42 protein-coding genes and 2 rRNA genes (1 of these 44 running past the window's edge) are annotated in these 48,817 nt (G+C 61.6%); 26 read left to right on the top strand and 18 right to left on the bottom strand.

All coding sequences use genetic code 11. The annotated features are described in order from the left end of the window. The 5 genes from AC07XZ_RS16930 to AC07XZ_RS16910 form a co-directional block, all read left to right on the top strand. Positions 1-108, top strand: a 23S ribosomal RNA gene (locus AC07XZ_RS16930); the annotation flags it as partial. Positions 109-259: 151 nt separating this feature from the next. After that, positions 260-375, top strand: a 5S ribosomal RNA gene (rrf, locus tag AC07XZ_RS16925). A 124-nt stretch (positions 376-499) separates the two neighbouring features. After that, a complete protein-coding gene (locus AC07XZ_RS16920) occupies positions 500-955 on the top strand; it encodes a VOC family protein (protein WP_102686634.1) in 456 nt (151 codons plus the stop codon). A gap of 80 nt (positions 956-1,035) precedes the next feature. Beyond that, positions 1,036-2,580, top strand: coding sequence for a methyltransferase regulatory domain-containing protein (locus AC07XZ_RS16915; protein ID WP_102686635.1), 1,545 nt, complete (start codon positions 1,036-1,038; stop codon positions 2,578-2,580). Continuing rightward, the gene (locus AC07XZ_RS16910) at positions 2,517-2,840 is read left to right on the top strand and encodes a GGDEF domain-containing protein (RefSeq protein WP_102686636.1); all 324 of its coding nucleotides are present in this window, start codon (positions 2,517-2,519) and stop codon (positions 2,838-2,840) included. Before AC07XZ_RS16915 ends, AC07XZ_RS16910 begins: the two co-directional genes overlap by 64 nt. Here the strand turns inward: AC07XZ_RS16910 and AC07XZ_RS16905 are convergent. Continuing rightward, the gene (locus AC07XZ_RS16905; protein ID WP_102686637.1) at positions 2,819-3,943 is read right to left on the bottom strand and encodes an alkene reductase; all 1,125 of its coding nucleotides are present in this window, start codon (positions 3,941-3,943) and stop codon (positions 2,819-2,821) included. The two genes, AC07XZ_RS16910 and AC07XZ_RS16905, sit on opposite strands and share 22 nt — an antisense overlap. 117 nt (positions 3,944-4,060) lie before the next feature. Beyond that, positions 4,061-4,738: a type 1 glutamine amidotransferase domain-containing protein gene (locus AC07XZ_RS16900; RefSeq protein WP_102686638.1), complete on the bottom strand. Its 678-nt coding sequence runs from the start codon at positions 4,736-4,738 to the stop codon at positions 4,061-4,063. Between the two features lie 209 nt (positions 4,739-4,947). Between AC07XZ_RS16900 and curR the strand changes: the two genes are divergently transcribed. Beyond that, positions 4,948-5,532 carry a TetR family transcriptional repressor CurR gene (curR, locus tag AC07XZ_RS16895; RefSeq protein ID WP_102686639.1) on the top strand — a complete coding sequence of 195 codons (585 nt, stop codon included), beginning with the start codon at positions 4,948-4,950 and terminating at the stop codon, positions 5,530-5,532. Positions 5,533-5,677: 145 nt separating this feature from the next. Continuing rightward, the gene (locus AC07XZ_RS16890; RefSeq protein WP_102686640.1) at positions 5,678-7,804 is read left to right on the top strand and encodes a TonB-dependent siderophore receptor; all 2,127 of its coding nucleotides are present in this window, start codon (positions 5,678-5,680) and stop codon (positions 7,802-7,804) included. A 52-nt stretch (positions 7,805-7,856) separates the two neighbouring features. On the opposite strand, the gene AC07XZ_RS16885 is transcribed toward AC07XZ_RS16890, so the two are convergent. The 4 genes from AC07XZ_RS16885 to AC07XZ_RS16870 form a co-directional block, all read right to left on the bottom strand. Continuing rightward, positions 7,857-8,813, bottom strand: coding sequence for a 2-hydroxyacid dehydrogenase (locus AC07XZ_RS16885; protein WP_102686641.1), 957 nt, complete (start codon positions 8,811-8,813; stop codon positions 7,857-7,859). A 31-nt stretch (positions 8,814-8,844) separates the two neighbouring features. After that, the gene (locus tag AC07XZ_RS16880; RefSeq protein ID WP_102686642.1) at positions 8,845-9,609 is read right to left on the bottom strand and encodes an SDR family oxidoreductase; all 765 of its coding nucleotides are present in this window, start codon (positions 9,607-9,609) and stop codon (positions 8,845-8,847) included. A gap of 39 nt (positions 9,610-9,648) precedes the next feature. Continuing rightward, complete coding sequence (locus tag AC07XZ_RS16875) at positions 9,649-10,341, bottom strand: fumarylacetoacetate hydrolase family protein (RefSeq protein WP_102686643.1); 693 nt, start codon at positions 10,339-10,341, stop codon at positions 9,649-9,651. A gap of 99 nt (positions 10,342-10,440) precedes the next feature. Then, positions 10,441-11,790, bottom strand: a complete 1,350-nt coding sequence (locus AC07XZ_RS16870) for an MFS transporter (protein ID WP_085605052.1) — start codon at positions 11,788-11,790, stop codon at positions 10,441-10,443. A gap of 588 nt (positions 11,791-12,378) precedes the next feature. Here AC07XZ_RS16870 and AC07XZ_RS16865 point away from each other — a divergent pair. Then, entirely contained in the window at positions 12,379-13,311 is a 933-nt protein-coding gene (locus AC07XZ_RS16865) for a helix-turn-helix transcriptional regulator (RefSeq protein WP_085747560.1), read from the top strand. A 4-nt stretch (positions 13,312-13,315) separates the two neighbouring features. Here AC07XZ_RS16865 and AC07XZ_RS16860 read toward each other — a convergent pair whose 3' ends face one another. Further along, on the bottom strand, positions 13,316-14,254 hold the full coding sequence (locus AC07XZ_RS16860) for an AraC family transcriptional regulator (protein WP_102686644.1): 939 nt from the start codon (positions 14,252-14,254) through the stop codon (positions 13,316-13,318). Between the two features lie 21 nt (positions 14,255-14,275). Further along, positions 14,276-15,109, bottom strand: coding sequence for an oxidoreductase (locus AC07XZ_RS16855; protein WP_102686645.1), 834 nt, complete (start codon positions 15,107-15,109; stop codon positions 14,276-14,278). Positions 15,110-15,139: 30 nt separating this feature from the next. On the opposite strand from AC07XZ_RS16855, the gene AC07XZ_RS16850 reads away from it, so the two are divergent. Further along, positions 15,140-15,304: a hypothetical protein gene (locus AC07XZ_RS16850; protein WP_158247724.1), complete on the top strand. Its 165-nt coding sequence runs from the start codon at positions 15,140-15,142 to the stop codon at positions 15,302-15,304. Next, a complete protein-coding gene (locus AC07XZ_RS16845; protein WP_256584342.1) occupies positions 15,301-16,284 on the top strand; it encodes an alpha/beta hydrolase in 984 nt (327 codons plus the stop codon). The genes AC07XZ_RS16850 and AC07XZ_RS16845 overlap by 4 nt, the downstream gene beginning before the upstream one ends. 11 nt (positions 16,285-16,295) lie before the next feature. On the opposite strand, the gene AC07XZ_RS16840 is transcribed toward AC07XZ_RS16845, so the two are convergent. Then, positions 16,296-17,174: a LysR family transcriptional regulator gene (locus AC07XZ_RS16840; protein ID WP_039771013.1), complete on the bottom strand. Its 879-nt coding sequence runs from the start codon at positions 17,172-17,174 to the stop codon at positions 16,296-16,298. A 104-nt stretch (positions 17,175-17,278) separates the two neighbouring features. Between AC07XZ_RS16840 and AC07XZ_RS16835 the strand changes: the two genes are divergently transcribed. The 4 genes from AC07XZ_RS16835 to AC07XZ_RS16820 all read left to right on the top strand — a co-directional run bounded on the left by AC07XZ_RS16835 (position 17,279) and on the right by AC07XZ_RS16820 (position 20,744). Beyond that, entirely contained in the window at positions 17,279-17,704 is a 426-nt protein-coding gene (locus AC07XZ_RS16835; RefSeq protein ID WP_085747586.1) for a VOC family protein, read from the top strand. Between the two features lie 113 nt (positions 17,705-17,817). Continuing rightward, positions 17,818-19,077, top strand: a complete 1,260-nt coding sequence (locus tag AC07XZ_RS16830) for a cation:dicarboxylate symporter family transporter (protein ID WP_102686647.1) — start codon at positions 17,818-17,820, stop codon at positions 19,075-19,077. 109 nt (positions 19,078-19,186) lie between these two features. Further along, complete coding sequence (locus tag AC07XZ_RS16825; protein WP_102686648.1) at positions 19,187-20,290, top strand: alkene reductase; 1,104 nt, start codon at positions 19,187-19,189, stop codon at positions 20,288-20,290. Positions 20,291-20,363: 73 nt separating this feature from the next. Next, positions 20,364-20,744: a nuclear transport factor 2 family protein gene (locus AC07XZ_RS16820; protein WP_102686649.1), complete on the top strand. Its 381-nt coding sequence runs from the start codon at positions 20,364-20,366 to the stop codon at positions 20,742-20,744. A gap of 40 nt (positions 20,745-20,784) precedes the next feature. On the opposite strand, the gene AC07XZ_RS16815 is transcribed toward AC07XZ_RS16820, so the two are convergent. After that, a complete protein-coding gene (locus AC07XZ_RS16815) occupies positions 20,785-22,644 on the bottom strand; it encodes an ABC transporter ATP-binding protein (RefSeq protein WP_102686650.1) in 1,860 nt (619 codons plus the stop codon). 164 nt (positions 22,645-22,808) lie between these two features. Between AC07XZ_RS16815 and hchA the strand changes: the two genes are divergently transcribed. The 3 genes from hchA to AC07XZ_RS16800 all read left to right on the top strand — a co-directional run bounded on the left by hchA (position 22,809) and on the right by AC07XZ_RS16800 (position 27,407). Then, a complete protein-coding gene (gene hchA / locus AC07XZ_RS16810; protein WP_102686651.1) occupies positions 22,809-23,687 on the top strand; it encodes a glyoxalase III HchA in 879 nt (292 codons plus the stop codon). Continuing rightward, positions 23,684-24,403 carry a PA1136 family autoinducer-binding transcriptional regulator gene (locus tag AC07XZ_RS16805; protein ID WP_102686652.1) on the top strand — a complete coding sequence of 240 codons (720 nt, stop codon included), beginning with the start codon at positions 23,684-23,686 and terminating at the stop codon, positions 24,401-24,403. The genes hchA and AC07XZ_RS16805 overlap by 4 nt, the downstream gene beginning before the upstream one ends. A 121-nt stretch (positions 24,404-24,524) precedes the next feature. Next, complete coding sequence (locus AC07XZ_RS16800; RefSeq protein WP_102686653.1) at positions 24,525-27,407, top strand: ATP-binding protein; 2,883 nt, start codon at positions 24,525-24,527, stop codon at positions 27,405-27,407. Here the strand turns inward: AC07XZ_RS16800 and AC07XZ_RS16795 are convergent. From AC07XZ_RS16795 to AC07XZ_RS16785, 3 genes are all read right to left on the bottom strand, one after another. Continuing rightward, complete coding sequence (locus AC07XZ_RS16795; RefSeq protein WP_102686654.1) at positions 27,394-28,008, bottom strand: response regulator transcription factor; 615 nt, start codon at positions 28,006-28,008, stop codon at positions 27,394-27,396. The genes AC07XZ_RS16800 and AC07XZ_RS16795 overlap by 14 nt on opposite strands. A gap of 78 nt (positions 28,009-28,086) precedes the next feature. Beyond that, positions 28,087-28,458 (bottom strand): response regulator, encoded by a 372-nt coding sequence (locus AC07XZ_RS16790; protein ID WP_102686655.1) that lies wholly within the window; start codon positions 28,456-28,458, stop codon positions 28,087-28,089. After that, positions 28,458-30,419: a PAS domain-containing sensor histidine kinase gene (locus AC07XZ_RS16785; RefSeq protein WP_256590521.1), complete on the bottom strand. Its 1,962-nt coding sequence runs from the start codon at positions 30,417-30,419 to the stop codon at positions 28,458-28,460. Before AC07XZ_RS16785 ends, AC07XZ_RS16790 begins: the two co-directional genes overlap by 1 nt. Before the next feature lie 338 nt (positions 30,420-30,757). Between AC07XZ_RS16785 and AC07XZ_RS16780 the strand changes: the two genes are divergently transcribed. Continuing rightward, on the top strand, positions 30,758-31,723 hold the full coding sequence (locus AC07XZ_RS16780; protein ID WP_256590522.1) for a quinone oxidoreductase family protein: 966 nt from the start codon (positions 30,758-30,760) through the stop codon (positions 31,721-31,723). Here the strand turns inward: AC07XZ_RS16780 and AC07XZ_RS16775 are convergent. After that, positions 31,710-32,939 (bottom strand): MFS transporter, encoded by a 1,230-nt coding sequence (locus AC07XZ_RS16775; RefSeq protein WP_102686658.1) that lies wholly within the window; start codon positions 32,937-32,939, stop codon positions 31,710-31,712. The genes AC07XZ_RS16780 and AC07XZ_RS16775 overlap by 14 nt on opposite strands. 216 nt (positions 32,940-33,155) lie before the next feature. Between AC07XZ_RS16775 and AC07XZ_RS16770 the strand changes: the two genes are divergently transcribed. The 4 genes from AC07XZ_RS16770 (at position 33,156) to AC07XZ_RS16755 (ending at position 36,940) form a co-directional block, all read left to right on the top strand. Then, positions 33,156-34,490 carry an epoxide hydrolase family protein gene (locus AC07XZ_RS16770; RefSeq protein ID WP_102686659.1) on the top strand — a complete coding sequence of 445 codons (1,335 nt, stop codon included), beginning with the start codon at positions 33,156-33,158 and terminating at the stop codon, positions 34,488-34,490. A gap of 71 nt (positions 34,491-34,561) precedes the next feature. Then, entirely contained in the window at positions 34,562-35,605 is a 1,044-nt protein-coding gene (locus AC07XZ_RS16765) for an alpha/beta fold hydrolase (RefSeq protein WP_102686660.1), read from the top strand. A gap of 24 nt (positions 35,606-35,629) precedes the next feature. Further along, positions 35,630-36,139, top strand: a complete 510-nt coding sequence (locus AC07XZ_RS16760; RefSeq protein WP_102686661.1) for a cytochrome P460 family protein — start codon at positions 35,630-35,632, stop codon at positions 36,137-36,139. A 24-nt stretch (positions 36,140-36,163) separates the two neighbouring features. Beyond that, positions 36,164-36,940, top strand: coding sequence for an alpha/beta fold hydrolase (locus AC07XZ_RS16755; protein ID WP_064382021.1), 777 nt, complete (start codon positions 36,164-36,166; stop codon positions 36,938-36,940). Positions 36,941-36,986: 46 nt separating this feature from the next. On the opposite strand, the gene AC07XZ_RS16750 is transcribed toward AC07XZ_RS16755, so the two are convergent. After that, complete coding sequence (locus tag AC07XZ_RS16750; RefSeq protein WP_102686662.1) at positions 36,987-38,201, bottom strand: MFS transporter; 1,215 nt, start codon at positions 38,199-38,201, stop codon at positions 36,987-36,989. A 134-nt stretch (positions 38,202-38,335) separates the two neighbouring features. Between AC07XZ_RS16750 and AC07XZ_RS16745 the strand changes: the two genes are divergently transcribed. Beyond that, on the top strand, positions 38,336-39,151 hold the full coding sequence (locus AC07XZ_RS16745; RefSeq protein ID WP_102686663.1) for an AraC family transcriptional regulator: 816 nt from the start codon (positions 38,336-38,338) through the stop codon (positions 39,149-39,151). A 134-nt stretch (positions 39,152-39,285) separates the two neighbouring features. Continuing rightward, complete coding sequence (locus AC07XZ_RS16740) at positions 39,286-40,035, top strand: creatininase family protein (RefSeq protein WP_064595644.1); 750 nt, start codon at positions 39,286-39,288, stop codon at positions 40,033-40,035. Between the two features lie 70 nt (positions 40,036-40,105). Here AC07XZ_RS16740 and AC07XZ_RS16735 read toward each other — a convergent pair whose 3' ends face one another. From AC07XZ_RS16735 to AC07XZ_RS16725, 3 genes are all read right to left on the bottom strand, one after another. After that, positions 40,106-41,539, bottom strand: a complete 1,434-nt coding sequence (locus tag AC07XZ_RS16735) for a catalase (protein ID WP_102686664.1) — start codon at positions 41,537-41,539, stop codon at positions 40,106-40,108. A gap of 136 nt (positions 41,540-41,675) precedes the next feature. After that, positions 41,676-42,092: an organic hydroperoxide resistance protein gene (locus tag AC07XZ_RS16730; RefSeq protein WP_102686665.1), complete on the bottom strand. Its 417-nt coding sequence runs from the start codon at positions 42,090-42,092 to the stop codon at positions 41,676-41,678. 40 nt (positions 42,093-42,132) lie between these two features. Continuing rightward, complete coding sequence (locus AC07XZ_RS16725) at positions 42,133-42,537, bottom strand: hypothetical protein (RefSeq protein ID WP_102686666.1); 405 nt, start codon at positions 42,535-42,537, stop codon at positions 42,133-42,135. 550 nt (positions 42,538-43,087) lie between these two features. Here AC07XZ_RS16725 and AC07XZ_RS16720 point away from each other — a divergent pair. Both AC07XZ_RS16720 and AC07XZ_RS16715 read left to right on the top strand, forming a co-directional pair. Further along, a complete protein-coding gene (locus AC07XZ_RS16720; RefSeq protein ID WP_158248201.1) occupies positions 43,088-43,246 on the top strand; it encodes a hypothetical protein in 159 nt (52 codons plus the stop codon). 103 nt (positions 43,247-43,349) lie between these two features. Continuing rightward, a protein-coding gene (locus AC07XZ_RS16715; RefSeq protein ID WP_102686667.1) for a non-ribosomal peptide synthetase crosses the window boundary here: on the top strand, positions 43,350-48,817 show its 5' portion. Its footprint extends 3,541 nt past the window's final position; only the first 5,468 of its 9,009 coding nucleotides appear in the window; the start codon lies at positions 43,350-43,352; its stop codon lies beyond the right edge, outside the window.

Raw genomic sequence — 48,817 nt, 5'->3', positions numbered from 1 at the left:
TTGAGTTCCCTGAAGGGCCGTCGAAGACTACGACGTTGATAGGTTGGGTGTGTAAGCGCTGTGAGGCGTTGAGCTAACCAATACTAATTGCCCGTGAGGCTTGACCATATAACACCCAAGCAATTTGAGTCGAAAGGCCAGATTGCGGTGTGTGAAGACGCAATGAACCGAAAGTTCGACGCTCACAAAACACCGAAAGCTGTCACATACCCAATTTGCTGAAGCGAGGCCCTCTGGCCACGACTCAGTACCCGAATTTCTTGACGACCATAGAGCGTTGGAACCACCTGATCCCATCCCGAACTCAGAAGTGAAACGATGCATCGCCGATGGTAGTGTGGGGTTTCCCCATGTGAGAGTAGGTCATCGTCAAGATTAAATTCCGAAACCCCAATTGCGAAAGCAGTTGGGGTTTTGTTTTGCCCGCAGGAAAGTTTTTGCTCACGTTTGAGCACGCGTTGTTGGTTACCATGTGCGTCCGTTCGGCAGGAGGCAGGCAATGCAACTCAAGTTCAGTCACGTCGATGTACTCGTCAATAACCTCGAAGAAGCCTGCGCGTACTACGCGCAAATATTAAAGGCGAGAACCTCCAGGACGCTGGTGTGGGAGCGGGGCGGCCTGCATGTGCGTTATGCGATTGCGTTGATCGGGCAGGAGCGTTTCATGCTGGTTCAGCCATTGGCCGGTAATCTGCGGCAGCTCCTGGATAGCGCAGGCGAGGGCATGATCTACCGTCACTGCTATTCGACTCCCGATATCGAAAAAGCCTACGACGAGCTTGTCGCTGAAGGCGTACAGCCCGAAGATGAAAACGGTAAACCGTTGGTCCGCGAACATCTCCAATCACCGGCAGGGGCACGCATCATCTGGTTGCCCAAGCGCTTCGGCCACTTCTCGATCGAAATCCTCGAGGAAGAGACGCTAGAGGCATTTATCGAAGACGCGTTTGCCTGATAGCTTCTCCTCTTGTGATACGCCATCACTACCCCGTATAAGAGCGACTTTCATTTCCGATATCAGAGTAGGGTGCACGCATGAGCAATGCCTGGAACGAGGGATATTTCACGGACGAAGGCTACACCTACGGGTATAGCCGGGAAATCAATCCGGTTTTCCAGCGTTATTGTCTGCTGCTGCGCGGTTTCGCCACGCTGGAGAGCACCGACGGTTATCACTGTGAGCTGGGCTTTGGTCAGGGCGTTTCGATCAACATCCATGCCGCGGGCAATCCAGGCTCCTATGTCGGTACCGACTTCCACCCGGGTCAGGCGTCCCATGCCATCGCTCTGGCCAGAGACTGGGGCAGCGATGCGCGACTGTATGACGACAGCTTCGAGCAGTTGCTGGCCCGCCATGACTTGCCCCAGTTCGACAGCATCAGCCTGCATGGCATCTGGACCTGGGTCAGCCGCGATAACCATAAGCTGATCGTGGAATTCGTCCGCCGTCATCTCAAGCCAGGTGGTCTGCTCTACGTCAGCTACAACTGCTTCCCGGGCTGGTCGCCTCAGGCACCGTTGCGCCAACTGTTCAGTCTGCACGACCGTTTCGCCAGCCAGCCGTCTGCGCGCCCTGATCAACGTATCGACGCTGCGCTGCAATTTTCCGAAGCGCTGCTGGCTGCAAATCCTAAATATGCCAACTCCGCACCGGGGCTGGACGCCAAGCTCCAGAGCATCAAGGGTCAGGATCGCCAGTACGTCGCCCATGAGTATTTCAACCGCGACTGGAACTGCATGTATTTCACCGACGTGGTGGATGCCCTGGCACCCGCCAAGCTCGATTACGCCACGACAGCCGTGCCGCTGGACTCCGTCGACCCGCTCAACCTGAGCGCCGAAGGCATGGACTTTCTGGAAGGTATCGAGCATCCCGTCATGCGTGAGCAGGCGCGTGACTACTTTGTGAACCAGAGTTTCCGCCGGGATCTTTATGTGCGTGGCGCCAACAAGCTGTCCGCCTCCGAGCACCGTGAGCGGATGCTCAGCACGCGCTTCGTCCTGTTGCAGGCAGCCGACAGCGTGCCGGCCAACGTCACCGGTCCGGCGGGCGCAGCGACGCTGCAGGCAGAGATCTATGGCCCGGTACTCGCAGCCCTGGCGGATGACGCCTATGTGCCGAAGACCTTGCGGCATTTGCTGGATCTCGTGCCCTCGTTGGCCTATGGCGACGTCGAGCAGGCCCTCAACGTGCTGATCGGCATGAGCGTTGTAGCGCCCTGTCAGAGCGAGGCGGCTGAAAAGCTGGTGCAGGCCCGTTGCAACACCCTCAACCTGCAGCTGTGCAAGCGTTCGTTGTACGGCAACAGGATTCAGACCCTGGCGAGTCCGGTGACCGGTGGTGGCGTGACGGTCAGCCGCTTCCAGCAGTTGTTCCTGATCTCGATCAAGCAAGGCAAAAAGCACCCGGCTGAATGGGCGCAACTGGCGTGGGGCATCATCGGCGGCCAGGGCGAAGGTCTTCTGAAGGACGGCAGGGCCCTGACCACCGCTGAAGAAAACCTTGCCGAACTGACCTGGCAGGCTCAAGCGTTTGCCGAGAATACGCTGGTGATTCTCAAGGCTTTGAAAATCGTCTAGTCGAGACGAGGGACGGCGCAGCGGTCGTGGCGCAAATAATCCTGAAACGCTTGGCGCAAGAGCCTATCGCTCACCGGACCAGTCCATTCGGCCGAGTGAGTGTGAGCATCGGCATTGCGGCCGCCACAGGGTCGCAACTGGACACGGTACAAGGCCTGATCGCTGCGGCAGATCAGGCGCTGTATCAAGCCAAAGGGGCGGGCCGCAATCAGCTCGCCAAAAGTGTCGCCAGCGAAAGCTACTCTCCGTACACCGGGTAATCCACATAGCCTTCGGCATGGCCGCCATACACCGTGGCCGGGTTCAGCGAATTCAGCGGCCAGCCATTGGCGATCCGCGCGGGCAGGTCCGGGTTAGCCATGAACGGGCGACCGAAAGCCACGAGGTCCGCCAATCCGGATTCAAGCAACCGCGCACCGCTTTCGGCGTTGTAGCGGCCCGCGTAGATGATCGCGCCGCTGAAGGTGTCGCGTACCGCTCGACGGAAGGTTTCCGGCATCACTGGCGCGTCGTCCCAGTCGGCTTCGGCGATGGACAGGTAGGCGATGCCGACGTCTTGCAGCACCTTGATCGCTTCGATATAGGTGGTGTGCGGGTCTTCCTCGACCATACCCAGATAAGTCCGCTCTTCATCGGTGGTGGTGAACAGCGGGGCAAAGCGCACGCCGACCTTTTCTTTGCCGATGCATTCGGCGACGCCGCCCACCACTTCACGCAGAAAGCGCAAACGGTTATGCAGCGAACCGCCGTATTGATCGGTGCGCAGATTGCTGTGGGCGGAGATGAACTGGTTCACCAGATAACCATTGGCACAATGCAGTTCGATACCGTCGAAACCGGCGTCCATGGCATTGCGCGCCGCCTGGATGTACAGCTGAACCAGTTCCTGGACTTCATCGGTGGTCAGCGCTCGAGGCGCGGACGGCGGAACCAGAGCGCCCACACCGGGCGCGGTTTCGATGAACACACTGACCCGGTCGGTGGCGATGGCGGAGGCCGACACCGGTGCGTCGCCATTGGGTTGCAGGGCAGTATGGGATACGCGACCGACATGCCATAGCTGCGCGAAAATCACGCCGTCACTGGCGTGGACAGCCTCGGTGACCTTGCGCCAACCGGCAATTTGCTCAGGTGTATGAATGCCCGGGGTCCAGGCGTAACCCTGGCCACGGGGTTCGATCTGAGTGCCTTCAGTCACCAGCAAGCCCGCACCGGCCCGCTGCTGGTAATACTCGGCCATCAATTCATTGGCGACATTGCCCGGTTGGGTGCTGCGCTGGCGGGTGAGGGGCGGCAGGACTATGCGGTTTTTCAGGATGTGGCGGCCCAGGGTGACGGGTGTAAAGAAACTGCTGTGGTTCATGGAAATACCTTTTCATGGCCTTATTAGACCAGTCGACTATTCAAGTGGCGAAAAAAGAACACCGTGCAACGCACACACGGTGTCCGGATCAGTTGTTCGAGGATGTAGCGGAAAGCTTCAGCCCAGCAGCTTCAGCAGTTTTTCGGCGACAGCTGCCGAGCTGGCAGGATTCTGGCCGGTGACCAGTTTTCCATCCGTCACGACATGAACTTGCCAATCCGCAACTTTGGAATAGCGACCGCCAAGACGCTGAAACTCGTCTTCGATCAGGAAAGGTACGACATCCGTCAAACCGACGGCCGCCTCTTCGGAATTGGTGAAACCGGTCACTTCGCGATGCTGGATCAGCGGTTTACCGTCTGCGTCGACGACATGACGCAGCACCCCCGGCGCATGGCAGACGAAGCCATGGGGCTTGTTGCTGCGCGCGAAGGCTTCGATCAGGGCAATCGAATGCTTGTCTTCGGCCAGGTCCCAGAGCGGGCCATGGCCACCTGGATAAAACACCGCATCGAAATCTTCGGCGCGTACGTCGGCCAGGCGGCCGGTGCTCGCGAGTGCCTGCTGGGCCGCAGGGTCCTGCCGGAAGCGATCGGTTTCAGCCGTCTGAGCGTCGGGCTCGTCGCTCTTCGGATCTAGCGGCGGCTGGCCGCCAGCGGGCGAAACCAGTGTGACGTCGGCATCGGCGTCCTTGAAGGCGTAGTAGGGGGCGGCGAACTCTTCGAGCCAGAAGCCGGTTTTCTTGCCGGTGTTGCCGAGTTGATCGTGGGAAGTCAAAACCATCAAGATTTTCATAGAGCACCCTGGGTTGGTCTGGCAGCGTTCATGAGCAAGGGATTCGCACAGGATCGACACCGGGAAAAAGTTTGTCGGGGCGCAGCATAGTTTCCAATTAGACCAGTCGTCTAGTAATTTTTTCTGTGAAGCTTTTTCATGGACAGGTGTGGCAAACTCGCGTTCCTTTGAGTTAAACGACTGGTCTATTGCCTGGTAATCTGCGCCCCATGAAACCGACCTACGACGACACCCGCCAACATTTGCTCGACACCGGCCACCGGATGATGGCCGAGAAAGGCTTCACCAGTGTCGGCCTGAACGAGATCCTGCAGACCGCCGGCGTGCCCAAGGGCTCGTTCTATCACTACTTCAAATCCAAGGAACTGTACGGCCAGGCCTTGCTCGAGGATTACTTCATCGACTATCTGGCGGACATGGAGCGACGCCTGACGCTGCCCGGCCTGAGCGCCTATGAACGGCTGATGGATTATTGGCAAGGCTGGCAGGATCGCTGCACCCTGGAAGGCCATGGCGACGAATGCCTGGTGGTGAAACTCAGCGCCGAGGTGGCTGACCTTTCCGAAACCATGCGCCTGACCTTGCGTGATGGTGCAGAGCGAGTGGTGGCGCGCATCAGCGAGTGCATCGAACAGGGCCAGGTCGAAAAAAGCTTGCCTGAGGGCGATGCTCGGCAACTGGCTGAAACCCTGTATCAACTGTGGCTGGGGGCCAGTTTGCTGAACAAACTGCAACGCACAGGACAGTCGTTGAGTACGTCAATGGCGACCACGAAACGCCTGTTGAGCGTGTGAGCAGGAAATAGACGCAAGAGGTGAGAGTCAGCTGCACAAACGAATGGGAATGCCTATCAATTGCGCGGCGGGTGGTATACCATCCGCCGCGTTTTTGCTGGCAGTTATCCCCTTCGTTCTGGCCTATCCGTAAGGTTTTCTCCTCATGCGTCGAACTCTGCTGTCCATCTGTGTGTTGCAAACGTTGTCTCCCTTTGCGTGGGCCGAGCCATCCGATTCAACGGTGTCAGCGCTGGAGCTGGAGGCAACCGATGTGGTCGGTACCGCGGATTACGAAAGAGCGGACGGCCCGGTACACGGATATCGCGCGACCCGTTCGGCCAGCGCCACCCGAACCGATACCTCGATCCATGAAACCCCGCAGTCGATCAGTGTCGTCACTAAAGACGCGGTCGAAGACATCGGTGCTACCCGGCTGCAGGACGCACTGGATTACGCGGGCGGAGTAGGGCGAGCCAACAATTTCGGCGGCCAGGGACTGACCACGTTCACCGTGCGCGGATTTACCACCGGCGAGTTCTACCGTAATGGTTTCCCGATCAATCGCGGGTATCCGAACATGCCGGATGCCAACACCATCGAGCGTCTTGAGGTCCTGCGCGGTCCGGCGACCATGCTCTACGGCCGTGGCGATCCGGGTGGCACCTTCAATGTCGTTTCCAAACAACCGTTGCCCGAGCGCACGGTCACACTCGGCAGCCAGTTGAATGACCAAGGCATGCGCCGCGGTACTCTGGATGCTTCCGGCCCGCTTGATGAAGAGGGGCGTCTGGCCTATCGCCTGAACGTGGTGGGCGAGAGCGGCGATACCTTCCGCGATCACGTCGAAACCGAACGCTACGGCGTGACCCCGGTGCTGACCTGGCAAGCCAGCGATGACACCCGAGTGATCTTCGAGGGCGACTTCATGCGCAACAACCATCCGCTGGACCGGGGCGCGACGCGTTATCCCCGGCAGATCGGCACCGCCTCCCGCGACACCTTCTTCGGTGAACCGGACGCCGGCAAGTTGCACAACGACAACAACATGGCGCAATTGCGCTTCGAGCATGTGCTCAATGAGGACTGGACGCTCGGCGGTGGCTTCCAGTGGCTCGACGGTACCTTGCAGGGCAATGCCATCGAAGCCAACGGCATTGCCGCCGACGGCCGGACCCTGGGACGAAATTTCAACTACCGCAAGCTGGAGTGGACCGACAAGGACACTCAGCTCAACCTGACCGGTCACTTCTCCACGGGCGGCCTGCAGCACACATTGCTCACCGGTATCGAATACGAGGACTACGACTACCAGTCGATCATCCAGCGCTCCAGCGGCGCGGTAAGTGCCTATCCGATCGATATCTTCAATCCGGTGTATGGGCAGCCCCGTCCGGCACTGACGCGCACCCCGACCCACGACAAGGAAAATCTCAAGACCTACGCCGCGTTCGTACAGGACCAGGTAGCGCTTACCGATCGGTTGAAAGTGCTGGCCGGCGCACGTTTCGAACGCTTCGAACACGACTACGAAACCTACGTGCCCGGCGGCAAGAACTGGCAGGCCAGTGACAATGCCGTGACGCCCCGCGTCGGTGTGACCTACGACCTGACCGACACCCTCGCGGTCTACGCGGACACCGCGCGTTCATTCAAGCCCAATACCGGCGCGAGCCGACAGGGCGGGGGCTTTGGACCGGAGAAAGGCAAGTCCTGGGAGATGGGCGTCAAATGGGAAGCGCTGGATCATCAGTTGAGCGTTGACGCGGCGATCTATCAGATTGAAAAGCGCAATGTCCTGACCACTGACCCGGTGGACTCGACTTTCAGCGTGGCTGCCGGGGAAGTGCGCAGCCGGGGATTTGACCTCAATGTCGCCGGCAACCTGACCCCCGAGTGGCGTGTCATCGGTGGTTACGCCTACGTCGATGCCGAGGTGACCAAGGACAACGTGATCCGCTCCGGCACGCGACTGATGAACATCCCGAAAAACAGCTTCAGCCTGCTCAACGTCTATGAGTTCCAGGACGGTGCCCTCAGTGGTCTGGGTCTGGGAACAGGCCTCAAATATGTCGATGAGCGCGCGGGTCAGACGGCGAACACCGCGTTTTCGATGGGGAGCTACACCGTTGTCGACCTGCTCAGCTACTACAAGGTCAATGACAAGGTACGCCTCAACCTCGACCTGAAGAATCTGTTTGACCGGGACTACGACGAGGGCGCATTCGGTAACGTCTACGCCTATCCGGGGGCACCGAGAACGGTGCAGGTCGGCATTTCTTACACGTTGTAGTCGGGGGCTGGAATCTGTCAGCGGGGGCTGCGGCCCCCGATGACTGTGAGGTTCAGCCGGTCACGCACCCTGGCGGAGTTCTTCCGGCAAAACTGTCCACCAGGCTCGCCACGACCATCTCGCCCATGCGGGTGCGGGTCTGCAGGGTAGCGCTGGCGCGGTGTGGTTGCAGCACCACCTGTTCCTGGGCAAACAACGCTTCAGGCACGTTGGGCTCGTCAACGAAAACATCCAGTGCCGCACCCGCGATCTCGCCAGCCGTCAGGGCCGCCACCAGATCGGTTTCGTTGACCAGTTTTCCTCGGGCGACGTTGATCAGGTAGCCGCCCTTGCCCAGAGCCTGCAGCACGGAGGCATCGATGATGGCCTCGGCCTTGTCGGCGGCCGCCGCGAGAATCAGCGCATCACTGTCGCGGGCTAATTGCTTGAGGTCGGCGATGAAGGTGTGGCTGATATCGCTCATCGGTTGCAGGTCGGTGTAACTGATCGGACAGCCAAACGCGGCAGCGCGAGTGGCGACCGCTCGGCCGACCCGGCCCATGCCCACGATGCCGATCCGCATGCCGGACACTTGCCGCGCCAAAGGCAGCGGTGCCAATGGGGTCGGGCTTTGCGGCCACTGGCCCGAGCGAACGTAACGGTCACTGGTACACAGCCCACGACACACGGCGATCAGCAAACCGATGGCCAGGTCGGCCACGTCTTCGGTCAGCGCGCCGATGGTCGCCGTCACGCGAATCCCGCGATCCCGGGCGTAGGCCAGGTCGACCGCATCGGTGCCGACACCGTTGACCGCCACCACTTCCAGTTTGGGCAGTTGCGCCATCAGCGCCTGGCTGATGCCCGTGTGGCCACCGGTGATCACGCCGCGAATGTTGGCGCCGTGTTCCTGCAAATACGCCGCTTTGTCGGCCTGCTCGAAATAACGCCTGATCGTGAACAGTTCGCCGAGACGGGCATTGATTTGCGGAATCAGGATCGGGCTCAGCTGCAAGACTTCTGGCTTCATGTAAACCTCACTTACGCAATAAAAACCCGGCTCAACCGCGGCCGGCAAACGGCATGGCAGTGGCCATGACGGTCATGTTCAGGACGTTGGCCGACAGGGGCAGACCGGCGATGTAGCGCACGGCGTCGGCGACGTGCTTGACGTCGACCATCGGCTCAACGGCGATGCTGCCGTTGGCCTGACGCACGCCTTTGGTCATGCGCACCGACATTTCGGTCAAGGCATTGCCGATATCGATCTGGCTGCAGGCGATATTGAATTCCCGACCATCCAGCGCCAGTGATTTGGTCAGCCCCAGCACCGCGTGTTTGCTGGCGGTGTACGCGCTACTGAAAGGACGCGGGGTGTGAGCCGAAATCGAACCGTTGTTGATGATGCGGCCACCCTGTGGCTGTTGCCGGCGCATGAGCCCGAACGCGCCACGGGCGCAGAGAAAAACCCCGTTGAGGTTGGTGTCGATCACGTTTCGCCACTGCTCGAACGTCAGCTCATCCAGCGGCACGGCGGGGGCATTGACCCCGGCGTTGTTGAAGACCACGTCCAGGCGTCCATAGACTTCGGCAATGGTTGCAAACAGCTGATCGACACTGGCCGGGTCGCGTACATCAGTGGGCACCGCCAGCGCTTCGTTTCCTTCGCTGGCCGCCAGATCGACCAACGCCTGCAAGGGTTCGGGCCGGCGCCCGGCCAGCACCAGGGTGTATCCGTCGGCCAGCAGGCCCAGTGCCACCGAACGGCCGATCCCGCTGCCGGCGCCGGTCACCAGGGCCACTTTCAAGGATTGAGTGTCAGACATCTTGTTGTTCTCCTTTTTTCCAATCACTTAAGGACAGACTCAAGGCCGTGGGCCGACGCGCATTTCGAGTTGGCCGATGCCGTCGATCCCGGCACTGATGACGTCGCCGGGTTGCAGGATATCGACGCCGGCGGGGCTGCCGGTCATGATCAGGTCACCGGCCTTGAGTGTTACGGATTGCGAGATGCGGCTGATGACTTCACTCACCGACCAGATCTGGCTGTCGAGACGATCGCGCTGGCGTTCCTCACCGTTCACGCTCAACCATAATTCCCCTTCGAGCCGACCGGTCCGAGTGACCGGCACAATGGCGGTCATCGGTGCGGCGCCGTCAAACACCTTGGCACCTTCCCATGGCAAACCGTCGCGCTTGGCCAGGCGCTGTACGTCACGACGGGTCAGATCCAGTCCGGCGGCGTAGCCCCAGACATAGGCCAGCGCCTGGCTCTCTGGAATCTGCGCACCGCCTTCGCCGATGGCCACGACCAGTTCGATTTCATGGGCGAACTCTTCGGTCAGTGACGGGAAGATCACTTCGCCGGCAGCGTCCACCACGCTGCTTGCCGGTTTCATGAAGAACACCGGTGGCTGGCGCGGTTGGCCCAGGGTGTCCGGCCATGGGTAGTTGCGGCCGACGCAAAAGACGCGTCCGACGGGAAAGCGTTGCTCGCTGCCGACAATCGGCAAGGTCACTGGCAGATCCGGGGTAAAGACGTATTCGGTCATGTTCATCCTGCTGGAAGTCCTGTGTGAGAGTGCAGCGTACGGCGGCAATCGCTGGCGAAGTTGGACGAAAGCCGCCTCCAATTGGAGAAACCGGTTGTTCTGGCTTCAGCGCGTTTTCAACTCGATGCGGTACAGGCGACCGAGCAGCAAGGAATAGGAGAGGGTGCCGATCAGCGCCACGGCGCCGATGAACCAGAACGCCCAGGCGAACGAGCCGGTGGCGTGGACGATGGCGCCGATCACGATCGGAGTGACGATGCCGCCGATGTTCGCGGCCAGGCTGGTGATTCCGCCGGTCAGCCCGATCAGTTCCTTGGGCGCCACCTCCGACACCGCCGCCCACGAGGACGACGCGATGCCCTGAGCGAAAAAGGCAATGGTCAACACGGCGATGCAGATGACGTTCGAGTCGGTGAAATTCACCAGCACGATCGACATGCCCAGCATCGACCCGACCACCAGCGGCAGTTTCCGGGCGAAAGACATTGAATAACCACGACGGATCAGCAGGTCGGACACGATGCCGGCGAGCAGGATGCCGACCGTTGCGCCCACGAAGGGCATCACGGCAAAGATCCCGGCCTTGATTGTGGTCAGATGGCGTTCTTCGATCAGGTAGGTGGGGAACCAGGTGAGGAAGAAGTACAGCGCCGAGGTGCTGGCGAACTTGCCGATACAAATGGCCCAGACCTGGCGATAGCTGAACAGCTCGGCGATCTGCCGCCAGTTGAAACGAGTGCGTTCCTGGCTGCTCTTGACCAGTCCGCCACCGGCCTCGATGTATTTCAACTCTTCTTTGCTGACCTTCTTGCAGTTCAGCGGATCGCGATACAGATACAGCCACAGCACACCGAAGACGATGCCGAGCGCGCCGGTGCTGTAGAAGACATGGCGCCAGTCAAAGGTTGTGGCCAGCCACAGCAGGGCGCCGGTAAACAGTGCCGTGCCCAGGTATTGCCCGCAGACGTAAATGCTGCTGGCCAGGCCCCGTTCCCGCGCCGGGAACCACACGGTTACCGCACGGCTGTTGGCCGGAAACGCCGGCGCTTCCATCGCCCCGACGGCCAGGCGCAGGCCGAACAGCGAAGCGAATCCCGTGGCGAAGCCTTGAAATACGGTGACGGTCGACCAACTGATCAGTGAAACCCCGTAGGTAAAACGTGAGCCGAAGCGGTCGGCGATAAATCCGGCCGGCACCAGAGCGAGTGCGTAGGTCCAGGCAAAGGCAGAGAAGATCAGCCCCATTTCGATCTTGTCCAGGCCCAGGTCCTTGGCCATGAACGGGGCGGCGATCGAGATGTTCACCCGGTCGATGTAATTGATGATCGTCGCAATCAGCAGCAGCGAGAGCATGAACCAGCGTCGGCGCGTCGGCAGCCGCCGGGAAGAGACGGCGTCCCTGTCGCCGGCAATCAACGGCGGGGCGGTGGTGGGGGAGGTGTGTGAATTCGACATGAGTGGACCTCGTTATTGTTAGAAGTGTCGAGTTGTTTGCGGACAGCCGACGCCGTTGCCCGCTGTTCGGGGGCAAGGCAATCGAAGTTGAAACCAATGGCAAAAACGGCCAGGGTCAGACGTTCAGGGACGTCTTCCGGCTGGCATCGTCGGTAAAGGGTGGGGAGGGGCGGCGGGGAGCAATAGCGGATTCATGACGTGCGCACCTTCTGTTGTTTTTGAAAGAGGTTGGGCGTGGGAAATACAGTGGTCGTACAACCTCTTGAAATCAATCAAGGTGTTAGATCATTTTTTCCGGAGAAGGGCGCGCCGGATAAACCTGTCCAAAAAAAGTCCACACAGTAAATTTTCCAGATGCTCTCTGGTTTATTTTCTATCCGACTGTTTTTAAAAGGAAAAAATACTGAATTTGCGGACGCGTTTTTTGGACAGTGATCATTGGCAGTGGCGGTGTAGAAAAAACACTGAGTCTGGCGTCGTCGTATGACTGCTTGAAGGGGCGGCGACGAACCTTCAAGATGAGCCAAGCCGATAACTCGGTAACGCCAGGAAAACCTGCCCAAGTAACCTGTCGAGGATTCTCAAGAAATGACGTCACAATGCCGTGTGCCCACCTACGTCATGCAGCAACGCAGCGAGATGATGGATTTCTACATTCGTGACAAGAAAGGTCGCCGCGCCGAGACTGGCCCGCACCGACACGAATACTTCCAGATCCAGATCAACCTCGGCGGCGACACGGTGCAGCACATTGGCAACGCGGTTCGTCCGTTTCCGCGTAACGCACTGGCGTTTATCCTGCCGCACCGTGTGCATGTCATCCCGCATCCGGCGGACAGCAATTTCATGGTGATCAACTTTTCCCAGACCTTTCTGTTGCCGCATTTGCAGTGCGACCCGATGGATCTGGAGGAGGTATCGATTCTCCTGGCGCCCGAACTGTCGCCGTTTCGCTTTCAGGAGCATTTGGATTTCATTCTGGGGAATGAGGATTTCAACGAGGTCTGTGGCCTGATCGAACAGATGCGCAGGCTGGACGAGAATCGTCAGTTCGGTACGCGCGAAGTGCTCAAGGGATTGCTGCTGCAACTGGTGGGCAAGGTGTGCGTCCTGTATGCCGAACCGCTCAAGCGCCTGGCGGAAGAAAACGCAGCACAGGCCAGTCGACGGGATGCACTGAGCCGGATGTTCGAGTACCTGCGCAAGAATATTGCCGACCCCGATCTCAATCTGATCAAGGTCGCGGCGGCGACCTACCTGTCACCGACTTACCTCACGCACTGGCTGCGCAAGGAAATCGGCAAGACCTTCACCGAGCTGGTGCTGGAACGCAGAATGCACGCGGCGCGCAATTACCTGCTCAATGGAGCCCGGCCAGTGGGCGAGGTGGCGAGGCTGTGTGGTTTTGCGGATGAAGCTTATTTCTCCCGGCGCTTTCGCCAGATCCACGGCCAGCCACCAGGGCAGTTCCGCCGTCGGCAACTGGACCCCGACACCCCGCAGTCACCTGTAGATGCCTGATCGACTAATGCGACGAAACATAAACCGAGGCCGACGTCGGCGCAGGTAACGCATACGTTGCCTTCATCCACTCGATCTCCGCCTGCGGCGTTCGGCCGAAGAACCGTTTGAACTCGCGGCTGAACTGCGAAGCGCTTTCATAGCCGACACTGAATGCCGCCGCTGAGGCAGTCATGGCATGGCGCAACATCAAAAGTCGCGCCTGATGGAGGCGCGTCGATTTCAGGTATTGCATGGGGGAGGCGTCCGTCACACTGCGAAAATGCAGGTGAAAACTGGGCACGCTCATGCTCGCCTCGCGCGCCAGTTGCTCGACGTCCAGGCGCTCCTGATAGCTGCTGTGGATCTTGCGGATCGCCCGCGTCACCTTGCCGAAGTGCCCCTGTCGATTGAGTGCGGCGCGCATCGAGCCGCCTTGTTCGCCGGTCAGGATGCGGTAATAGATTTCCCGCAACAGCGACGGCCCCAATATCTGCGCTTCGCCCGCCATGCTCATGGTTTCAAGAAAGCGCAGCGTCGATGCGCGCAGGCGGTCGTCCATCGGCGAGGCAAACATGCCCTTGGGTGGCGCATCACTCGGGCCGTGAATCTCATCCACCTGCGGCATCAACTCGCTGGCCACCTGGAAATCGAGTTGCATATAGATCGCGAGCATTGGCTCGTCCTCAGAGGCGTCGGTCTCCATGGTGAAGGGGATCGGAACCGACACCACCAGGTAATGCTGGGCGTCATACACGTAGACGTCATCGCCCAGATACCCGCGCTTCTGGCCCTGACAGAGAACCACGATGCCGGGGTCGTACAGCACCGGCGTGCGGGTCAGTGGCCGGTTCGAGCGCAGGAAACGCACGCCCTCCAGCGCGCTGAGGTTGTAGCCCTCGACCGGTGCCAGCGTTTCCATGAGCTGCACCATGCGCGAAGTGCTTGGGTCGGCCTGTTTCATCGGGTTCTCTCTGTGGGCCGTTCAATGGTCGGTGGAACGGGTCAGCGCTTCCCATTGATCGATCTCGCTGGCGGCGCGTTTCAGCTTGTCGCGCACCAGGCTCAATGCATCGCTGCCGAGCAACAGATGCGCCGGTGGAGCAGGGCTGGCGATGATCTGCAACATCGCCTGCGCCGCTTTGCGCGGATCACCGAGTTGCTTGCCGCTTTTGTCTTCGCGGGCCTTGCGCACCGGATCGAAACTGGCGTCATAGTCGGCGATGCTGCGGGGCGTGCGCTGCATCGAACGGCCGGCCCAGTCGGTCCGAAATGAACCCGGTGCGACGGCGGTCACGAAGATATTGAACGGCGCCAGTTCCTTGCTCAGGGTATCGGAGATGCCTTCGAGCGCAAACTTGCTGCCGCAGTAGTACGCGATACCCGGCATGGTGATTGTGCCGCCCATCGACGTGATATTGAGAATATGACCCGCCCGCCGCTGGCGAAAGAACGGCACAAACGCCTTGGTCACCGCGACCGCGCCGAACACATTCACGTCGAACTGGCGGCGCATGTCCTCCAGCGGCGATTCTTCTAAAATGCCTTCGTGGCCGTAGCCGGCGTTGTTGACCAGCACATCGACCGGACCGTGGGTCGCTTCGACGGTCGCCACGACGCCTTCGATGCGGTCGAAGTCCGTGACGTCCAGCAGCACGCCGTACGCATTATCGATAGAAAGAGCCTGAAAGGCTTGCAGGTCGGCTTCGTTGCGCACGGTCCCGATGACGCGGTGGCCGGCATCCAGCGCTTCCTTGGCCAGCGCGTGGCCGAAGCCGCTGCTGACGCCGGTGATGAAGAGGGTTTTGGTGGTGGTCATGACGGGCTCCAGTAAGTGCGGTTTCAGCTCATGGTATCCATCGAAGAAACACTCACCTATGTCGGTTTGTCTTTGATCATTGCCTATTCCTATCACCGGGGCGAGATGACGGCCGATGAACTTTTTGCGTTGCTCCAGGCATCCAGGCTGGAACAGACCGCAACCGCTGATATCCTGCGCAACAACCGCCGATGAGCCAGGACGAAATGAAGACATCAACCCGTTGGCCCGCAGACGATAACGAGTTGGCGCAATTGCGCGCGTTCAACCGCAAGCTTGCCCGGCTGCCGCGCTTTCGCATCCGCAATCGCATCACCCCACGGGCGATTCAGTTGTTGTTGCGCCTAAGCCAATTGGGCGGCGCAAGAAAGTTGCTCAAGCACGGGCTCAAGGCCGAACGAAAAGTGGTGGGTGTCGACGGCGCGTCAGTGCCGGTGCGGATTATTCGGCCAAATACAAAGGCCAAAGGCGTAGTGCTGGACTTCCATGGCGGCGGCTGGGTCATCGGCAACGCGCAGATGAACGATCCCCTCAACATCGCCATGGTGAAAGCCTGCGACGTGGCAGTGGTCTCGGTCGACTATCGGCTTGTGGTCTCGACTCCGATCGAGGGCGTCATGCAGGACTGCCTCACGGCGGCCCGCTGGCTGCTGAGCGATGACTGCCACGAGTTTGCGAACCTGCCCGTCATCGTCGTGGGCGAGTCGGCAGGCGGCCACCTTGCCGCCGCGACCCTGCTGCAACTCAAACAGTGGCCGGACCTGCTCGAACGGGTGAGCGGGGCGCTGCTGTATTACGGCGTCTACGACCTGACCGGAACCCCCAGCGTACGCAACGCCGGGCCCGATACCTTGCTGCTGGATGGGCCGGGTATGGTTGAAGCGCTGCAAATGCTCACGCCGGGGTTGAACGATGAAGAACGCCGGCAGGCGCCGTTGTCTCCGCTATACGGTGACTTCACCGGTTTTCCGCCAGCGTTGATGTTTGCTGCGCAACTGGATCCGCTCAGGGATGACACGCTTGAGTTGGCTGAGCGTTGGGGTAGGGCGGCGGAAGTGGAGGTACATCTGTTGCCGGAAACCGCACATGGGGTGATTCATTTTCCGCTGGGGTTGGCGGGGAAAGTGCTTGGGTATAGTCGTGCGTGGGTTGCGGGGCGGCTTGTTGAGGGCTGAGCCATCGACCCTCACTCAGCCGCCACCTTGAATTGCTCGAGAATAAGTTCAGCCAATGTCCTGACAGGCTCGGTGAAACTCCGCCGAGGCCTGTGCACCAGTCCGATATCACGATGGAACGTGTGTTGGCCGAGATCAAGCGCCCGCACACCTGACGGCCATTGCTGATGGGTGGCCGTCTGCGGCACGAGCGCGACCCCTACGCCATTTTCCACCAGCCTGATGATGGCCTCCAGCTCATCCAGCTCAGAGACTTCACGCAAAGTGAAATGCATCTGTCGCAGGAAACGATCGACCTGCCTGCCGCCGAAGGAGGAGCGGTCATAGCGAATGAACGGCAGGCTTGAGAGCAGTTCGATCCAGTCTTCTCCCGGTACGTCCTTGGGCACGATCAAACGGTAGGGTTCAAGCGCCAGCGTGGTCCAGCGCAGATCGCTTTGAAGCGAGAAGGGCGGCCGAATGATCGCTGCCATGTCGATTTCGCCGGTGTCCACCAGATTCACCAGCTCCATGGAAAGACCGGGCACGACACGCGTTCGGCATTCCGGGCACTGCTGGTGGAACCTGGCGAGTGCGTCCGGGAGAAACGATCGCTGGACTGAGGCGATAGCACCGACGTTGACCAGAATGCGGGTGGAAAGACCGACGGTGGTCGATCCCAGGTTGTCGTAAAGACGAAGCAGCTCCTGCGCCTGAAGCAGGACTTGCTGGCCCATCCTGTTGAGGTGGGCCGAGCGTCCTTTTCTGTCGAATATTTCAAAGCCGAGCTCGGCTTCCAGACGTTGAATCTGGGCGCTCACCGCCGCCTGGGTGAGGCCTATCCGGTTGCCGGCAGCCGCGAAAGTGCCCTCCCGGGCGACGGCAATGAGGGTCTTGAGTTCTTTGATCATTCACAAATATTAGTTGTGTTTCTGAGAAATATATATTGATTTTTTTGCTGTCAGTGTCGCCCTACGATGTGCTCACCAACCACAAAAACCGTATCGGAGTCCTGATGAGCCTTTCGCCATTCCACCTCGCCATCCCCGTTTACAACCTGGCTGCAGCCCGCACTTTTTACGGTGAGGTCTTCGGCCTGGAAGAGGGTCGTTCCAGCAACCAATGGGTCGACTTCAACTTTTACGGGCATCAACTGGTGATTCACGAACACCCGAAAACCGACTCTCAGCAAAGCGTTCACAGCAACCCGGTCGACGGGCACGACGTTCCTGTTCCTCACTTCGGCATCATCCTGGGATGGGAAGAGTGGGAAGCGCTGGCAGAGCGCCTCAAGTCTTTCGGTACCGAATTTGTGATCGAACCTTACATTCGATTCAAAGGACAGGTTGGCGAGCAAGCCACCATGTTTCTGTTCGACCCTTGCGGCAATGCCCTCGAATTCAAGGCCTTCAAGGATATGAGCCAGCTCTTCGCCAAGTAAGAAACGCAATGGCACAACGGCGTTGTGCCATTTGATCTCAAGTGAGCTGGAAGCTCATGACTCTAGCAACTGCCGATTGATGCAGTCCTTTCATTCCAACAAGAAGGCTAGACATGAAACGTATTCCCCTGGTGTGGCAAATCGTTGCCGGGCTGTTGCTTGGCGTGCTCGTTGGTTGGTACTTCAATACCCATCCGCAGTATCAGTCGTGGGTCAGTACGGAGATCCTGAAACCGCTTGGCGATATCTTCATCAAGATGATGAAGATGGTGGTCGTGCCTATCGTGTTCTGTTGCATGATCCTGGGTATCGCCGGAGGCGGGGATAACAAGTCGTTCGGCCGGATGGGCATCAAGTCGCTGGGCTATTTCTTTGCGATCACCGGCTTGGCCATCGTGATCGGCCTGTGTTTCGCGAACCTCTTCGAACCCGGTACGGGCACCGATATTTCGGGCATCGCACACGGTGCTGCCGCCATCACGATGGAGCCTTCGAAGGGCGCGCTCGTGATTGTGCAAAACATCGTTCCGGATAACGTTCTGGTGGCGATGTCCGAGGCGAAGTTGCTTTCTGTGCTGTTCTTCGCGGTGTTGTTCGGTGTCGCGCTCAACGCATTGCCCAGGGAGAAAAGTGCACCTGTGGTTGCGCTGGTCCAAGGCATTTCAGATGCGATGTTCAGGATCGTCTCGATCGTCATGGCCTATGCCCCGATAGGGGTGTTCGGCATGATCGGTGCGACCGTCGCGACCTTCGGTTTTGCCTCGTTGTTGCCCCTGCTCAAGTTGATTGGTGTGGTTTATCTGGCGCTGATCGTCTTCGCATTGGTAGTGCTCGGAGGAATCAGTTACCTGATCGGCGAGAACATCTTCAAGTTGATCAGGTATTTCCGCGACGAGTTGATTCTTGCGTTCTCCAGTGCTGCCTCCGCAGCGGTCATGCCGCAGTTGATGAGCAAGCTGGAGGCCTACGGAGTGCCGCGGCGCATTGTCAGTTTTGTGGTGCCAGTGGGGTACGCGTTCAACCTCGATGGCGCGTCGATCTTCCTCGGGGTGGCGACAATCTTTATCGCCCAGCTTTATGGAATCGATCTGTCGCTTTCTCAGGAAATCCTGCTGGTGGTGACCATGGTGCTGACCTCCAAAGGTGCTGCCGGGGTGCCTGGATTCGCCATCGTCATCCTGTCGGCCACGTTGGCGTCTGCCGGTCTCCCGCTGGAGGGCGTGGCACTGATCGCCGGTATCTTCAGGATTATCGACAGCGGCACCACCACCCTGAATGTGTTGGGCAATGCGATCGCGCCCCTGGTGATCGCCAAATGGGAGAGGGTGACTCTTGAGCCTTCGCGCACCCGCCCGGACGTACAAAAGGCCTGACGATCACAAGGAGCACTGACGGTGCTGCACGAGTAAACGCCTGCTGATGTACAGGCGATTTTTTTCATCAAGTTACTAGACGACCGGTCTGATATTGAAGGTATGCAACATGATTGATAACAGTCGCAACACGGATCTTTTTTCTCCCATGCAAATGGGCGCCCTGCAATTGGCCAACCGGATTGTCATGGCGCCCGTGACTCGCAGCCGGGTGGCTGAAGACGGCGTTCCGAACGAACTGCACGCGACTTACTACGCACAGCGCGCGAGTGCCGGCTTGATCATTGCCGAAGCGACAAACATTTCGGCGCAGGGGCGTGGCTATGCCATGACGCCGGGGATCTGGTCGGACGCGCAGGTGGCGGGCTGGAGAAAAGTCACGGACGCCGTCCATGCCGCAGGTGGCAGGATTGTCAGCCAGTTGTGGCACGTGGGGCGTTTTTCCAGCGTCGAGTTACAGCCCGACGGTGCCGCTCCCGTTGCGCCCTCGGCGATCAAGGCAGAAGGCAGCACCTACACCGAGAACGGCTTTGTCGAAGTGTCGATGCCCCGAGCGCTGGAGACGTCGGAGATTCCCGGCATCATCGAGCAATACAAGCGCGCCGCTGAAAATGCCAGGCGTGCCGGTTTCGATGGGGTGGAGGTTCATTCGGCGAACAGCTATCTGCTCGACCAGTTTCTGCGTGACTCGACCAATCAGCGCACTGACCGGTACGGCGGCACCATTGAGAACCGCGCCCGACTGACGCTTGAAGTCACTGAAGCGGTGATTTCGATCTGGGGCAGTGACCGCGTCGGCATCCGTCTTTCGCCGGTCACGCCCGATGCCGGAAACACGCCTCCCGACAGCAATGTCATGGCGACTTACGGATATCTGATTCAGCAGCTCAACCGGCTCAATCTGGCCTATCTGCACTTCGTCGAAGGCGCCACCGCGACTTCGCGAACGGTTCCTGATGGCGTTGATATGGATGCATTGAGCGCGCAGTTCGAAGGCCCCTTCATCGGCAATAACAACTACGACCTCGAGATGGCACTGAAGCGCCGGGCACAGGGCCGGATTGACGCGGTGGCGTTCGGGCGCCTGTTCATTTCCAACCCCGACCTCGTGGAGCGCCTGCGTCGGGGCACCGAACTGACCATCGCGCCACGCGAGAGCTACTACGGCGGCGGCGCCAAGGGCTACACCGACTGGCCAACGGCTGACCATTGATGTGTGCGCCCTGAACCGGATCGGCGCAGGGCGGCTTGATTGAAAAAACATTCACAGCAAACAGGAGTTCATCATGAGCCATCCAACTTACGTGCAGGAATACAACGCAATCGTCGAAGTCCTCAGCCAGTACAACGAAGGGGGAGCAAAGGCTGACAGCGCCTTGATGAAGCCCGCGTTCAATGCGCAGGCGACCATGTTCGGGGTTGACGACGGCAAGCTCGTCGGCGGCGTGATCCAGAATCTGTATGACGTCATCGACAGCGCGTTTCGTCCATCTCCTGAAGCCGAAGCCGCGATCGTCCGCATCGACATCGTCGGCACGGCCGCGAGTGCCCGGGTCGATACCGACAACGTGTCGGGGTTCCGTTTCACCGACTTCTTCAACCTGCTGAAGGTAGACGGCAAGTGGACGATCGTCAGCAAGATCTACCACACCCACCCGAGCGCCTGAGCCCTCGTCTTCTGCCCCGGCAGTACCGGGGCAGCACCGTTTACGCCTGATCCATCGCCTCGGCCACGCCCTGATCCTCACCCAGAAACCCGCCACTCTGATGCTGCCACAACCGCGCATAGGTGCCGTTTTTCGCCAGCAGTTCGGTGTGGGTGCCTTGCTCGATGATCCGTCCCTCATCCATGACAATCAGTCGGTCCATCGCCGCAATCGTCGACAGTCGATGCGCAATCGCGATCACGGTCTTGCCCTGCATCATTTCATCGAGGCTTTCCTGAATGGCGACTTCGACTTCTGAATCCAGGGCGCTGGTAGCTTCGTCCAGTAGAAGAATCGGCGCGTTCTTGAGCATTACCCGGGCGATGGCGATCCGTTGGCGCTGGCCACCGGAAAGCTTGATGCCGCGTTCGCCCACCAGCGTGTCATAGCCGGTGTGGCCCTGGCGGTCGCTGAGCTGGTTGATGAAGCCGGCGGCCTGAGCATTGGCCGCCGCGCGCTGGATCTGTTCGTCGGTCGCGTCCGGTCGGCCGTAGGCGATGTTGTCGCGAATCGAGCGGTGCAGCAGAGACGTGTCCTGAGTGACCATGCCGATCGCGCTGCGCAGGCTGTCCTGTGTCACCTGCGCGATGTTTTGCCCGTCGATGCGGATCTCGCCGCGATCCACGTCATAGAAGCGCAGCAGCAGGTTGATCAGCGTGGATTTGCCGGCGCCGGAGCGGCCCACCAGACCGATTTTCTCGCCCGGCTGGATGCTCAGGCTCAAGCCGTCGAGCACCTGGCGTTCGCCGTTGTAGTTGAAGCTGACGTTGTCGAATTCCACGGCGCCGCCGGAAGGTACCAGCACGCCGGCGTCCGGCGCGTCCTGCACCTTGGGGCCACGGGTCAGGGTGTCCATGCCGTCCTGCACGGTGCCGATGTTTTCGAACAGCGACGTCATCTGCCACATGATCCAGTGCGACATGCCGTTGATGCGCAACGCCATGGCCGTGATCGCCGCCACCGCCCCGGTGCCGACTTCGCCCTGATGCCAAAGCCACAAGGCATAGCCGCCGGCGCCCATGATCAGCCCGACTACCAGCGCCTGATTGACGATCTCGAACTGGCTGACCAGACGCATCTGGCGGAAACCGGTCTGCTTGAAATCCTCCATTGCCGCCCGCGCAAAATGCGCTTCACGTTTGGAGTGGGAGAACAGTTTCACCGTGGTGATGTTGGTGTAGGCGTCCGAAACCCGGCCCGTCATCGATGACCGCGCATGGGCCTGTTCCTGCCCGACCTGGCCCAGGCGTGGCACGAAGTACAGCATCGCCAGCCCGAACAGTGCGACCCAGGCAATGAACGGCAGCATGAGTTTCAGGGCGAAACCGCCGGCCAGGGCGATGATCGCTATGAAGTAAACGCCGATGCCCGGTGCGATTTCGATAACGGTGAACAGCACCTCGCGCACGGCCAGTGCCGTCTGCATCACCTTGGTCGTGACCCGGCCGGAAAACTCATCGGAAAAGAATGAAAGGCTCTGCCGCAGCATCAGCCGGTGGAAATCCCAGCGCAGCCGCAGCGGCAGATTGATCGCCAACACCTGGTGCTGAACCATGGTGCGCAGCGCCACCAGCCCGACGCTGGTCAGCAGCACGAGGCCGATGCCCCACAGCACACGGCTCTCCTGGCCGTTCACATCGCCGCCGGCCTGCCAGGCCGAAAGCAGGTCAACGACCTGACCCAGAAAGGAAAACAACCAGGCTTCGTAGATCGACACACCGGCACTGAGCAGCGCCAGCGCGAGGATATAGCCGCGAGCGCCACGGGTGCAGGCCCACAGGAAGCGCGCCAGACCGACCGGCGGTGGCGGCGCTTCGTCGGGCGGGAAGGGGTCGAGCCGTTGTTCAAACAGGCGAAGCATTGTGGGTCTCCGAATTCATCAGTTGCGGGGATTCTGCCACTTATCGATCACATTGAGGGGCCGCAGGTTCAGTGCGTGATCTTTTGAGGGAAAACCCTCATTGTTGTAACGCTGACGCCTTACTAGCATGAACTCCGACGTTGACCCACTCGATGGAGAGCACCATGGCTACCACGCAGACTGACGACAAGCGCCCAACCCCCGATCCGGCCGAGGACAACGCGTTTTTCCCCTCGCCGTATTCCCTCAGCCAGTTCACTTCGCCCAAATCCGATCTCAGTGATGCCGAGTACCCGAACCGTTACAAGGGCGGGCGCTGGAAGATCCTGATGATCGGCGCGGACGAGCGCTATCTGTTGACCGACAACGGCACCATGTTTTCCACGGGCAATCATCCGGTTGAAACCTTGCTGCCGATGTATCACCTGGACAAGGCCGGTTTTGGCTTCGACGTCGCGACGCTGTCAGGCAATCCGGTCAAGTTCGAATTCTGGGCCATGCCCTCCGAAGACGCCGAAGTGAAGGGCTTCTACGAGCAATACCGCGATCAGTTCAAGCGTCCGCTCAAGCTGTCTCAGGTGATCGAAGAAGCGCTGGGCGAGGACTCGGATTACATCGGCGTGTTCATTCCCGGCGGGCACGGTGCGCTGATCGGCCTGCCGGAAAGCGAGGACGTGAAGAAGATCCTGCAATGGGCAATCGCCAAGGACAAATTCGTCATCACCCTGTGCCACGGCCCGGCGGCGCTGCTGGCGGCCGGCCTCGGCGAAACAAAAGATTCATGCATCTTCAACGGTTACCGGATCTGCGCGTTTCCCGATGCGCTGGACGCTACAACCCCTGACATTGGTTACATGCCCGGCCACCTGACCTGGAAGTTCGGCGAGCAGTTGCAGGCGCTCGGTGTGGAAATCACTAACCAGGACATTTCCGGGGCCACGCTTCAGGATCGCAAACTGCTGACCGGTGACAGTCCGCTGGCGGGCAATGCGCTGGGCAAACTGGCGGCGGCCGCGCTCCTGAAAGAGGTCACGTCGGGGTGAGCCCCGGACCTGCCGAAGCACTCTTGCGCGCCGCCCTCGACATCGAGGCGGCGCCCACGCTAGTGGCGATCCAGAAGGCCGTTCGCGGTTTCGCCGGGGCCTATGGTTACGATCGGTTCGTCCTGTTCTCCGCCACCTCGGCGTCGGAGGACGTGGTCGAGCGCATTTACTGGGTGGAAGGCGACTGGTTTGGTGATGGCACTGGCGTCGACGCCGAGACCTACGTTCAGCGCTGCCCAGTGACTCGCCACCTGTTGGACGCCCGCGAATCGTTCTTCTGGAGCAAGGTGCAGGAGGAGAGCGGCGAACTTTATCGGCTGGTCCGCGTGCCCAGTGGCTCTGGTGTACATGGCTTGCAGATTCCGGTCTTCGGCCCGCAGGGGCTTGAAGGCGCCATGAGTCTGGGGGGCGAGCAGATCGATGCCTCGGCGCGAGTTCGTCTGGCGTTGGGCATGCTCGCCACCGTGGCGTTTTACTCCGCACGACGCTTGCTCGAAGCGCCGCTGGACGAGACGGCCGGAAAACTCTCGACCCGTGAGCGCGAAGTGCTGGCGTGGGTCGCTGCCGGTCGGCGGCAGGCCGACATCGCCGCCACGCTCGGTTTGTCCGGGCGCACGGTGGAAAATCACCTGCGTTCGGCTCGTCGGCATCTGGGCGTGGCCACCACCGCTCAGGCCATCAAGATTGCCATTCGCAAGGGTGAAATAAAGGGGTGAGGTTCTCACTCAGCCGGTCCCGTGCTTGAACGGTGGTGCAAAACTCCTATGATGCAAAGGGCCTGCGCCGGCTGTCTGTAACCGGCGCCGCCCCCTACGTTTTTTAGAGAGATCGATCCTCGTGGAGTCTTTTCCGGGCGCATTGCACGAATCCCTCACGACCCAATTCATTTTCGGTCCTTTCTGTGTCGTTCCAGGCAAACGACTGCTGACCCGCAACGGGGTGGCGGTCGAGATCGGCGGGCGGGCGCTGGATCTGTTGATCGCCTTGCTCGAGCAACCGGGACGCGTGCTGTCCAAGTACGACCTGATCGACAAGGTGTGGCCCGACAGCGTGGTGGCCGAAGGCAGCCTGCGCTTTCATATGACCGGTTTGCGGCGGATTCTCGGCGATGGCGAGGAACAGGCGCGGTATATCGCGACCCAGGTGGGCGTGGGCTATGCCTTCGTCGCGCCGCTGGAAAGAAAACAGACCGCTGTTCAACCGGCGCCCATCGCGCCCCGAGCCACTGATGGCGTTTGCAGTCTGCCGCCCCGGGCAAAACTGATCGGCCGCGAGAACGATCTGCAACTGGTCATCGACCACATGCAGCAACCGAGGCTGTTCACCATCGTCGGCCCCGGCGGCGTCGGCAAGACCAGCCTGGCCATCGAAGTGGCGCACCGCATCGCCGCCCAGGGCTATGAGCGCGTCAGCTTCGTCGATCTGGCACAAGTGGAAGACTGCGCGCTGGTGCCGTCGGCACTGGCCCGATCGTTGGACATCCCGGTGCAGGCGGAAGACCCGATGTTCGTCCTGCTCGCGCATTTGCGTGAGCAGCGGCTGATGCTGGTGATCGACAACTGCGAACACCTGATCGACGCGGTGTCGACCCTCCTGGAACAGATCAGCGATACCGCGCCGGATGTCGGGGTTCTGGCGACCAGTCGCGAACCGCTGCGGGTACGTGGCGAATACGTGCACTGGCTCAATCCGCTGGAATTTCCCCGTGAGCCGCAACACCTTTGCGTTGAAGAATTGCTGGCATTCCCGGCCATCAAGCTGTTTGTCGAACGTGCATCGTCGAGCAATGCCGCGCTGTTGCTGGAAGCGGATGGAGGGCAAATGATTGCGGACATTTGCCAGCGGCTGGAGGGCATGGCGCTGCCGATCGAACTGGCGGCGATGCGGGTCGCCAGTCATGGATTGAAGGCCACCCATGCACTGCTCGGCGAGCGTTTCTCGCTGGGCTGGTCGGGGCGCAGGACGGCGGTGCCGCGCCATCAGACCCTGCGCGCCATGCTCGACTGGAGTTATGACCTGCTGTCGCCGCAAGAGCGCCTGGCGCTGGAGCGGTTTTCGGTCTTCGTCGGGCCGTTCTCCCAGGAAGCTGCCGCTCAGGTGGTTGCCGAATCGCAACACGAAAGCGCCACGGCGGCCGCGATCCTCGATGATCTGGTGTGCAAGGGACTGGTCACAGTCGATCACAGCGACTCGACGGATTCGTATCGCTTGCTGGAGATGACGCGCGCCTACGCCCGGGAGAAATTGACGGCGCGGGGAGAGGCCGAGGTCAATGCGCTGGCGTTCCGGCACGCGGCGTTTTACATGGATCTGCTCGGCCATCTGGGGACTTCTCCCGAGGAGATTTTCCGTCACTCGGCGCGTCTGGCCAGCCAGTTGGGCAACGTTCGCGGTGCGCTGGAATGGAGCTTCGGGCCCCACGGCGATCCGGGGCTGGCGTTGCCGCTGGCGGCCGCGAGCGCGCCGTTGTTCCTGCATTTTTCATTGCTGGTCGAGTGCCGGACGTGGTGTTCCCGGGCGGTGGAACTGCTGGAACTGGGGTACTACGGCACGCCCACCGAGATGGAGCTGCAAGCCGCGCTCGGTCTGGTGCTGATGTTCACCCGGGGCAACAGTGAGGCCGCCGAAAAAGCCTTGCTCCGGGCGCAGGACATTGCAGTCGCGTTGAACGACTACGGCTCACAGCTGAGGCTGCTGGGCCGCTTGCAGATCTTCTACGAGCGCATCGGTGATTTCCCTTCGTCGCTGACCTGGGCGGAGCAGGCAGCGGTGGTCGGCAACATCCTCAACGAGCCCGCCGCCATCGCGATTGCTTCATCGCTGACCGGCATCTCCCATCATCTGCTCGGCAATCAGCGTCTGGCTCGCCAGGAACTGGAAAGCTCGCTGCGCAACAGCTTGCCGTCCCATCCCAGCAACACGATCTACTACGGCTTCGATCACCGCAATCGCACGGGGCTGGCGCTGGCGCGTTCACTCTGGCTGCAGGGCTATCCCGATCAGGCGCGGCGCTGGGCTGAGCAGATCGAGGCCGAAGCGTCGGCACTGCAGCATCCGGTCACCTACTGCATCGCCATGGTCTGGATCTTGTGCATCTATATCTGGACCGGTGATCTGGCGAAGGCCACCGCGAGCCTTGAGCGGTTCAGCGCCATCGCCGAAACCAACGCGCTTGGCCCCTACGTTGCTGCCTGCCACGGGTTGCGCGCGGCGATCGCCATCCGCGCCGAGGAGCCGGGGGATGCAGTTGCCATGCTGGAAGAAAGTCTGGCGCGGTTGCGCAGCATGCGTTACGAACTGCTCACGACCTCATTTGAAATCGCACTGGCCGAAGGCCTGATGCTGGCGGGCCTACACCAAAAGGCACTGACGCTGGTTGACGGCACCATCGCTCACTGCCGGCAAAGCGGTGACGCCTTTGCACTGCCGGAGTTGTTGCGAATCAAGGCCGGTATTCTCAAGGTCATCCAGGCCGATGATGATCAGGCCATGCTGGCGGTTCTTGAGGATTCCATTGCGCTGAGCCGAGAGCAGGGCGCCTGGGCGTGGGAGTTGCGGTCATCGATGGATCTGGCCCGGTTCTGGCTTGAACAGGGGCAACCGGATCAGGCCCGGACGTTGCTCGGTGCCTGCCGCGAGCGGGCTTCGGAAGGCTTCGACAGCCTTGATCTGCGTCGGCTGGAAAGCTTCTGGCAGAGCCTGCCGGTCACGCCGGCGTAATCAGGGCGGCCATTTTCACCAGGTCCGCCAGCGAACGGGCCTTCATCTTGCGCATCACCTTGCCGCGATGGGCCTTGACGGTGATTTCGCTGATGTTGAGGTCGGCGGCAATCAGTTTGTTGAGCCGCCCGCTGACCACCGAAGCCATGATTTCCTGCTCGCGCGGCGTCAGGGTCTTGTAGGCCTCGAGCAGTGAGCGCAGGTTCTTTTCTCCCTCCAGCGACACACGACTGCTTTGCAGCGCATCGGCCATGGCGGCGAGGATCACCTCGTCATTGAACGGTTTGGTCAGAAACTCCACCGCGCCGGCCTTCAAGGCCCGCACCGTGCGCGGAATATCGCCGTAGCCGGTGATGAAGATGATCGGCATGTTGTGGCGCTCATCGGCCAGCGCGGTCTGCAGATCCAGGCCGTTCAGGCCGGGCAAGTTGATGTCCAGCACCAGACAACTGGGCACCAGCGCCCGGGGCGCGTCGAGAAAATCCTGCGCGGACTCGAACAGCCGTGGCTGCCATCCGGCGAAGCGGATCATCAGCTCCAGCGACTCGCGCACGGAAATGTCGTCATCGACAACGAATACGACGGGCGTGACATCACTCATCGGTAATGCTCCACGGGAAGGGGCGATTGCGTTGTTCGCGTTCAACATGTCGATTCCTTGTTCTGTTCGGCTTCACGCTCAGTCGAGGGGCAGGGCGGCGCTCAGGGCCTTGAGCAATTGGGCTTCGCTGAAGGGTTTGAACAGGCACTCCACGGCGCCACTGTTCAGCAGCTTCGCCTGTTCGCTGTCGTCGCCGTGCGCGGTGATGAAAATCACCGGAATGCGATAGTCGCGGCGCAGCAGCTCCCGTTGCAGATCCGGGCCCGACATCCCCGGCATGGCCACGTCGAGAATCAGGCAATGGGTCAAGTCCAGATAGGGCGATGCCAGAAACGCCTGCGCCGAGGCGAATGCCTGGACGGCAAAACCGAACTCCTTGATCAGGTCAGGCAGTGATTCACGAACCGATTCGTCGTCATCGACCACCGATACGAGCAAATGCGTACCCATCAATCATTCTCCACGGTGCGATCGGCGAGGTCGCGGTTATCGGTTTGCGGCAAGTCTGTCGAATTCGGGATGGCAAAGGTAAGCGTCGTACCCGGGCCGTCGTTGGCGGTGGCCCACAGCTTCCCGTCGTGGCGCTCGATGATCGAGCGACTGATGGACAGACCGACGCCCATGCCCGAACTTTTGGTGGTGTAAAAGGCATTGAAAATGCGCTCGATGTCCTGCGGATCGACGCCGTTGCCGCTGTCTTTCACCGCCAGGCAAACGCTCTCGTCCGCCCCAAGGCCGGTGCTGACGATCAATTCTCGGGGCCGGCCGTGGATCGCACTCATGGCCTCGGCGGCATTCATGATCAGGTTGAGGATCACCTGCTGAAGCTGGACCCGATCGCCCCTGACCAGCGGCAGGGCTTCGGCAAATTGCGGGTGCAGCACCACGCCGTTGCGTTGCAGCTCGCCCAATAGCATGGCGATGACTTCCCGTGCCGCGTCATTCAGATTGACGTCTTCAATCGTGATGCTTTTTTTCGAGAACAGCGCCCGCAGTCGATTGATTACATCGGCGGCGCGATTACCGTCGCGAATGGTGCGGCGCGCGGTTTCCCTGGCGCCGTCGACATTCGGCGGGTCGGCGCCGAGCATGCGCAGGCAGGTGCTGGCGTTGGTGATGATGCCGGCCAGCGGTTGATTGACCTCGTGGGCAATCGACGCCGTGACCGCGCCAAGGCTGGCGACTCTGGCCAGGTGCGTCAGTTCCGAGCGCGCCTTGCTCAAGACCTCTTCGGCGAGCCGGCGCTGGGTGATGTCCTGCAGGGCGGCGATGTACTCGAAACCGTCCGGCGCATGGGCGATCGAGTGCGCCACCAGCCGCACGTATTTCACCGTGCCGTCGGGCATCAGCAGCCGGTGTTCGTGTTCGAAATCACGCCCCTTGCGGCGCTGGCGCTTGATCATCTCCCGATGGCTGGAGATGTCGTCCGGATGCACCCGGCGATAGATCGCCTCGAAACCGGGCGGGGTGTCCGGGTCCAGTTCAAGGATGCGGTAGACCTCGTCCGACCAGGTGATCTCGTCGGTGCTCACCCGCCAGGAAAACGTACCGGTGGCGCTCAGGCGTTGGGCCTTGGCCAGAAAGACTTCCGCCCGTTTGCGGTCTTCGATGTCAGTGTTTTCGCCGTACCAGCGCACGATCCGCCCCGTGTCATCGCGCTGGGGCACGGCGCGGATCAGGAACCAGCGGTAAATACCGTCGAAGCGTTTCAGTCGGGCCTCGTATTCACCGGCGCTGCCCGATTGCAGAATCCCTTGCCAATAGACTGCCAGGCCCGGTGCGTCGTCCGGGTGGATGGACGCCGTCCAGCCATGGCCGCAGGCCTGTTCGAGGGACATGCCGGTGTAGTCGCACCAGCGTCGATTGACGAAGCCGACGCTGCCTTCGGGCGAGGCACTCCAGACAAAACCGGGCACGGCATCGATGATCCCGCGCAAGCGCTCTTCCGATGCGCTGACTTCAGCGAGGGCACTGGCGATCAAGGCCTTGTCCCGCCGGCGCTCATCGATATCGACCTGCAAAACGCACCAGCGTGTGATGGTGCCTTCGCTGTCTCTGATCGGCAGGCCGCGCACATGGAACCAGCGATAGACACCGTCGGCGCGACGGATGCGATGCTCGATTTCATAGGGAGTGCCGGTGCCGACCGAATGCATCCACGCGGCGATGACCGAGGGCAGATCGTCCGGGTGCACGGTTTCGCCGGCCTGCCATTTTTTCAGTTCATGGAGCGGGGCGCCGATGTAGTCCATGATTTGCCGGTTGACCTGTTCCAGCTCACCGGAAGGCGTCATGAAGGCGACCATGGCCGGGATGCTGTCGATGATGGCTTCGACCCCGGGCATGGGCATGATCTCGTCACTGGTGCGGTCTGGACCGTCCTCGATGACGCGCTCCTGCTCGTTCGTCATACCGATTCTCATTGTGTGCAGTCACCGTTGAACAAAGATGCGCCTTCTGCTGGCACTCGCCCATCATACTTTGGTGTCGCCCGTGGCGAATATCGGCCGACATTGCACACTGCGATGAGCATCACAGTGGTGCTTTTGTAAGCCACTGTATCTATGCCCCCCCAAGCCATACAAGGATGCAAACGGATCGGTCTGGGAAAACGCGTGGATACATCCGCCGCGCAGCCTTGGCCCTGGTTTCAACGTCCTTCGACGTTGAGTGAAAGCAACGTGACTTCCGCGCTCTTGCCACCCGAAAGGCAGCAGGACCGGTCGTCCCGATGACAGGGCAGAACATTATGAAAACAGTGGTTATCCAGGCCTTTGGCGGGCCTGAAGTGTTGACGGTGCAAGACATACAACTGGCAGAACCGGGGCCCGGACAAGTCCTGGTCAAGGTCATGGCGGCGGGCATCAATTTCATGGACACCGGTGTCCGACGCGGGCTCGGCGGCGCCTCGGCGTTGCCGCTGACGCCAGGTGCGGAAGGCGCCGGCATCGTCCTCGCCACCGGTCCGCAGGTGACGGAGTTCGGAGTCGGTGACCGCGTGGCCTGGCATTACGTGCCGGGCAGCTACGCCGAACAGGTGATCGCCCCGGTCAGCCAGTTGGTACCGTTGCCCGATGAGATCGACTTCGCCACCGCCGCCAGCCTGATGATGCAGGGCCTGACCGCCAGCAATCTGGTGGACAAGGTGCATGCGATCCAGCCGGGTGACGTGGCCTTCGTGCACGCGGCGGCGGGGGGCGTGGGGCTGATGCTGACTCAGATGATCAAACTGCGGGGCGGTAAGGTCATTGGCCGGGTGTCCCATGCCGACAAAGTGGAGGCGGTGCTCGCGGCCGGGGCTGACTATGTAGTGATCGGGCGAGCGCAAAACATTGCCGGACAGGTCATGCGCCTGACGGAGGGGCCGCGCGTGAATGCGGTGTACGACGGCACCGGCGCGGAAGGCTTCGCCGACTCGCTGGAGATGCTGGATTACTTCGGCACCCTGGCCTTGTACGGTCCGTTCATGAACCCGATCCCGCCGATCGATATCTTCAGCGTGCCGCGCAGCATCAAGCTGACGTATCCCTCGGTCATGCACTACGTGCGCGACCGCGAGGTGCTGCTGGAAAAATCCCGGCAACTGTTCGCGTGGGTCAGCACCGGCAAACTGAAAACCTTCATCGGCAAACGTTATTCACTGGACGAGGTGCAACAGGCCCATCGCGATATCGAGTCGCGCAACACGACGGGCAAGCTGATCATCGTCCCTTAGTGCCACGCCAGATCAGCAGGGCCGCCAACACCTGGCTACCGGCGAAAAACGTGAACAGGTGTTGTGCGGTCCATCCGGCATCCAGCAGAAAACCGGCGACCAGCGGCGAAATGATCGCCCCCAGACGCCCCATCCCCAGCACCACGCCGACACCGGTCGTACGAACCGAGGTGCAGAACGCTTGAGGAGCCAGGACATACAGAGCCGCGACCGCACCATTGAGCATCAGCCCCAGCGTGACTGCCACGAGTGTCGCCAGACCGGGGACGCGAGTGGCCGGCAGCATCAATGGCAGCAGGGCGGCGTTGAGCAGCAGAAACCCCGACAACAATCGCCGGCAGCCGAAACGATTGGCCGCCAGTCCCAGCAGCAGGGCACCGAGCATCCCCCCCAACGCCAATAACACTCCGATCCGGGCGCCTTGTTGGTCGGTAAAACCGTTGTGGACCAGCAGGCTCGGGGTCCAGCTCATGACGAAGTAAAAGCAGAACATCAACAGAAAGAGTGCCAGTGCCAGCGATGTGGTCTGTTGCCACTGACCGGGCGAAAACGGTCGACTGGGGTTGTCAGGCGACGGTGGAGCGACAGGCGCGCCGTGTTCCAGTGCCAGAAATGACGGCGACTCTCGCAGCCAAAAGACGCCGGCAAGCGCGGCTGCCAGCGTGATGCAACCTCCGGCAAGAAAGACATACCGCCAGCCCATCAAATCATTCAGTACATGCGCCAGCACTCCGCCCAGACTCGCGCCCATGGCGAAGGCGAGGGATTGCAACGCGATGGCCAGATTGCGCCGCTGCGGGCTGGCGTGTTCGAACGTCAGCACGTTCGCCCCCACCAGCACCGCCCCCGTGCCGATGCCGGTCAGCAAACGCAGGAACATCAACACGTGATGATCCGGGCTCCAGAACGACAGCAACATGCTCAGGCCGCTGAGCAGCAGACCGGCGAGCAGTAACGGTCTGCGCCCGAAGCGGTCGGCCCTGGGCGCGGCCAGCAGCGAGCCGAGCGCCATTCCGACCAGACTTGCGCTCAACAACAGGCCCAGTTGCGCGCCGTTCAACGCCCACTCTGCCGCAACCCGGCTGGCGGTGAAGGCCATGGCCATGACGTCGAGTCCGTCGATCACGTTGAACAGCATGCACAACCCGATCACCCACCACTGCGAGGTGGACGATGGCGTGCCGCTCAGGCGTTCGAGCGCTGTTTCCCCACGCATCCGCAATCCTTGTTCCGCTCTGTGATTCAAATGGGTCTTTTCCCCGCCGCATTCTGCCCGTTAAGCGCTGCTGAGTTCGAGCGCGATTTTGCGCGCCGGGCCAGCGCGTCATACCAAGGTATCGACCGACACCATCGTGTAATCGCCCCGGTGCCAGCGCAGTGGTCTGATCCGATTGGCGATGCCTTTCGAATAATGACTACAAGGAGATCCATCATGGTTGCGGTTTCGTCCGGTCTTACCTGGCGCCATTGCCTGGCGTCATCCATCAGGGGCGGCGCGCTCGGCCTTGCCGTACTCGCTGGCAGCAGCGGCGTCTGGGCCGCGGATCCGTCGCAAGCCATTCGCCCGTACACCATCCATGTGGACGAAGCGAAGTTGAGCGACCTGCGCAAACGCATCGCCGACACTCGCTGGCCGGACAAGGAAACGGTCGGCGACGTGTCCCAGGGCGTGCAACTGGCGCAGGTCCAGGCGTTGGTGAAGTATTGGGGCGACGGCTATGACTGGCGCAAGGCCGAAGCGAAGCTCAATGCCTTGCCGGAGTTCGTGACCACCATCGACGGCGTCGACATCCAGTTCATCCATGTGCGCTCGCGCAATCCCAATGCGATGCCGCTGATCCTCACCCACGGCTGGCCGGGTTCGCAGTTCGAATTCCTCAAGACCATCGGCCCGCTGACCGATCCCGTGGCCTATGGCGGCAAGGTCGAGGACTCGTTCGACGTGGTGATCCCGTCGATTCCCGGCCATGGTTTTTCCGGCAAACCGACCGAGCTCGGCTGGGGCCCTGACCGGGTGGCGAAGGCCTGGGATGTGCTGATGAAACGTCTGGGTTACAGCCATTACGTGTCCCAGGGTGGCGATCATGGTTCGGTGATTTCCGATGCACTGGGTCGCCTGGCGCCGCCCGGTTTGCTGGGTATCCACCTGAACATGCCGGCCACCGTGCCGCCGGAACTGGTCAAACCGATCAACAGCGGCGACCCGGCCCCGGCAGGACTGACTGCGCCGGAGGTGACGGCCTTCAATTCGCTCAGTCAGTTCTTCGGTCGTAACGCCGCTTACGGCGCAATGATGGTGACCCGGCCGCAAACCATCGGTTATCTGCTGGCCGACTCGCCCGCCGGCACGGCCGCGTGGATGTATGAAAAATTCGCCGCGTGGACCGACAGCGACGGTCAGCCCGAGAAAGTCCTGAGCCGCGATGAAATGCTCGATGACATCAGCCTGTACTGGCTGACCGACAGCGGGGCGTCGTCCTCCCGTTTCTACTGGGAGAACAACAACAATAACTTCAGCGCCGCCGCGCAGAAGACTGCCGACATCAAGGTGCCGGTGGCGATCACCGTGTTCCCGCACGAAATCTACCGCGCGCCGAAAGTCTGGTCGCAGCGCGCCTATCCGTCGCTGGCCTACTTCAGCGAAGTCAGCAAGGGCGGTCACTTCGCGGCATGGGAGCAACCGCAACTGTTCGGCGAAGAACTGCGCGAAGCCTTCCGGCCACTGCGCGCGGCTGCGCAGAAAACCGCTGCTCAGGCAGCCCGCTAACCCTGCAATTCGCAAGCCCTTCAACACCAAGTCCGGAACCGCCGCCCGGCGGTTCACGAGGGAGACTCGGCATGACTGACTCTAACGCTGTAACCCCATCCCGGCGCGTGCTCGCCGTTTCGATCCTGGCGCTTGCGCTGGGCATCGCTTCGGCATACGCCAGCGCCGCCGACGTGCCCGCCGGCAAGATCGACGCCATTACCGCTGGCACGAATGTTTCGTTCGGCGCGCTGAAACACGTCAAGGCCGGACTGCTGGACGTGTCCTACGCCGAAGTGGGTCCGGCCGACGGCCCGGTGGTCATCCTGCTGCACGGCTGGCCCTACGACATTCACAGCTACACCGACGTGGCCCCGGCGCTGGCGCAGAAGGGCTATCGGGTGCTGATTCCTTACGCGCGCGGCTACGGCGACACGCGTTTCCTGTCCGCCAAAACCGTGCGCAACGGCCAGCCGGCGGCGCTGGCCAAAGACCTGATCGACTTCATGGACGCCCTGAAAATCAAGCAGGCCGTACTCGGCGGCTATGACTGGGGCGCGCGTACTGCCGACATCGTTGCAGCGCTCTGGCCCGAGCGGGTGAAAGCGCTGGTGGCGGTGAGCGGTTACCTGATCAGCAGCCAGGAAGCGGGCAAGACGCCGCTGCCGCCGGCGGCGGAGTTGCAGTGGTGGTATCAGTTCTACTTTGCGACCGAGCGCGGTCGTCTGGGCTACGAAAAGAACACCCATGACTTCGCCAAACTGATCTGGCAACTGGCCTCGCCGAAGTGGAGCTTCGACGACGCGACCTACGACCGCAGCGCCGCCGCGTTGCAGAACCCGGATCACGTCGCCGTGTCGATCTTCAACTACCGCTGGCGCCTGGGGCTGATCAAAGGCGAAGCGCAATACGATCCGCTGGAGAAAAAACTCGCGGCATTCCCCTCGATCGGCGTGCCGACCATCACCCTCGAAGGCGACGCCAATGGCGCGCCGCACCCACCGGCCGAGGCCTACGCCAAACGCTTCACCGGCAAGTACGAGTATCGGCTGATCAGCGGCGGTATCGGCCACAACCTGCCGCAGGAAGCGCCGCAGGCGTTCGCCCAGGCGGTGATCGATGCCGATCATCTCTGACTGCTGGCCTGAGGGGATCCGACGATGAAACTCAACCATTGGGCCGTGTTGCCGGCGGCCATTGCGCTCGCGGCACTGGCGGCCACCGGTGTCGCGTTGGGCGAGGCCGATGACGGCGACGCCTCGCCGATCTACGGCGTGAAACTGCCGAAAAACTATCGCCAGTGGGCGCTGATTGCCCCGGCCCAGGAAGCCGCGCCGCTGGATGAACTGCGCGCGGTGCTGGGCAATGACCGGGCCCTCAAGGCTTACCAAAGCGCATCGCTGCCGTTTCCCGACGGCACGGTGCTGGTGAAGCTGGCGTGGAAACACGTGCAGTCCCCCGAGTTCGAGCCGGCCTCGATTCCGGGGGCGGCCACCACCGTTCAGGTGATGGTCAAGGACTCGCGTAAATACGCTTCGACCGGTGGCTGGGGATTCGGGCGGTTCATCAACGGCAAACCCGCCGATGAAGCCCAGCACCAGACCTGCTTTGCCTGCCATCAGGCGCGGGTGCAGAACCACGATTTTGTCTTCACTCGATACGCTCCCTGAATCCGTCATACGAGGAACATCCAGATGAAAAAAACACTGATTGCACTGAGCATCGCTGCGGGCCTGTGCCTGGGCGCCAATGCCTTCGCCCAAACCGCCAAACCCACGGTGGTGCTGGTGCACGGCGCATTTGCCGACGCGTCGAGCTGGAACGGCGTGGCGAAGATTCTCGAGAAGGATGGCTACACGGTGATCGCCGCCGCCAATCCGCTGCGCGGCGTCAAGAGCGATGGCGCAGCGGTATCGGCATTGCTGAGCAGCATCCAGTCGCCGGTGGTGCTGGTCGGTCACTCCTATGGCGGCAACGTCATCAGTGATGCGGCCAACGATCATGCCAATGTCAAAGCGCTGGTCTACGTCAGCGCGTTTGCCCCCGAGGCCGGTGAAACCGTCGCCGGTCTGGCCGGCAAGTTTCCCGGCAGCACCCTCGGGCCAACGCTGGCGCCACCCGTTGCGCTGGCCGATGGCGGCAAGGACCTGTACATCCAGCAGAGCAAGTTCCACGATCAATTCGCCGCCGACGTCCCCGCTGCACAAGCGGCCCTGATGGCCGCGACTCAACGTCCGGTCACCGAAGCCGCGCTGAACGAGCAGGCCGGCACGCCGGCCTGGAAACACATTCCGTCGTGGTACATCTACGGCGACAAGGACAAGAACATCCCGCCCCAGGCGATGGCGTTCATGGCCAAGCGTGCGGATGCCAAGGCCGTTGAGGTCGTGAAGGGCGCCTCGCACGTGGTGATGGTGTCGAACCCGGCGCCGGTGGCGCGGCTGATTGAAAAAGCCGCTGCAGCCAACTGAAAACCTGCGACGTGCCGACGCGCGTCGCAGGTCTGTCACCCCCGGCTCAGGCAACGGACACCTGCGGCGATCCAGCCGGTGCCAGTCTGAGCAGGGGTGTGATGCCGAGCATCAACAGCAGTACCGCGAACAGCAAGGTGTACGCCGGGCCATAGTGTCCGGCGTATTCGCGCAGGGCACCGAACAACAGCGGCCCGAGCGCGGCGATCAGGTAACCGATGAACAACATGAACACCGTCCACAATCCGGCCTGTTCGCTGGTGCGGGCGTGATCCAGCGGCAAGGTCATGGCCACGGTGAAACCCATGCCCAGCCCGATGGCCGCGAGCACCACGTAGAGCATCGGCCAGTACGCCGGCAGGAACGCCATGCCGCCCACCCCGAGCAGGGCCAGCAACGCCGACAGCCCAAGCAAACCGCGCCGGTCGTGGGCCTTGCCCGGAATCAGCCCCGCACCCACGCTGGCCACGGCGAACACCGCGGTAAAAATGCCCAGCAGAACGCCCGGGGAAACACTCGATGTGGCCGCTTCCACCGACGCTGGCGCCATCCAGGCGAAGAGGGCGTAAACCACGAATTGACCGGCACCGAAGTTCAACGCGATCAGCCACGCCTGCAGATTGCTCCATGGCAGACGTTTGCTCGGATTTGACGGCGATTTCACTACAGGCGCCGGTGTCGCAAAACGCCGCGCCATCCACACCCAACTGGCGATGGCGGTGACACACAGCACGCTCCAGAACCCGGCGCTGACCCGCCAGTCCTGCGCCAGCTCGGCAATCGGGGCGCTGAGCACCGCCGCGAGGGTCGCGCCCAGGCTCAGGCCGCCGGCATAGATGCCCATGAACAGCGCCGGCCGTTGCGCAAAGTGGGTCTTGATCCACGCGCCGGTCATCGCGCCGGCGACGGCAATGCCGATGCTGGCAAAGAACGTACTGCCGAGCAGGAAGAATGCATTCGGCGAGATCGCCCGCAGCAAGGTCGAGGCCCCCAGCAACGTCAGTGCGACCACTACACTGCGATCGATCCCGAAGCGCCTGGCCAGGCTCGGAACTATTAACGCGAACACGCCCATGCAGATGTCGGGAATCGAAGTCAGCAGCGCGGCCTGGGTGTAGCTCAACTGGAAGTGCTGCTGGATCAACAGCAGAATCGGCCCCACCGAAATGATCGGCGGCCGCAGGGCGATGGACAGGATCAGCAGGCCGATCACCGCCGTGACGCTCTGTTGGTGGGCGGAGAGATTGCGGGTGATTGCCATGGGAAAAGCCTCATTGATGAACAATGAGCGCAAGGCTAACAATGGGCCGGCCATGGCAAATGCCAGGGTTTGTCGCCAAAGTGACAATCGCCGCTTTAACACGATCAAGGTCTGTTTTCAGGAGACTCCAGCCGATGAAACGAGAGGTGCGCAAGATCATCGCCCAGCGTGATTCCGCGCCGCGCAGCGAACGTTATCCCGACTATCAGGACGTGCCGCGGGTAATGACCGTGCTGGTGCGTGATCAGGCCACCGGCGAATACAACGAGCCGCACGTGCATCGGCACGGGCAGTTGCTGTATGCCTCGAACGGCGTGATGCGGGTGGCTACCGAGCGCGGCTTGTGGATCCTGCCGCCGAAGCGCGCGCTGTGGATTCCGCCCGGAATGATCCACGACCAGTTGATGCTCAGCGCGGTCAAGATGCGCTCGATCTACATCGAGCCGCAGGTCTGCGCAGGGCTGGGCCATCACTGCAAAGTGCTGGAGATCCCCGGACTGCTGCGCGAGTTGATTCTGGCCCTGGCCGAGCAGCCAATCGAGTATCCGCAGGAGGGCCGCAACGCGCACATCGTAGCGTTGATACTCAGTGAGTTGCAGGCGGCGCGGACGCTGCCGATCGAAGTGCCGTGGCCGGTCGACCGGCGACTGGTCACGGTGTGCGAGGCGATTCTGCAGGATCCCGGACAAGACCATTCCATCGGCTATTGGGCAGACCGGGTCGGTGCCAGTTCGCGCACGCTGATTCGCCTGTTCGTCAATGAAACCGGCCTGAATTTCCGCCACTGGCTGCAGCAGGTGCGGCTGGCGACCGCCATAGACCGGCTCGACAAGGGGCAATCCGTCGGGGTGATTGCCCGGGATCTGGGCTACGCCAGCCAGAGTGCCTTCAGTGCCATGTTCAGACGGGTGATGGGCGAATCGCCCCGTGAATTTCTCGTTCACGATTAGCGCGTTTCGGCGATTCCGATACCTTCGTATTCTGTCGTCGAAGGGAGGCGGGTGGTATCAATGACACTGCTGTTGCAGGTGCACTGAACACCCAGCCTCGTTCCGCGAGGAACCTTCGAAGAGTGAGAATCCTGATGCTTTTATACCTATCGACCTGGTCCGAAATCGCCCAATTCCTCGAACGCAGCCGCACCATCGTCATCCCGATCGGTTCCAACGAACAGCACGGGCCGACCGGCCTGCTGGGCACCGACTGGATGTGCCCGGAAATCATCGCCCATGAAGCGCAGAAAAACGCCGACATCCTGATTGCCCCGACCTTCAACATCGGTATGGCGCAACATCACCTCGGCTTCCCCGGCACCATCTCGCTCAGGCCCTCGACCTTCATCGCCGCCATCGCCGACTGGACCCGTTCGCTGGCCGCCCACGGCTTTGAAAAGATCTTTTTCCTCAATGGCCACGGCGGCAACATCGCGTCAATCGAAGCGGCGTTTTCGGAGCTGTACGCCGAAGCGAGTTTCGCCCGACGCAAGGCCGGGTTTGCACTGAAGCTGTGCAACTGGTGGGATCTGGAAGGGGTGAACGAGCTGGCGCGTGAGCAGTTCCCGACCGGCCACGGCATTCACGCGACGCCTTCGGAAATCGCCGTGACCCAGTGGGCGTACCCCGATTCCATCAAGTCGGCGGACTACTCGCCGCAGATCGCCAACTGGGGGCCGATCCGTGAAGCGGCGGATTTCCGCGCCCGTCACCCGGACGGCCGCATGGGCTCGGACCCGGCGCAGGCATCGCCGGAAAAGGGTCGGCAACTGGTGGAAATGGCCGCTCGCGGTCTGGTGCAGGAGGTGCAAGCCTTCAGCCGCGAATCACTGCCTGACTGATTCGTACAAACAACAACGCCCGGATAATCCGGGCGTTGTTGTTTCGGCTCCCTGCCAGCGTCATTGCAGATCAGCCCAGTGCCTCAATGGCGTGCGCAACTCCTGCGCCATACGCCGGATCTGCCCGGGTGCAGTGGTCGATGTGTCGTTGTTTCGACTCTGCGCTGGCGCCATGGATCGAGCGTGCGGTGTTCTCGAACAAGACCTGTTGCTGGGCGGGGGACATGGTCCGGAACAGTGCACCCGGTTGCGAGAAGTAGTCGTCGTCCTCGCGGTGATTCCAGTGCCAGGCGCTGCCTTTCAGGGCCAGCGGTGGTTCGCTGAAATCCGGTTGCTCGGCCCACTGCCCGTAGCTGTTGGGTTCATAGCCGATGGTGCTGCCCGCGTTCGCATCGGTGCGCATCTGGCCGTCCCGGTGGTAGCTGTTGACCGGGCAGCGCGGGGCGTTCACCGGAATCTGGTGATGATTGACGCCGACGCGATAGCGCTGTGCATCGCCGTAGGAGAACAGGCGCGCCTGGAGCATTTTGTCCGGTGAAAAACTGATGCCCGGCACCACGTTGGCCGGGTTGAAGGCCGCCTGTTCGACGTCGGCGAAGTAGTTGTCCGGGTTGCGGTTGAGTTCGAGTACGCCGACTTCGATCAGCGGGTAATCCGCGTGAGGCCAGACCTTGGTCAGGTCGAACGGGTTGATCGGGTAGGTCCCGGCGTCCAGTTCCGGCATCACTTGCACGTAGAGCTTCCATTGCGGGAAGTGGCCCTCCTCGATGGCGTTGTACAGGTCGCGCTGGGCGCTTTCGCGGTCATCGCCGATCAGGGTCGCGGCCTGTTGATCGGTCAGGTTCTCGATGCCTTGTTGAGTTTTCCAGGTGAACTTCACCCAGAATCGTTCGTTCGCCGGGCTGATGAAACTGAAGGTGTGGCTGCCGAAACCGTGCATGTGGCGGTAGGTGCGCGGCAGTCCCCGGTCGCTCATGACAATCGTGACCTGGTGCAGCGCCTCCGGCAGCAAGGTCCAGAAATCCCAGTTGTTGCGGGCGCTGCGCATGTTGGTGCGCGGGTCGCGTTTGACCGCATGGTTGAGGTCGGGGAATTTCAAAGGATCACGCAGGAAGAACACCGGCGTATTGTTGCCCACCAGATCCCAGTTGCCTTGTTCGGTGTAGAACTTGATGGCGAATCCACGGATATCTCGCTCGGCATCCGCCGCGCCACGCTCCCCGGCCACGGTCGAAAAGCGGACGAACACATCGGTGGTCTTGCCCACGCTGGAAAACAGTCTGGCCTTGGTGAAACGGCTGATGTCGTGGGTGACCGTGAAGGTACCGAACGCGCCCGAACCCTTGGCGTGCATGCGTCGCTCGGGGATGACTTCCCGATCGAAGTGCGCCAGTTTTTCCAGCAACCAGACGTCCTGCAACAGCATCGGGCCTCTCGGGCCGGCCGTCTGTACGTTGTTGTTATCAACCACGGGCGCGCCCGCAGCAGTCGTCAGCTTGTTCATGCGCAACTCCTGGCTTTTGTCGGTTTCCCGCCATCACATCAAAAGCCCCGGGCGCGATCTATTGCACCATGGTGTCGCCGGATAGTACGAAGGTGTGGTCGGAAGATTAGGCGTTTTGCTGTCGGCAAAAGACGGATCAGGCGAGGGTGATGCTGACCTTGATGTTGTTGCGCGTGGCCTTGGAGTAGGGGCAGTTCTGGTGCGCTGCGTCGATCAGTTGGAGTGCTACTTGCGGTTCGATGTCCGGCAGCGACACCGCCAGTTGGGCCTGCAGGAAGAACCCTTGCTCCCCATGAGCCAGATCGACTTGCGCATCAACCATGGCTTGTGCAGGAAAACCGATCTTGCGCGCGTTGCAGGCGTGGCGCAGCGAGCCGAGGAAACAGGCTGACCAGCACACGGCGAACAATTGCTCGGGGTTGGTTCCGGAGCCGGGCGCACCCGGTGGCGACAGCTTGAGATCCAGTCGGCCATCGTCACTGCGTCCTGTGCCCTCGCGGCCGCCTGTGGTGCAGGTATGCGCGGAGTAGAGGGTTTTTTCGATATCGATCATGGGCATTCCCTGAAGAGCATTTCACAGCGAAAAGGGCGGTTCATGTTGCCCGTGTGGGTTCATGACATTCACGCGCAGACGCACCCGCCAGCGCGTCGGCCGTGGCCACGGCGTCAGTGCCGCGATGGCCCAGGTTGTCGAGCAGGATCGTGCGGGCGATCTCGATCAGCCAGGCGCGAAACGGAAAGCTCGGGTCATGGGCGGCCTGTTCCTGATAGAGCGCCCTGAAGGCCTGCTGAACGAGGCCGCCGGTGTCTTCGCGACGGATCCGCCCGGCCTGCACCTGACCTTCGTAAAAGGCGATGAGCAACGGCGTCACCGTCGCGAACAGCTGTTGCGCCTCACCCCGGCCATGCCTGACGGCGCCCGCGACCAAGGCATACAGTTCGTCGTTGCCGAGCCGGTCTGACTCGCACAGGCAAGTGTGGCGATAACCTTCAGCCATGGTCGAATCCCTCGCAAAACCATTGTTCGACTGAGCGCGGCTGCCGAAAAGATTTGCAGGTGGCCCGGCGTTCAGCGGTGAGATTCAAGCCTGCCTTCACAGCCGAATGACTACCAGTTATGCGTTGTTAGCGCTTGTTAGCGCTCGTCTGTTGCAGTGCTTGAAAGGGTGATTTTTCCGCTGGTCGATCAAGGCTCTGCGCGTTTTTTTCATGCCCTCTGCCTGGAAGAAACGGCGGAACGGTGTACGAGCATTTTTGACATCCCTGTCCCTTTGCCATCGTCACAATCAGGTAGGAAACGTCCGATATTTATTTCGCAAATTTCCTACATTTTGTTTGCCTCCCTAACAAAAAACGTGGTTATTATCCGCCGGCGCTTCGGGTCACAAACCCGGCGCCAGAAGATTGCCGTGCGTCTACAGACCCGGCAGTCGCAGCCGATCGGGACCACCCTGGCGCTGTCATCCCCGCGCAGGTTGTTCCTCGTCGTTGACCCTCAAATGGAAGTCGAGGTTTCAATTGGTCACGCGGTTTGCAATCGACGATGCAATGAACGGTGCGACGGATGTCGCCAATGATCCGGCCCACTTTCCAGTTGCCTGCGCCGACCGCGCGGCGGCGTTTTTCTCCAGCCTGTCTCCCCCCGAATTTCTGCGTGTGCCCGCGTTCAACGCGAGTCTGCACGCGCGCGCCGCGCCATCCTCCTGAATTCGAATGACCGTGCCGGCATCTGATGCCGGGGCCTGACTGGCGGGGCATTTCTGTCCCGGCCTGATCACAAAAATAATGTAGTCATGGACGGTAGCCTCCGATGCTCGACAACACTTCCTTGCGTGGGACGAATTCCGCGCAGCCCGACGTTTGCTCCTTGAAACCGTTCGATGCGGACCTGTGCGTGCACGGTCTGTTTGAAGCGCAGGTGCTGCGCAACCCCGAGGCCATCGCTGCACGCTGGCAGGAGGAAGCGCTCATTTACCGTGAACTGAACACCCGCGCCAACCGGCTGGCCCATCATCTGCGCAGCCTCGGGGTCGGGCCGGACGTGCGGGTCGGGCTGTGTCTGGAGCGTTCGCTGGAGATGCTGGTCGGCGTACTTGCGGTACTCAAGGCCGGCGGCGCCTATGTGCCGCTGGACCCGGCCTATCCGCAGGCGCGGCTGGCGCACATGCTGGCCGACAGCGCACCGCCGGTGGTGCTGACCCACGGCCAGGCGCGCGATGTTTTGCGGGCGGTGCTCGAACAGTCGGCGACTGCACCTGCGGTATTGGATCTGGCCGACGCTCATGATTGGGCTTCGCTCTCGGCAGACAATCCCGATCCTCACGCAATCGGTCTGACACCCCGTCACCTGGCTTACGTGATCTACACCTCCGGCTCCACCGGCACCCCGAAAGGCGTGATGATCGAGCATCGCGGGCTGGTCGCCGTGAGCGCCGACTGGGCGCAGCTCTATGCTTTGGGCGAGCCGATCAATCATCTGCAAATGGCGGGTTTTTCCTTCGACGTGTTCAGCGCCGACCTGATCCGTTCGCTGGGTTTTGGCGGCACGCTGGTGCTCTGCCCACGGGACACCCTGATGGACCCGCCGGCCCTGTATCGCCTGATGCGCGAGGCGCAGATTGGCTTTGCCGACTTCGTGCCGGCGCTGCTCAATCCGCTGCTGGCGTGGGTCGAAGAGACCGGCCACGACCTGTCGTTCCTGCGCACCGTGGTTTGCGGCTCCGACATCTGGACCGCCCACAGCGCACGGCAATTGCGCAGGCTCTGCGGTGAGCGGGTGCAGATCGTCCAGGCCTATGGCGTGACCGAAGCGAGCATCGACAGCACCTGTTTCGAGTTCACCGAAAACAGCCCGATCGACGCGGTGCTGCCCATCGGCCGGGCACTGCCCCATACCCGGATTTACCTGCTCGACGTTGACGGCGCACCGGTTGCCGAGGGCGTCGCAGGCGAGTTGTACATCGGCGGCGTCGGCGTGGCGCGCGGTTATCTGAACCTGCCGCAACTGACCACCGAGCGTTTCATCGACAACCCGTTCGAGGCGGGCGAACGCCTTTACCGCACCGGAGATCTGGCGCGTTATCGGGCTGACGGTCAGCTGCAATTCCTCGGCCGCAACGATTCCCAGGCCAAGTTGCGCGGCCTGCGTCTGGAACTGGGGGAAATCGAAACCAGGCTGGCGGACATCCCGGGTATTCGGGAAAGCGTGGTGCTGCTGCGCCAGGACAGTCCCGGTGAACCACGTCTGGTCGCCTACTACTGCGAAAAACCAGACACCACTTTGAGCCCGCGTTCCCTGCGTGAACAGCTGCAAGTCAGCCTGCCGGATTACATGGTGCCGACCGCCTTCGTGCGCCTCGACTCGTTGCCGCTGACCGCCAACGGCAAGGTCGATCGGCCCGGTTTGCCGGCGCCGGACGCCGAGGCGTTCGATCAGCAGGAATACCAGGCACCCGAAGGCCCGCTGGAAACCGCGCTCGCCGCGATCTGGGCCGACGTGCTCGGTGTCGAGCGGGTGGGACGTCAGGATCAGTTTTTCGCCCTCGGCGGTCACTCGCTGCTGGTGATGCGCGTGCTGGCGCAGGTTCGTCATGCGCTGCAGCTGGAAGTCGCGCCTTCGACCCTGTTTGCCGCGCCGGTTCTGGCGGAGTTCGCCGAACGGCTGCAAGCCAGTCAGGCTGCGGCTCGCCCGGCCATCACGGCCCTTGAACGCACGGGCGCGCAAACGTTGTCGTCTGCTCAGCAGCGCCTGTGGTTTCTGGCGCAAATGGAGGGTGGCAACGCGGCGTACCACATGCCGCTTAACCTGCGTTTGCGCGGTTCGCTGGACGTGCCGGCACTCGAACGCAGCTTCAATCAGCTGGTGGCGCGCCATGCTGCGCTGCGCACCACGTTCATTGCCGTTGAAGGGGAAGGGCGACAACGGGTTTCGCCGCCGGCGCACAGCATCCGGCTGACGGTGACTGACGTGCAGGGGCACGATGCGCAAGAGCGTCTGACCCGCTTGATCGACGAGGAGGGCGCCAGACCGTTCGACCTGAGCCGCGGCCCGTTGATGCGGGTCAGCCTGCTGAGGCTGGCGGCGGATGACCATGTGTTGCTGCTGACCCAGCATCACATCATCTCTGACGGCTGGTCGATGGGTGTGCTCACCCGCGAGCTCGGTCAGCTGTACGCAGCGGCGTTGCAGGATCGCGACGATCCACTGCCGCCCTTGCCCGTGCAGTACGTGGATTACGCCGTGTGGCAAAAGCAGTGGCTGTCCGGCGACGTGCTGGAGCAGCAGAGCCGGTACTGGCGCGAGACCCTCACGGGCGCGCCGGTATTGCTGGAGTTGCCGACCGATCACAAGCGTCCGCCCGTGCAGGATTATCTCGGCGGTTTTGTCCCGCTGGTCTTCGACGCCGCTTTGACCGCACGCCTGAAAGCCCTGGGCATGCAGCAAGGCACCACGCTGTTCATGACTCTGCTGGCCGGGTTTTCACTGCTGCTGTCGCGCCTGTCGGGGCAAAGCGATGTGGTGATCGGCGTGCCATCGGCCAACCGCCCGCAGCAGGAACTGGAAGGGCTGATCGGTTTCTTCGTCAACACCCTCGCGCTGCGCATGACTCAGTCCGGGACGCCGTCGGTGGCGCAATGGCTGCAACAGGCGCGGCGAGTGGCGCTGGAGGCTCAGGAACATCAGGACCTGCCGTTCGAGCAAGTGGTGGAGTTGCTCAATCCGCCGCGCAGTCTGGCCCACAGCCCGTTGTTCCAGGTGTTGTTTGCCTGGGAGCAGGATCAGGATTCCGATCTGCTGCTGACCGGGCTGGACGTTACGACGGTCGAGAGCAGTCATCACGTGGCCAAGTTCGATCTGCAACTGGCGCTCAGTGAGCGCGACGGGCAGATCGTCGGTGGTCTGGAATATGCCTCGGGCCTGTTCGAGCGCGACACCGTCGAGCAGTTCGGCGAGTACCTGCGCCGGGTGCTGACGCAGATGGTCGAGGACAGCCAACAGTCGCTGGCGAGGATCAAGCTGCTGAGCGCCGAGCAACACCAGCAGATCGTTCATGACTGGAACCGCACCGCCCGGGATACCGCATCGTTGCCCGGTTGCGTGGCGCGCTTCGAAGCCCACGCCCGGCAGACGCCCGACGCCGTGGCGCTGCTCGCTGACCGTGAGCAGCTGAGTTACGGCGAGCTGAATCGCGCCGCCAACCGCCTCGCGCATTACCTGATCGAACAAGGCGTCGGCCCCGAGCATCGCGTCGGCTTGTGCCTGGAACGCTCGCCGCAAATGGTCATCGGCCTGCTGGCGATCCTCAAGGCCGGCGCGGCGTACGTACCGTTCGACCCGGCTTATCCGAGCGAGCGGCTGGCGTTCATGTTCAGCGATGCCGCGCCGACCTTGCTGCTGACGCAATCGAGCCTGGTATCCGGGCTGCCGGCCAACGAGGCGAAGATCTGCTGCCTGGACACCGACGCAGCGCAATGGGCGCAACACCCGACGGATGATCCGCAAGTCAATGTGAGCCCGGAAAACCTCGGCTACGTGCTCTACACCTCCGGCTCCACCGGACGCCCGAAAGGCGTGGCCCACAACCGTCGTGCGCTGGACAACCTGATCGCCTGGCAGCTTGATCAAGCCACGGCACCGCAACGCGTGCTGCAATTCGCCTCGCTGAACTTCGACGTCTCGTTCCAGGAAATCTGCAGCACGCTGTGCCAGGGCGGCAGCCTGTTGCTGATGACCGAAGACAGCCGCAAGGACCTCGCCGCGCTGCGCCCGACTCTGGTGGCCGAAGGCGTGCAGCGGGCGTTCCTGCCGTTCGCCGTGTTGCAGCAACTCGCCGGCCTGACCGAGGCCGATGCTCCGATGCCGGCCGGCGGCTGCGGGATCATCACCGCCGGTGAAGCCCTGCAAATCAATGACGAGCTGCGCGGTTTTGTTCGCGGACTCGGTGGCGCGCAACTGCACAACCAGTACGGGCCGACCGAAACCCACGTGGTCAGCCAGTTCAGCCTCGACTGCAATGAGACCGAATCCTGGCCGGACGCGCCGCCCATTGGCCGTCCCATCGCCAACGCGCGGCTGTACGTGCTGGACGAGCACTTGAATCCAGTCCCGGTCGGTGTGGCGGGCGAGTTGTACATCGCTGGCGCCTGCCTGGCCCGAGGGTATCTGAACCGTCCGGACCTGACCGCTGAACGCTTCCTGCCGGACCCGTACAGTGGCGAGCCGGGCGCGCGGATGTACCGCAGCGGCGACCTCGCGACATTCCTGGCCGACGGCAACGTGCAATACCTGGGACGCATCGACCAACAGGTGAAACTGCGCGGCTTTCGCATCGAACTCGGCGAGATCGACAGTCTGCTGCATCAACAACCCGGCGTTCAGGAAGCCGCCGTATTGCTGCGTGAGGACGTGGCTGGCGACAAACGTCTTGTGGCTTACGTGGTCGGCACTGCGACCAGTGAATCCCTGCGCGCCGAACTGCAACGCCAGTTGCCCGAACACATGATCCCAAGTGCCTGGGTCCGGCTCTCGCAATTACCGCTGACCCGCAACGGCAAGCTCGACCGCCAGGCGCTGCCGGCACCGGAACGCAGCGCCGGCGCGACTTACGAAGCGCCGCGCAACGACATTGAACGGCAAATGGCCGAGATCTGGGCCGAAGTGCTCAAGTGCGAACGGGTCAGTATTCACGACAACTTCTTCGACCTCGGGGGCCATTCGCTGCTGGCGACGCGGATGATCTACGCGATCAACCAGCGCATGGGCGCGCAACTGTCCCTGAGCAGCCTGTTCCAGACCCCGGTGTTGCTGGATCTGGCGGCGCAGGTTTCGCGTGATGATCAGAGCATCGAACCGGCGTTCATTCAGATCGAACCGGATCGCGACAATCGACATGAACCGTTCCCTCTGACCGATATCCAGCAAGCCTACTGGTTCGGTCGCGAGGCCACGGTCAGCCTCGGTGGCGTCAGCGCTCACGGTTACGAAGAACTGCGCATTCCCGAGTTCGACGCCGAGCGTTTCGAACAAGCCTTGAACCGCATGATCCTGCGCCACGACATGCTGCGCGTGGTGTTCCTCAGCGACGGCACGCAGCAGGTGCTGGCGCAGGTGCCGACCTATCGCATGCCGCGCAGCGATCTGCGCGGTTTGCCCGCCGATGTGGCGCAGCGCACGCTGGAAGCGACACGCGAACGCCAGTCCCATCAGGTGCTGGACGCCAGTCGCTGGCCGCTGTTCGAGTTCAGCCTGTCGTTGCTGGATGACGGCATTACCCATTT

Source organism: Pseudomonas sp. GW458-11-26-14-LB4 (genome assembly GCF_059423925.1).
The sequence above is the reverse complement of the archived record's forward strand: the minus strand, read 5'-3'. Positions and strand labels throughout refer to the sequence as shown.

Excerpts from the sequence above, each read along its gene's own strand:
- AC07XZ_RS16775 (WP_102686658.1), bottom strand. The coding sequence starts at position 32,939 with ATGCGTGGGGAAACAGCGCTCGAACGCCTGAGCGGCACGCCATCGTCC.
- AC07XZ_RS16830 (WP_102686647.1), top strand. The coding sequence starts at position 17,818 with ATGAAACGTATTCCCCTGGTGTGGCAAATCGTTGCCGGGCTGTTGCTT.
- AC07XZ_RS16885 (WP_102686641.1), bottom strand. The coding sequence starts at position 8,813 with ATGAAGCCAGAAGTCTTGCAGCTGAGCCCGATCCTGATTCCGCAAATC.
- AC07XZ_RS16845 (WP_256584342.1), top strand. The coding sequence starts at position 15,301 with ATGAGCCAGGACGAAATGAAGACATCAACCCGTTGGCCCGCAGACGAT.
- AC07XZ_RS16750 (WP_102686662.1), bottom strand. The coding sequence starts at position 38,201 with ATGGCAATCACCCGCAATCTCTCCGCCCACCAACAGAGCGTCACGGCG.
- curR (WP_102686639.1), top strand. The coding sequence starts at position 4,948 with ATGAAACCGACCTACGACGACACCCGCCAACATTTGCTCGACACCGGC.
- AC07XZ_RS16725 (WP_102686666.1), bottom strand. The coding sequence starts at position 42,537 with ATGGCTGAAGGTTATCGCCACACTTGCCTGTGCGAGTCAGACCGGCTC.
- AC07XZ_RS16740 (WP_064595644.1), top strand. The coding sequence starts at position 39,286 with ATGCTTTTATACCTATCGACCTGGTCCGAAATCGCCCAATTCCTCGAA.
- AC07XZ_RS16855 (WP_102686645.1), bottom strand. The coding sequence starts at position 15,109 with ATGACCACCACCAAAACCCTCTTCATCACCGGCGTCAGCAGCGGCTTC.
- AC07XZ_RS16735 (WP_102686664.1), bottom strand. The coding sequence starts at position 41,539 with ATGAACAAGCTGACGACTGCTGCGGGCGCGCCCGTGGTTGATAACAAC.
- AC07XZ_RS16765 (WP_102686660.1), top strand. The coding sequence starts at position 34,562 with ATGACTGACTCTAACGCTGTAACCCCATCCCGGCGCGTGCTCGCCGTT.
- AC07XZ_RS16780 (WP_256590522.1), top strand. The coding sequence starts at position 30,758 with ATGAAAACAGTGGTTATCCAGGCCTTTGGCGGGCCTGAAGTGTTGACG.
- AC07XZ_RS16760 (WP_102686661.1), top strand. The coding sequence starts at position 35,630 with ATGAAACTCAACCATTGGGCCGTGTTGCCGGCGGCCATTGCGCTCGCG.
- AC07XZ_RS16815 (WP_102686650.1), bottom strand. The coding sequence starts at position 22,644 with ATGCTTCGCCTGTTTGAACAACGGCTCGACCCCTTCCCGCCCGACGAA.
- AC07XZ_RS16890 (WP_102686640.1), top strand. The coding sequence starts at position 5,678 with ATGCGTCGAACTCTGCTGTCCATCTGTGTGTTGCAAACGTTGTCTCCC.
- AC07XZ_RS16770 (WP_102686659.1), top strand. The coding sequence starts at position 33,156 with ATGGTTGCGGTTTCGTCCGGTCTTACCTGGCGCCATTGCCTGGCGTCA.
- AC07XZ_RS16835 (WP_085747586.1), top strand. The coding sequence starts at position 17,279 with ATGAGCCTTTCGCCATTCCACCTCGCCATCCCCGTTTACAACCTGGCT.
- AC07XZ_RS16875 (WP_102686643.1), bottom strand. The coding sequence starts at position 10,341 with ATGAACATGACCGAATACGTCTTTACCCCGGATCTGCCAGTGACCTTG.
- AC07XZ_RS16745 (WP_102686663.1), top strand. The coding sequence starts at position 38,336 with ATGAAACGAGAGGTGCGCAAGATCATCGCCCAGCGTGATTCCGCGCCG.
- AC07XZ_RS16820 (WP_102686649.1), top strand. The coding sequence starts at position 20,364 with ATGAGCCATCCAACTTACGTGCAGGAATACAACGCAATCGTCGAAGTC.
- AC07XZ_RS16720 (WP_158248201.1), top strand. The coding sequence starts at position 43,088 with ATGAACGGTGCGACGGATGTCGCCAATGATCCGGCCCACTTTCCAGTT.
- AC07XZ_RS16915 (WP_102686635.1), top strand. The coding sequence starts at position 1,036 with ATGAGCAATGCCTGGAACGAGGGATATTTCACGGACGAAGGCTACACC.
- AC07XZ_RS16785 (WP_256590521.1), bottom strand. The coding sequence starts at position 30,419 with ATGACGAACGAGCAGGAGCGCGTCATCGAGGACGGTCCAGACCGCACC.
- AC07XZ_RS16870 (WP_085605052.1), bottom strand. The coding sequence starts at position 11,790 with ATGTCGAATTCACACACCTCCCCCACCACCGCCCCGCCGTTGATTGCC.
- hchA (WP_102686651.1), top strand. The coding sequence starts at position 22,809 with ATGGCTACCACGCAGACTGACGACAAGCGCCCAACCCCCGATCCGGCC.
- AC07XZ_RS16755 (WP_064382021.1), top strand. The coding sequence starts at position 36,164 with ATGAAAAAAACACTGATTGCACTGAGCATCGCTGCGGGCCTGTGCCTG.
- AC07XZ_RS16730 (WP_102686665.1), bottom strand. The coding sequence starts at position 42,092 with ATGATCGATATCGAAAAAACCCTCTACTCCGCGCATACCTGCACCACA.
- AC07XZ_RS16825 (WP_102686648.1), top strand. The coding sequence starts at position 19,187 with ATGATTGATAACAGTCGCAACACGGATCTTTTTTCTCCCATGCAAATG.
- AC07XZ_RS16920 (WP_102686634.1), top strand. The coding sequence starts at position 500 with ATGCAACTCAAGTTCAGTCACGTCGATGTACTCGTCAATAACCTCGAA.
- AC07XZ_RS16900 (WP_102686638.1), bottom strand. The coding sequence starts at position 4,738 with ATGAAAATCTTGATGGTTTTGACTTCCCACGATCAACTCGGCAACACC.
- AC07XZ_RS16905 (WP_102686637.1), bottom strand. The coding sequence starts at position 3,943 with ATGAACCACAGCAGTTTCTTTACACCCGTCACCCTGGGCCGCCACATC.
- AC07XZ_RS16795 (WP_102686654.1), bottom strand. The coding sequence starts at position 28,008 with ATGAGTGATGTCACGCCCGTCGTATTCGTTGTCGATGACGACATTTCC.
- AC07XZ_RS16860 (WP_102686644.1), bottom strand. The coding sequence starts at position 14,254 with ATGAAACAGGCCGACCCAAGCACTTCGCGCATGGTGCAGCTCATGGAA.
- AC07XZ_RS16865 (WP_085747560.1), top strand. The coding sequence starts at position 12,379 with ATGACGTCACAATGCCGTGTGCCCACCTACGTCATGCAGCAACGCAGC.
- AC07XZ_RS16840 (WP_039771013.1), bottom strand. The coding sequence starts at position 17,174 with ATGATCAAAGAACTCAAGACCCTCATTGCCGTCGCCCGGGAGGGCACT.
- AC07XZ_RS16850 (WP_158247724.1), top strand. The coding sequence starts at position 15,140 with ATGGTATCCATCGAAGAAACACTCACCTATGTCGGTTTGTCTTTGATC.
- AC07XZ_RS16880 (WP_102686642.1), bottom strand. The coding sequence starts at position 9,609 with ATGTCTGACACTCAATCCTTGAAAGTGGCCCTGGTGACCGGCGCCGGC.
- AC07XZ_RS16790 (WP_102686655.1), bottom strand. The coding sequence starts at position 28,458 with ATGGGTACGCATTTGCTCGTATCGGTGGTCGATGACGACGAATCGGTT.